This window comes from Janthinobacterium sp. DSP2-3-3, assembly GCF_049897325.1.
Classification (GTDB): Bacteria; Pseudomonadota; Gammaproteobacteria; order Burkholderiales; family Burkholderiaceae_D; genus Janthinobacterium.
The window spans coordinates 55,483-111,454 of record NZ_JAFCWA010000015.1 but is presented as its reverse complement, the minus strand read 5'-3'; the positions used below and the strand labels follow the sequence as shown (position 1 = coordinate 111,454).

54 protein-coding genes and 1 other RNA gene (2 of these 55 running past the window's edge) are annotated in these 55,972 nt (G+C 61.8%); 16 read left to right on the top strand and 39 right to left on the bottom strand.

Features of this window, described 5'->3' with window-relative positions:
• On the top strand, window positions 1–225 hold the end of the coding sequence (locus tag ACP7DE_RS24530) for a class I SAM-dependent methyltransferase (RefSeq protein WP_426074544.1). Its footprint begins 543 nt before the window's first position; 225 of the gene's 768 nt are visible here — the last part of the coding sequence; its start codon lies off the left edge, out of view; its stop codon occupies window positions 223–225.
• Between the two features lie 48 nt (window positions 226–273).
• On the opposite strand, the gene ACP7DE_RS24525 is transcribed toward ACP7DE_RS24530, so the two are convergent.
• From ACP7DE_RS24525 to rnpB, 17 genes are all read right to left on the bottom strand, one after another.
• Complete coding sequence (locus ACP7DE_RS24525) at window positions 274–780, bottom strand: peroxiredoxin (RefSeq protein ID WP_426074543.1); 507 nt, start codon at window positions 778–780, stop codon at window positions 274–276.
• 223 nt (window positions 781–1,003) lie between these two features.
• Window positions 1,004–2,212, bottom strand: coding sequence for a cell division protein FtsZ (gene ftsZ, locus ACP7DE_RS24520; protein ID WP_141171799.1), 1,209 nt, complete (start codon window positions 2,210–2,212; stop codon window positions 1,004–1,006).
• A gap of 154 nt (window positions 2,213–2,366) precedes the next feature.
• Window positions 2,367–3,599 (bottom strand): cell division protein FtsA, encoded by a 1,233-nt coding sequence (ftsA, locus tag ACP7DE_RS24515; RefSeq protein WP_010394955.1) that lies wholly within the window; start codon window positions 3,597–3,599, stop codon window positions 2,367–2,369.
• Window positions 3,600–3,644: 45 nt separating this feature from the next.
• Entirely contained in the window at window positions 3,645–4,463 is an 819-nt protein-coding gene (locus ACP7DE_RS24510; protein ID WP_426074542.1) for a cell division protein FtsQ/DivIB, read from the bottom strand.
• A gap of 1 nt (window position 4,464) precedes the next feature.
• Window positions 4,465–5,433 (bottom strand): D-alanine--D-alanine ligase, encoded by a 969-nt coding sequence (locus tag ACP7DE_RS24505; protein ID WP_426074541.1) that lies wholly within the window; start codon window positions 5,431–5,433, stop codon window positions 4,465–4,467.
• A 1-nt stretch (window position 5,434) separates the two neighbouring features.
• A complete protein-coding gene (gene murC / locus ACP7DE_RS24500; protein ID WP_426074540.1) occupies window positions 5,435–6,838 on the bottom strand; it encodes a UDP-N-acetylmuramate--L-alanine ligase in 1,404 nt (467 codons plus the stop codon).
• Between the two features lie 10 nt (window positions 6,839–6,848).
• Window positions 6,849–7,943: an undecaprenyldiphospho-muramoylpentapeptide beta-N-acetylglucosaminyltransferase gene (murG, locus tag ACP7DE_RS24495; protein WP_426074539.1), complete on the bottom strand. Its 1,095-nt coding sequence runs from the start codon at window positions 7,941–7,943 to the stop codon at window positions 6,849–6,851.
• The gene (gene ftsW / locus ACP7DE_RS24490; protein WP_426074537.1) at window positions 7,940–9,151 is read right to left on the bottom strand and encodes a putative lipid II flippase FtsW; all 1,212 of its coding nucleotides are present in this window, start codon (window positions 9,149–9,151) and stop codon (window positions 7,940–7,942) included. The genes murG and ftsW overlap by 4 nt, the downstream gene beginning before the upstream one ends.
• Window positions 9,151–10,707 (bottom strand): UDP-N-acetylmuramoyl-L-alanine--D-glutamate ligase, encoded by a 1,557-nt coding sequence (gene murD / locus ACP7DE_RS24485; RefSeq protein ID WP_426074536.1) that lies wholly within the window; start codon window positions 10,705–10,707, stop codon window positions 9,151–9,153. The genes ftsW and murD overlap by 1 nt, the downstream gene beginning before the upstream one ends.
• Window positions 10,707–11,882: a phospho-N-acetylmuramoyl-pentapeptide-transferase gene (gene mraY, locus ACP7DE_RS24480; protein WP_426074534.1), complete on the bottom strand. Its 1,176-nt coding sequence runs from the start codon at window positions 11,880–11,882 to the stop codon at window positions 10,707–10,709. Before mraY ends, murD begins: the two co-directional genes overlap by 1 nt.
• A gap of 2 nt (window positions 11,883–11,884) precedes the next feature.
• Window positions 11,885–13,315 carry a UDP-N-acetylmuramoyl-tripeptide--D-alanyl-D-alanine ligase gene (locus ACP7DE_RS24475; protein WP_426074583.1) on the bottom strand — a complete coding sequence of 477 codons (1,431 nt, stop codon included), beginning with the start codon at window positions 13,313–13,315 and terminating at the stop codon, window positions 11,885–11,887.
• A 23-nt stretch (window positions 13,316–13,338) separates the two neighbouring features.
• Window positions 13,339–14,847: a UDP-N-acetylmuramoyl-L-alanyl-D-glutamate--2,6-diaminopimelate ligase gene (locus ACP7DE_RS24470; protein WP_426074533.1), complete on the bottom strand. Its 1,509-nt coding sequence runs from the start codon at window positions 14,845–14,847 to the stop codon at window positions 13,339–13,341.
• 8 nt (window positions 14,848–14,855) lie between these two features.
• The gene (locus tag ACP7DE_RS24465) at window positions 14,856–16,634 is read right to left on the bottom strand and encodes a peptidoglycan D,D-transpeptidase FtsI family protein (protein WP_426074532.1); all 1,779 of its coding nucleotides are present in this window, start codon (window positions 16,632–16,634) and stop codon (window positions 14,856–14,858) included.
• Entirely contained in the window at window positions 16,634–16,903 is a 270-nt protein-coding gene (gene ftsL, locus ACP7DE_RS24460) for a cell division protein FtsL (RefSeq protein ID WP_034748894.1), read from the bottom strand. The genes ACP7DE_RS24465 and ftsL overlap by 1 nt, the downstream gene beginning before the upstream one ends.
• Window positions 16,900–17,877 (bottom strand): 16S rRNA (cytosine(1402)-N(4))-methyltransferase RsmH, encoded by a 978-nt coding sequence (rsmH, locus tag ACP7DE_RS24455; protein WP_426074531.1) that lies wholly within the window; start codon window positions 17,875–17,877, stop codon window positions 16,900–16,902. Before rsmH ends, ftsL begins: the two co-directional genes overlap by 4 nt.
• A gap of 9 nt (window positions 17,878–17,886) precedes the next feature.
• Window positions 17,887–18,315 carry a division/cell wall cluster transcriptional repressor MraZ gene (gene mraZ, locus ACP7DE_RS24450; protein ID WP_426074530.1) on the bottom strand — a complete coding sequence of 143 codons (429 nt, stop codon included), beginning with the start codon at window positions 18,313–18,315 and terminating at the stop codon, window positions 17,887–17,889.
• A gap of 662 nt (window positions 18,316–18,977) precedes the next feature.
• Window positions 18,978–19,332: RNase P RNA component class A (rnpB, locus tag ACP7DE_RS24445), an RNA gene on the bottom strand.
• A 223-nt stretch (window positions 19,333–19,555) separates the two neighbouring features.
• Here rnpB and ACP7DE_RS24440 point away from each other — a divergent pair.
• Window positions 19,556–21,259: a thiamine pyrophosphate-binding protein gene (locus tag ACP7DE_RS24440; protein WP_426074529.1), complete on the top strand. Its 1,704-nt coding sequence runs from the start codon at window positions 19,556–19,558 to the stop codon at window positions 21,257–21,259.
• Between the two features lie 73 nt (window positions 21,260–21,332).
• Here ACP7DE_RS24440 and ACP7DE_RS24435 read toward each other — a convergent pair whose 3' ends face one another.
• The 10 genes from ACP7DE_RS24435 to ACP7DE_RS24390 form a co-directional block, all read right to left on the bottom strand.
• Entirely contained in the window at window positions 21,333–21,875 is a 543-nt protein-coding gene (locus tag ACP7DE_RS24435; protein WP_426074528.1) for a hypothetical protein, read from the bottom strand.
• A 151-nt stretch (window positions 21,876–22,026) separates the two neighbouring features.
• Window positions 22,027–23,142: a porin gene (locus tag ACP7DE_RS24430; RefSeq protein WP_426074527.1), complete on the bottom strand. Its 1,116-nt coding sequence runs from the start codon at window positions 23,140–23,142 to the stop codon at window positions 22,027–22,029.
• A 974-nt stretch (window positions 23,143–24,116) separates the two neighbouring features.
• On the bottom strand, window positions 24,117–24,572 hold the full coding sequence (locus tag ACP7DE_RS24425; RefSeq protein ID WP_426074525.1) for a nuclear transport factor 2 family protein: 456 nt from the start codon (window positions 24,570–24,572) through the stop codon (window positions 24,117–24,119).
• Window positions 24,569–25,336, bottom strand: a complete 768-nt coding sequence (locus ACP7DE_RS24420) for an SDR family NAD(P)-dependent oxidoreductase (protein WP_426074524.1) — start codon at window positions 25,334–25,336, stop codon at window positions 24,569–24,571. Before ACP7DE_RS24420 ends, ACP7DE_RS24425 begins: the two co-directional genes overlap by 4 nt.
• On the bottom strand, window positions 25,333–25,893 hold the full coding sequence (locus tag ACP7DE_RS24415; protein ID WP_426074523.1) for a DUF3833 domain-containing protein: 561 nt from the start codon (window positions 25,891–25,893) through the stop codon (window positions 25,333–25,335). Before ACP7DE_RS24415 ends, ACP7DE_RS24420 begins: the two co-directional genes overlap by 4 nt.
• Window positions 25,881–27,161 (bottom strand): MFS transporter, encoded by a 1,281-nt coding sequence (locus ACP7DE_RS24410; protein ID WP_426074522.1) that lies wholly within the window; start codon window positions 27,159–27,161, stop codon window positions 25,881–25,883. The genes ACP7DE_RS24415 and ACP7DE_RS24410 overlap by 13 nt, the downstream gene beginning before the upstream one ends.
• Window positions 27,158–27,706 carry a chalcone isomerase family protein gene (locus tag ACP7DE_RS24405; protein WP_426074521.1) on the bottom strand — a complete coding sequence of 183 codons (549 nt, stop codon included), beginning with the start codon at window positions 27,704–27,706 and terminating at the stop codon, window positions 27,158–27,160. The genes ACP7DE_RS24410 and ACP7DE_RS24405 overlap by 4 nt, the downstream gene beginning before the upstream one ends.
• Before the next feature lie 2 nt (window positions 27,707–27,708).
• Entirely contained in the window at window positions 27,709–28,956 is a 1,248-nt protein-coding gene (locus tag ACP7DE_RS24400) for a class I SAM-dependent methyltransferase (RefSeq protein ID WP_426074520.1), read from the bottom strand.
• Window positions 28,953–29,750, bottom strand: a complete 798-nt coding sequence (locus ACP7DE_RS24395) for a DUF1365 domain-containing protein (protein WP_426074519.1) — start codon at window positions 29,748–29,750, stop codon at window positions 28,953–28,955. The genes ACP7DE_RS24400 and ACP7DE_RS24395 overlap by 4 nt, the downstream gene beginning before the upstream one ends.
• A complete protein-coding gene (locus ACP7DE_RS24390; RefSeq protein WP_426074582.1) occupies window positions 29,740–31,053 on the bottom strand; it encodes an NAD(P)/FAD-dependent oxidoreductase in 1,314 nt (437 codons plus the stop codon). Before ACP7DE_RS24390 ends, ACP7DE_RS24395 begins: the two co-directional genes overlap by 11 nt.
• A 193-nt stretch (window positions 31,054–31,246) precedes the next feature.
• Here ACP7DE_RS24390 and ACP7DE_RS24385 point away from each other — a divergent pair, with 193 nt between their 5' ends.
• The 5 genes from ACP7DE_RS24385 to rpoH all read left to right on the top strand — a co-directional run bounded on the left by ACP7DE_RS24385 (window position 31,247) and on the right by rpoH (window position 36,498).
• A complete protein-coding gene (locus ACP7DE_RS24385; protein WP_426074518.1) occupies window positions 31,247–32,197 on the top strand; it encodes a MerR family transcriptional regulator in 951 nt (316 codons plus the stop codon).
• Between the two features lie 165 nt (window positions 32,198–32,362).
• A complete protein-coding gene (ftsY, locus tag ACP7DE_RS24380; protein ID WP_426074517.1) occupies window positions 32,363–33,430 on the top strand; it encodes a signal recognition particle-docking protein FtsY in 1,068 nt (355 codons plus the stop codon).
• A gap of 8 nt (window positions 33,431–33,438) precedes the next feature.
• Window positions 33,439–34,182, top strand: coding sequence for a cell division ATP-binding protein FtsE (locus tag ACP7DE_RS24375; protein WP_426074516.1), 744 nt, complete (start codon window positions 33,439–33,441; stop codon window positions 34,180–34,182).
• Complete coding sequence (ftsX, locus tag ACP7DE_RS24370; protein WP_426074515.1) at window positions 34,179–35,099, top strand: permease-like cell division protein FtsX; 921 nt, start codon at window positions 34,179–34,181, stop codon at window positions 35,097–35,099. The genes ACP7DE_RS24375 and ftsX overlap by 4 nt, the downstream gene beginning before the upstream one ends.
• A 505-nt stretch (window positions 35,100–35,604) precedes the next feature.
• Window positions 35,605–36,498, top strand: coding sequence for an RNA polymerase sigma factor RpoH (rpoH, locus tag ACP7DE_RS24365; protein WP_426074581.1), 894 nt, complete (start codon window positions 35,605–35,607; stop codon window positions 36,496–36,498).
• A 90-nt stretch (window positions 36,499–36,588) separates the two neighbouring features.
• On the opposite strand, the gene ACP7DE_RS24360 is transcribed toward rpoH, so the two are convergent.
• The gene (locus ACP7DE_RS24360; protein WP_426074514.1) at window positions 36,589–36,855 is read right to left on the bottom strand and encodes a hypothetical protein; all 267 of its coding nucleotides are present in this window, start codon (window positions 36,853–36,855) and stop codon (window positions 36,589–36,591) included.
• 178 nt (window positions 36,856–37,033) lie between these two features.
• On the opposite strand from ACP7DE_RS24360, the gene ACP7DE_RS24355 reads away from it, so the two are divergent.
• Window positions 37,034–37,486 carry a hypothetical protein gene (locus tag ACP7DE_RS24355; RefSeq protein WP_426074513.1) on the top strand — a complete coding sequence of 151 codons (453 nt, stop codon included), beginning with the start codon at window positions 37,034–37,036 and terminating at the stop codon, window positions 37,484–37,486.
• Here the strand turns inward: ACP7DE_RS24355 and ACP7DE_RS24350 are convergent.
• Complete coding sequence (locus tag ACP7DE_RS24350) at window positions 37,461–37,829, bottom strand: antibiotic biosynthesis monooxygenase family protein (protein ID WP_426074512.1); 369 nt, start codon at window positions 37,827–37,829, stop codon at window positions 37,461–37,463. The two genes, ACP7DE_RS24355 and ACP7DE_RS24350, sit on opposite strands and share 26 nt — an antisense overlap.
• Window positions 37,826–38,965 carry a cytochrome P450 gene (locus ACP7DE_RS24345; protein WP_426074511.1) on the bottom strand — a complete coding sequence of 380 codons (1,140 nt, stop codon included), beginning with the start codon at window positions 38,963–38,965 and terminating at the stop codon, window positions 37,826–37,828. The genes ACP7DE_RS24350 and ACP7DE_RS24345 overlap by 4 nt, the downstream gene beginning before the upstream one ends.
• 76 nt (window positions 38,966–39,041) lie before the next feature.
• Between ACP7DE_RS24345 and ACP7DE_RS24340 the strand changes: the two genes are divergently transcribed.
• The 5 genes from ACP7DE_RS24340 (at window position 39,042) to ACP7DE_RS24320 (ending at window position 45,173) form a co-directional block, all read left to right on the top strand.
• Window positions 39,042–39,740, top strand: coding sequence for an ArsR/SmtB family transcription factor (locus ACP7DE_RS24340; RefSeq protein WP_426074510.1), 699 nt, complete (start codon window positions 39,042–39,044; stop codon window positions 39,738–39,740).
• 10 nt (window positions 39,741–39,750) lie between these two features.
• Window positions 39,751–40,482: an ABC transporter ATP-binding protein gene (locus tag ACP7DE_RS24335; RefSeq protein ID WP_426074509.1), complete on the top strand. Its 732-nt coding sequence runs from the start codon at window positions 39,751–39,753 to the stop codon at window positions 40,480–40,482.
• The gene (locus tag ACP7DE_RS24330; protein ID WP_426074508.1) at window positions 40,479–42,806 is read left to right on the top strand and encodes a CPBP family intramembrane glutamic endopeptidase; all 2,328 of its coding nucleotides are present in this window, start codon (window positions 40,479–40,481) and stop codon (window positions 42,804–42,806) included. The genes ACP7DE_RS24335 and ACP7DE_RS24330 overlap by 4 nt, the downstream gene beginning before the upstream one ends.
• Before the next feature lie 72 nt (window positions 42,807–42,878).
• On the top strand, window positions 42,879–44,531 hold the full coding sequence (locus ACP7DE_RS24325) for a patatin-like phospholipase family protein (RefSeq protein WP_426074507.1): 1,653 nt from the start codon (window positions 42,879–42,881) through the stop codon (window positions 44,529–44,531).
• A 144-nt stretch (window positions 44,532–44,675) separates the two neighbouring features.
• Window positions 44,676–45,173, top strand: a complete 498-nt coding sequence (locus tag ACP7DE_RS24320) for a zinc ribbon domain-containing protein (protein ID WP_426074506.1) — start codon at window positions 44,676–44,678, stop codon at window positions 45,171–45,173.
• A 91-nt stretch (window positions 45,174–45,264) separates the two neighbouring features.
• Here the strand turns inward: ACP7DE_RS24320 and ACP7DE_RS24315 are convergent, their stop codons facing one another.
• From ACP7DE_RS24315 to ACP7DE_RS24295, 5 genes are all read right to left on the bottom strand, one after another.
• Window positions 45,265–45,483, bottom strand: coding sequence for a YqaE/Pmp3 family membrane protein (locus ACP7DE_RS24315; RefSeq protein WP_426074505.1), 219 nt, complete (start codon window positions 45,481–45,483; stop codon window positions 45,265–45,267).
• Between the two features lie 80 nt (window positions 45,484–45,563).
• The gene (locus tag ACP7DE_RS24310; protein WP_426074504.1) at window positions 45,564–46,145 is read right to left on the bottom strand and encodes a TerD family protein; all 582 of its coding nucleotides are present in this window, start codon (window positions 46,143–46,145) and stop codon (window positions 45,564–45,566) included.
• Window positions 46,146–46,179: 34 nt separating this feature from the next.
• Window positions 46,180–46,875, bottom strand: coding sequence for a TIGR00266 family protein (locus tag ACP7DE_RS24305; RefSeq protein ID WP_219330112.1), 696 nt, complete (start codon window positions 46,873–46,875; stop codon window positions 46,180–46,182).
• A 73-nt stretch (window positions 46,876–46,948) separates the two neighbouring features.
• Window positions 46,949–47,524 carry a TerD family protein gene (locus tag ACP7DE_RS24300; protein WP_071079413.1) on the bottom strand — a complete coding sequence of 192 codons (576 nt, stop codon included), beginning with the start codon at window positions 47,522–47,524 and terminating at the stop codon, window positions 46,949–46,951.
• 130 nt (window positions 47,525–47,654) lie between these two features.
• Window positions 47,655–48,734 carry a DUF475 domain-containing protein gene (locus ACP7DE_RS24295; RefSeq protein WP_426074503.1) on the bottom strand — a complete coding sequence of 360 codons (1,080 nt, stop codon included), beginning with the start codon at window positions 48,732–48,734 and terminating at the stop codon, window positions 47,655–47,657.
• 115 nt (window positions 48,735–48,849) lie between these two features.
• Here ACP7DE_RS24295 and ACP7DE_RS24290 point away from each other — a divergent pair, with 115 nt between their 5' ends.
• The 3 genes from ACP7DE_RS24290 (at window position 48,850) to ACP7DE_RS24280 (ending at window position 52,684) form a co-directional block, all read left to right on the top strand.
• Complete coding sequence (locus tag ACP7DE_RS24290; RefSeq protein WP_426074502.1) at window positions 48,850–49,764, top strand: LysR family transcriptional regulator; 915 nt, start codon at window positions 48,850–48,852, stop codon at window positions 49,762–49,764.
• A gap of 124 nt (window positions 49,765–49,888) precedes the next feature.
• Window positions 49,889–51,223 (top strand): MFS transporter, encoded by a 1,335-nt coding sequence (locus ACP7DE_RS24285; protein ID WP_426074501.1) that lies wholly within the window; start codon window positions 49,889–49,891, stop codon window positions 51,221–51,223.
• A gap of 120 nt (window positions 51,224–51,343) precedes the next feature.
• Window positions 51,344–52,684: a hemolysin family protein gene (locus ACP7DE_RS24280; RefSeq protein WP_426074500.1), complete on the top strand. Its 1,341-nt coding sequence runs from the start codon at window positions 51,344–51,346 to the stop codon at window positions 52,682–52,684.
• On the opposite strand, the gene ACP7DE_RS24275 is transcribed toward ACP7DE_RS24280, so the two are convergent.
• The 4 genes in view from ACP7DE_RS24275 to ACP7DE_RS24260 are tightly spaced (at most 42 nt apart) and all read right to left on the bottom strand, a layout consistent with a single transcriptional unit that may run on beyond the window.
• On the bottom strand, window positions 52,681–53,760 hold the full coding sequence (locus ACP7DE_RS24275) for an AI-2E family transporter (RefSeq protein ID WP_426074498.1): 1,080 nt from the start codon (window positions 53,758–53,760) through the stop codon (window positions 52,681–52,683). The genes ACP7DE_RS24280 and ACP7DE_RS24275 overlap by 4 nt on opposite strands.
• A gap of 42 nt (window positions 53,761–53,802) precedes the next feature.
• Window positions 53,803–54,396: an SCO family protein gene (locus ACP7DE_RS24270; protein WP_426074497.1), complete on the bottom strand. Its 594-nt coding sequence runs from the start codon at window positions 54,394–54,396 to the stop codon at window positions 53,803–53,805.
• Entirely contained in the window at window positions 54,393–55,292 is a 900-nt protein-coding gene (cyoE, locus tag ACP7DE_RS24265) for a heme o synthase (protein ID WP_426074495.1), read from the bottom strand. The genes ACP7DE_RS24270 and cyoE overlap by 4 nt, the downstream gene beginning before the upstream one ends.
• Window positions 55,293–55,972, bottom strand: the 3' portion of a protein-coding gene (locus tag ACP7DE_RS24260; RefSeq protein WP_426074580.1) for a COX15/CtaA family protein. 496 nt of this gene lie beyond the right edge of the window; 680 of the gene's 1,176 nt are visible here — the last part of the coding sequence; the start codon falls outside the window, past its right edge; the stop codon is at window positions 55,293–55,295. It lies immediately after the preceding gene.

Below are 55,972 nucleotides of genomic sequence, written 5' to 3'. Positions count from 1 at the left end.
GACAACGCGGGCTTTACGCACAGCTTGCGCAGCGTGTGGAAACTGACGATGCAGTTTGACGAGTGGGTGGCGCGCATGCGCACGCCAGGCGAACGCGTAGCGGCCATCCGCAACCTGTTCGATGGCGCGCCCGAGGAAGCGCGCAGGTATTTCGCGCTGCAGGACGATTATTCGTTCAGCATCGATGCGGCCATGTTCGAGGCGACGAAACCGCAGGTGCAGTAAACGTAAAAACGGCGCCGATGGCGCCGTTTTCATGCGAACAGGAAGCGCTTAAGCCAGTTGGCCCAGCAGCGTTTCGGCATTCGACACTTCAAACTTGCCGCCCTGCTCGATGTTCAATTGCGTCACGACGCCATTGTCGACCAGCAGCGAGTAGCGCTGCGAGCGCGTGCCCATGCCGTGCTTGGAAAAATCAGCGTCCAGGCCCAAGGCCTTGCTGTAGGCGGCATTACCGTCAGCCATCATGCGCACCACGCCAGTGGCTTTCTGGTCGCGGCCCCAAGCGCCCATCACGAACGCGTCGTTGACGGAGATGCACCAGATTTCATCGACGCCCGCAGCTTTCAGCTCGGCAGCGTGCTGCACATAGCCTGGCACGTGCTGTGCGGAGCAGGTCGGGGTGTAGGCGCCTGGCAGGCCGAAGATGGCGATCTTCTTGCCCTTGACCAGGTCTTGCACGTTGAACGTGTTCGGGCCCAGTGCGCAACCTTCGGTTTCGCTTTCGATGAATTCAGCCAGGGTGCCTTCTGGCAGGGTGTCGCCGATCTTGATGGTCATGTTGACTCCTTGTGTACTGTCGGTTAAGGACGCCGCCCGCGCCATGCTGCGAACAACGCCCGTGATCTGGTTCTGCCGGCATGATGCCGACACTGCGCGATAGTATGCCTGACTTGCCATATTTATGCAGAAAGTGAGCGGAAAGGCAAAGGCAAAAGTCAAAAACCGGCAAAAAAAACGGCGACCCTCAGGCCGCCGTCACGCTTGCTTGCATCAATTCGCCTTAATCCGCTTGTTTGCGCAGGAAGGCGGGAATGTCATACGTCTCCATGCCATTCTTTTCCATCGCGCGCACCTGCTCGGAAGCCGATTCGCGGCGCCATACTGCCGGCGCCTTCATGCCGTCGAAACCGGCTGCCGGCGTGGCCACGCCAACCGTCGTCGTCGCCGCCTGCGCGCTACCCATGGCAGCCGATGGCGTCAACGGGCTGTTATGGGTGCCGGTGCGCAGCACTTGCTGCGGTACCAGCTGGATGTTTTTCTTCGCGCGGCCCAGGCCCGTGGCCACCACGGTGACGCGGATGTCGTCGCCCATGGCGTCATCGTAGGCGATACCTTGCGCGATCGACGCGTCCGGCGCGGCAAACGCGCGCACGGCAGCCATGACTTCCTTGATCTCTTTACCTTTCAAGCCACGGCTGGCCGTGACGTTGACCAGCACGCCGCGCGCGCCGGAGAGATCAATGCCATCCAACAGCGGCGAAGCGACAGCCTGTTCGGCGGCGATGCGCGCGCGGTCGACGCCGGAAGCGGTCGCCGTGCCCATCATGGCCTTGCCCTGCTCGCCCATGATGGTTTTCACGTCGTTGAAGTCGACGTTGATATGACCCGGTACGTTGATGATCTCGGCAATACCGGCCACCGCGTTATTGAGCACATCATCGGCATGCTGCATCCATTCCAGCATGCTTTCATCTTCGTAGATCTCTTCCAGCTTTTCATTGAGGATGATGATCAGCGAATCGACGTGCAGGGACAGCTGCTCCAGGCCTTCGTCGGCGATGTCCATGCACTTCTGGCCTTCGTACGAGAATGGCTTGGAGACCACGGCGACCGTGAGCGCGCCCAGTTCCTTGGCCACTTCGGCCACGATAGGAGCGGCACCCGTGCCCGTACCACCACCCATGCCGGCGGCGATGAAGACCATGTGCGCGCCGCGCAGCGCATCGGCGATGCGTGCGCGCGATTCTTCGGCCAGCTGGCGACCGACGGCAGGCTTCATGCCGGCGCCCAGACCGGTATCGCCGATCTGGATGATGTTGTGGGCCTTCGATGTCGACAGGGCCTGTGCGTCGGTGTTGGCGGCAATGAACTCCACACCCGACATGCCTTTGTTGATCATGTGTTGGACTGCATTGCCACCCGCACCGCCGACGCCGACGACCTTGATGACGGTACCTAAAGCTGTGTTATCGACCATATCGAACTCCATGATGTGCTCCTATCAGATGCGGTTTCCAAGCGCCAGGCCTCATATTGGTAGGAGAACTGGAGATTGAAAACTGCGGTTAAATATAAAATAAAGTTATGTGTGTGTACCTGCGATGCTGCCAAAAAACCTGTGCTGCCGGGCGTAAATCAAGCCCTTAAAAATTCCCTAAAAACCATTCCTTCATGCGCTGCCAGACTGCCTTCACCGAGCCGTCCTGACGCGTCACGATGTGGCCGCGCAGGTATTGCTTCTTCGCCTCCAGCAGCAGGCCCAATACCGTGGCATAGCGTGGACTGCGCACCACGTCGGCCAGCTGGCCCCGATACTCGGGCGTGCCCAATCGCGCCGGTTTGAGGAAAATATCTTCTGCCATTTCCACCATGCCAGGCATGATGGAGGTGCCGCCCGTGAGCACAATGCCCGACGACAGCACGCCTTCATAACCGGATTCACGCACCACCTGGTGCACCATCGCGAACAGCTCCTCGACGCGCGGCTCGATCACCGCCGCCAGCGCCTGGCGCGACAGGTTGCGCGGGCCGCGGTCGCCCAGGCCTGGCACTTCCAGCGATTCGCCGGGATCGGCCAGGACCTGCTTGGCCACGCCATAGCGGATCTTGATTTCTTCCGCTTCTGCGGTCGGAGTACGCAAAGCCATGGCGATGTCGTTGGTGATCTGGTCGCCGGCGATGGGAATGACTGCCGTATGGCGGATCGCGCCATCGGAGAACACCGCCACATCGGTCGTGCCGCCGCCGATGTCGATCAGCACCACGCCCAGTTCCTTCTCGTCTGGCGTGAGCACCGCATCGGCAGACGCCATCGGCTGCAAGATCAGGTCCGACACTTCCAGGCCGCAGCGGCGCACGCACTTGACGATGTTCTGCACTGCCGACACGGCGCCGGTGACGATATGCACCTTCACCTCCAGGCGGATGCCGCTCATGCCGATAGGCTCGCGCACATCTTCCTGGCTGTCGACGATGAACTCTTGCGGCACTGTGTGCAGCAATTGCTGATCGGTCGGAATGTTAACCGCTTTTGCCGTCTCGATGACGCGCGCCACGTCGGTTGCCGTCACTTCCTTGTCCTTGATGGCCACCATGCCGCTGGAATTGAAGCTGCGGATATGGCTGCCCGCAATGCCCGCGTAGACATTGCGGATCTTGCAGTCGGCCATCAGTTCGGCCTCTTCCAGCGCGCGCTGGATGGACTCCACCGTGGCCTCGATATTGACTACCACGCCTTTTTTCAGGCCCTTCGATTCGTGCTGGCCCAGCCCGATCACCTCGTGGCGCCCGTCGGACATCACTTCGGCTACCACCGCCACCACTTTCGAGGTGCCGATGTCGAGACCGACGATCAGGTTTTTCGCGTCTTTTGTCATTTCTGTCGCCTAATTTTTTGGGCTATTGCTAAATTGATGATTAAGTTAAGTCGGTTTTTTAATCGGACTGCCATTTTTCTTCTTGATCGCCGCTGCCGGCTTGCCGTCCTTGCCTTCGGCCGGTATCACCAGGCCGGCGGAACTGAGCGCCAGCCCATTCTGGTAACGCATATCGATCGTGTCGATATTTTCCAGCCGGCTCGCCAGTTGCGGGTAGATGCCCACCAGCCGATCGACCCGCGCCTTCAGGGTCGTATGATTCTGCTCGCGCCCCAGCGCCACGCTCATGCCATTATCCAGTTTCACGGTCCATGCATAGCGACTCGACAACGACAGGGTTTCCGGCACCATTCTCAAAGGTGCAAACCACTTTGCCAGCTGCACATAGGTGGCCAGTACTTCCTTCTCGCTGCCATCGGGGCCGGCGAAAGCAGGCAGTTCATGATCATCTTCGGCCTCAGCCACATTGGCCGTAAACACGTCGCCTTTGACCGACAGCAGGCGTCCATCCTCGCCCCAGGTACCCAGCGCTTCGTGTTCTTCCAGCGCCACGATCAGCTGGTTCGGCCACTCGCGTCGCACGCTGGCGCGGCGCACCCAAGGTACCGATTCGAACACGCCGCGCACGCTTTCCAGGTTGGTCGTGAAGAAATTGCCCTTGATGCGGCCCATGGTGCCGCTACGCAGGGTCAGGTAATTCACGTGGCGCAGACCCTTGTCATCCACGCTTTCCACCTTGATCGTGCGCAGGTCGAACATGGGACGCTGCGACACCCACCAGACGCCGGCGGCCACGCACACGACCAGAACCGCGGCGAGCAAGCCGTTGGCAGTCGTATTCAGGCTTTTAGCGTCATGCCACATATCAGTGCTGTCCCTTGTGCATTTTCAGACGCGCGCCAGCGACGATTTCCAGGCACAGGTCTTCATAGCTGATGCCCACCGCGCGCGCCGCCATCGGCACCAGCGAGTGGCTGGTCATGCCGGGCGAGGTATTCACTTCCAGCAGGAACAGCTTGCTGTCGGCCGCGCGCATCAGCACGTCCACACGTCCCCAGCCTTCGCAGCCGAGGGCACGGTAGGCTGCCACGGCGATACGCTCCATTTCCGCCACGATTGCCTGGTCCAACTGCGGCGGACAAAAATACTGCGTGTCGTCCGTGAAGTACTTGTTCTGGTAATCGTAATTGCCTTGCGGCGCGACGATTTCGATCGGCGGCAGCGCGCGCGCCGTGGCGCCTTGGCCCAGGATCGCCACGGTGAATTCGCGGCCCTTGATGAATTCCTCGGCCAGCACCGAATCATCGAGGCCGGCGGCGATATCGTAGGCCGCCTGGAAGGCGGATGCTTCGTTGACCGTGGTGATGCCGATGCTCGAACCTTCATGCGGCGGCTTGACGATCAGCGGCAAGCCCAGTTCCGCGGCCACCTTGGACAGGTCGGAGCTGTCATTCAGCACCGCGTACTGCGGCGTCGGCAACTGGTGCATCAGCCAGATCATCTTGGTATAGACCTTGTCCATGCCCACCGCGCACGCCATCACGCCGCTACCCGTGTAGGGGATGCCCAGTTGCTCGAGCGCGCCCTGCAGGCTGCCGTCTTCGCCGAAGCGGCCGTGCAGCGCGATGAAGACGCGGTCAAATTGTTCAGCGGCCAGTTCGGCTAGGCTGCGTTCGCCCGTGTCGAACGCATGCGCGTCCACGCCACGGCTTTTCAGTGCAGCCAGCACGCCCGTGCCGGACATCAGCGACACTTCGCGCTCGGCCGAGCTGCCGCCGAACAAGACGCCGACCTTGCCCAATTGTTTAACGTCGATAGCTGAAGCTTGGTTCACGTCAGGCCTTTACAGTGTGAGATTGATACGTTGTCAGTTGCTGCGGGATGCCGCTGATCGAGCCCGCCCCCATGGTCAGCACGACGTCACCGTCGCGCGCCACGCTCATGATGGTGTCGGCCATGTCCCTCATGGACTCGACGAAAATCGGTTCGATCTTGCCGCGCGCGCGCAGCGCATGCGCCAGGGCGCGGCCGTCGGCGGCGACGATAGGCGCTTCGCCGGCCGCATACACTTCGGATAGCAGCAGCACGTCGGGCGCACCCAGCACCTTGACGAAATCCTCGAACAGGTCGCGCGTGCGGCTGTAGCGGTGCGGCTGGAAAGCCAGCACCAAGCGGCGGCCAGGATAGGCAGCGCGCGCAGCGGCCAAGGTCACTTCCGTTTCCACTGGATGGTGGCCGAAATCGTCGACTAGCGCAAAGGTGCCGCCGTTCGGCAGCGCCACGTCGCCATAGCGCGTAAAGCGTCGGCCCACACCGGAAAACTCGGCCAGGCCCTGCTGCGTCGCACTGTCGGCGATACCAATTTCGCGCGCGATGGCGATCGCCGAGCAGGCATTTTGCACATTGTGCATGCCAGGCTGGTTCAACACCACGTCGAGATCAGGATAGCCTTCCTGCAGCACCGTGAAATGCATTTCCAGGCCCACGGCGCGCGCATTGATGGCGCGCACTTCGGCGTCTTCCGCGAAACCATAGGTGGTGACCGGCTTGGTGACGAACGGGATGATGGCGCGTACGTGCGGATCGTCGATGCACAGCATGGCACGGCCATAGAAAGGCAGACGGTGGGTGAACTGCACGAACGCCTGCTTGAGCTTTTCAAAATCGTGCTCGTAGGTATCCATGTGATCGGCGTCGATATTCGTGATCACTTCGATCATCGGCGTCAGGTTCAGGAACGAGGCGTCCGACTCATCGGCTTCGGCCACCAGGTAGTCGCCCGAACCTAATTTTGCGTTAGCGCCGGCACTGGTCAGGCGTCCACCGATCACAAAAGTAGGATCGAGGCCGCCCTGCGCCAGCACCGAAGCGACCAGGCTGGTGGTCGTCGTCTTGCCGTGCGTGCCGGCGATGGCGATGCCGCGTTTCAAACGCATCAATTCACCGAGCATCACGGCGCGCGGCACCAGCGGGATCTTGCGCGCACGCGCGGCCACCACTTCCGGATTGTCTTGCGGGACGGCGCCCGACGTCACGACCGCATCAGCGTCGCCGATGTTCTCGGCCGCGTGGCCGAGCATGACAGTCGCGCCCAGACTCGCCAGGCGCTGCGTCGCCGCATTGCTGCCCAGGTCAGAGCCCGACACCTTGTAGCCCAGGTTGACCAGCACTTCGGCGATGCCGCTCATGCCACTGCCGCCAATGCCGACAAAATGGATATTGTTTACTTTATGCTTCACAGAGCTAACCTCATGCCAGTTTTTCCAATACGTTTGCGATCGCCTCATTGGCGTCGCGCTTGCCTGCTACCAGTGCCGCTTGCGCCATCTGCTGGCAGCTGTCGCGCGTCAAAGACGCCAGCATCGCGCTCAGCGACGCCGCACTCATTTCCGTCTGCGGCAAATGAATCGCCGCGCCCTGCTTCGCCATCCATTGCGCATTGTCGCGCTGGTGGCTGGTGGTTGACGCCACCAGCGGCACGAGTACGCTAGCCACGCCGGCCGCCGTCAATTCCGACAGGGTGATCGCGCCAGCGCGGCAAATCACCAGGTCGGCCTCGGTATAAGCCTTGGCCATGTCGTCGATGAAATCGACCACATTGGCCCGCACGCCCGCGTGCGCATACGCGGCATGCAGGGCGTCGATATTCTTCTTGCCCGACTGGTGCGTCACCAGCGGGCGCTCGCCCTCCGGCATCAAGGCCAGTGTAGCGGGCAGATTGTCGTTCAGCGCTTTCGCGCCCAGGCTGCCGCCCACCACCAGGATGCGCAGCGGCCCGCTGCGGCCCGCAAAGCGGGACGCCGGCGGCGCCATGGCGAGGATCTCGGCGCGCACGGGATTGCCCGTGACGACGGCCTTGCCCGCAGCGCTGCCGAAATCGGCGGGAAAACCGAAGCAAACCTTTTGTGCCAGCGGCACCAGCGTCTTGTTCGACAACAGCAGCGCCGCGTCGGCATTGACCAACACCAGTGGCACGCCCTTCAGGCGCGCCATCAGGCCGCCCGGCACGGTAACGTAGCCGCCCATGCCCATCACCACGTCCGGCTTGCGACTGGCGATGAAACGACGGATGGCAAAAAAACTGGCCAACATCTTGAAGCCGCCTTTGAACGTATGCGCCAGACCCTTGCCGCGCATGCCGGAGAACGCAATGGCATCCATGGGAATGCCGCTTTTCGGCACCAGTTCCTGCTCCATGCCATGGGTCGTGCCCAACCAGCTCACTTCCCAGCCACGCGCGCGCATCGTCTGCGCTATCGCCAGGCCCGGGAAAATATGGCCGCCGGTACCGGCCGCCATGATCATCAGTCTTTTCGTCGTTTTCAAGTTCGTCACGTTGTTCATAGCCGGCCTCCGCGCATCAGGATCCGGTTTTCGTAATCGATGCGCAGCAAGATCGCCAGGCCGATACAGTTAATCAGTACGCCCGTGCCGCCATAACTCATCAGGGGCAAGGTCAGCCCTTTTGTCGGCAGCAGGCCCAGGTTCACGCCCATGTTGATGAAGGTCTGCACGCCGATCCAGATGGCGATGCCTTTCGCCGTCAGTCCCGCGAAGGTCTGGTCGATGGCGATCGCCTGGCGGCCGATATCGAACGCGCGCTTGATAATCCAGTAGAACATGCCGATCACGATCAGGACGCCCACCAGCCCCAGTTCCTCGCCGATCACGGCCAGCAAAAAGTCCGTATGCGCTTCGGGCAGGTAGTGCAGTTTTTCCACGCTGCCGCCCAGGCCCACGCCAAACAGTTCGCCGCGCCCGAAGGCGATCAGCGAGTGCGTCAGCTGGTAGGCCTTGTTGAGCGCATTGTCTTCCTGCCACGGATCGAGATACGCAAAAAAGCGCTCGCGTCGGAATTTCGACAAGGCGATGATGGTGACGAAAATCGCCGTCAGCATGGCGCCGATGCCACCGAACCAGATGGCGTTGACGCCGCCCAAAAACAGGATGCCCATGGCGATGCAAACGATCACGCCGAAAGCGCCGAGATCTGGCTCCATCAAAAGCAGCAGGCCGACGAAACTGACGGCCAGCGCCATCGGCATGAAGCCCTTGGTCAGCTTGTGCATGTATTCCTGCTTGCGCACCGTGTAATCGGCAGCGTACAGCACCATCACTACCTTCATCAGCTCGGACGGCTGCGGCCGCAGGCCCGGCAGGTTCAGCCAGCGGCGGCCGCCGTTGACCGACACGCCCAGGCCAGGTATCAGCACCATCACCAGCAGCACCAGCGTGCCGATGAACAGCCACGGCGCCATCTTTTGCCAGGTGGCCACGGGAATGCGGAACACCAGCGCGCCGACGATGATCGACACGCCGATGAACAGCCCCTGGCGCACGACGAAATAATTGTTCGTGTAGGCGGCAAACTTGCGCGCATCCGACAGCGAGATCGAGGCCGAATACACCATCACCATGCCCAGCAACATGAGCAGCAGGACGACCCACACCAGTGGCTTGTCATAGTCCATCATCTTCGACTGCCGCGCGCGGCTATCCAGCGGCTTGGCAGCCGAGCCGGAACCAAAGCTGAAGGGCAGTTGGAAGGCCATCAGATATCCTGTCCGTTTTCCAGTGCGATATCGCGCACGGCGTCGACAAACACCTGCGCGCGGTGCGCATAGTTCTTGAACATGTCCAGACTGGCGCAGGCGGGCGACAGCAGCACTGCATCGCCGGCCAGGGCCAGGCTGCTGGCGCGCTTGACCGCTTCCGGCAAGGTGGCGCAATCGACGATGTCCACGCCAGCCGGTTCCAGGGCCGCGCGCAGGGCGGGTGCATCGCGGCCGATCAGCAACACGGCACGCACGTAGCGCGACACGGGTTCGGCCAGCGGCGAGAAATCCTGCCCCTTGCCGTCACCGCCGGCGATCAGTACCAGGCGCTGTTCCGCGCCGCCAAACGCCTTGCCCAGGCCGAACAGGGCGGCCACTGTCGCGCCCACGTTGGTGCCCTTGCTGTCGTCGTAGTATTCGACTTCACCCACGGCCGTGATCAGTTCCACCCTGTGCGGCTCGCCCTGGTATTCGCGCAAGCCATGCAGCAATGGCGCGAACGGCAGGCCGATGGCGCGGCACAGGGCCAGCGCTGCCAGCGCATTCGAGGCATTGTGCTGGCCACGGATTTTCAGCGCATCGGCCGGCATCAGTTTCTTTGCCATCGTCGGCACCGGTTCCGGTGCCGGATCGTTCTTCCTGCGTTTTTTCTCGATGACTTCTTCACTGGGCACGGCTTGCGCCAGCCAGAAGATACCCCGTTCATTGACCAGGCCAAAGCTGTCCACGTCAAGCGGCTCGCCCGTGCCGAAGGTGATGGTTTCCGCAAGCGGGTCGGCCATGTGCATCACGGCAGCATCGTCGCGGTTCAGGACGCGCACGGTCTGGTCGCCGAAGATGCGTGCCTTGTCAGCGGCATACGCAGCCATGTCGCCATGCCAATCCAGATGATCCTGCGACAGATTCAATACCGTGGCCGCATCGGCCTGCAGGCTGAACGTCGTGTGCAGCTGGAAGCTGGACAGTTCCAGTATCCACGCTTGCGGCAAGGTGCTGGCGACCGGTTCCGCCGCTTCAGCCTCTGCATCCACCGGCAGCGGCGCCGGTTCCGCATCGAGCACCTCGCGCAGCACGTCCAGCGCCGCCGGGCTGATATTGCCGGCCACGCGCGTGGCCAGGCCTGCGCGTTCGCACAGCAGGCCCACCAGGCTGGTCACCGTCGTCTTGCCATTCGTACCCGTGATGGCGATCACTTTCGGCGCATAGCCGCGCTCCGCCTTCAACGCCGCCAGCGCCTGCGCGAACAGTTCGATCTCGCCCCATACGGGGATATTTTTTTCCAAGGCGGCCGGCGCAATATGCGCCAGTTCGCGCTGCGGCGCCAAGCCGGGGCTGACGGCAACGAAATCGACGCCGTCGAGCAGGTCGGCCGTGAAGGCGCCGGCGATGAACAGCGCCTGCGGCACGGCGGCCTGCAAGGCAGCCAGGCGCTCTGGTGCCTCGCGCGTATCTGCCACGCGCACGCTGGCACCGCTGCGGGCCAGCCACAGGGCCATGGCCAGCCCCGACTCCCCGAGGCCCAGTACCAGTGCGGTTTTAGCGTCGTACATCATCAGCGCAGCTTCAAGGTGGTCAGGCCGAGCAGCACCAGCATCATGGTGATGATCCAGAAACGCACGACAACCTGCGTCTCTTTCCAGCCTTTTTGTTCAAAATGGTGATGCAGTGGCGCCATCAGGAAAACCCGGCGGCCAGCCCCATAGCGCTTCTTGGTGTACTTGAACCAGACGACCTGGATAATCACGGACAGCGTTTCGACGACGAAGATGCCGCCCATGATGAACAGGACGATTTCCTGGCGCACGATGACGGCGACGGTGCCCAACGCGCCGCCCAGCGCCAGCGCGCCCACGTCGCCCATGAACACTTTCGCGGGATGCGTGTTGTACCAGAGGAAGGCAAGGCCGGAACCGGCCAGCGCGCCGCAGAAAATCACCAGTTCGCCGGCACCCGGAATATGCGGAATGAACAGATAGCGCGCATAGGTCGCATTGCCCGTCAGGTAGGCGAACAGGCCCAGGGCCGTGCCCACCATCACGGTCGGCATGATGGCCAGGCCATCGAGACCGTCCGTAAAGTTGACGGCATTACTGGTGCCGACGATGACGCAGTAAGTCAGCGCGATGAAGCCCCACACACCCAGCGGATAGCTGATGGTTTTAAAGAAGGGTACGATCAGATCGGCCTTGGGCGGCAAGTCCATGGCAAAGCCGGACTGCACCCAGGCGTAGATCAAATTCCACACCTGACCCGCGTCGGGTTCCGACACGGAGACAGAAAACGCCAGGTAGAAGGCGGCGGCGATGCCGATCAGCGACTGCCAGAAGTATTTTTCGCGCGAGCGCATGCCTTCCGGGTCCTGGTGCACCACCTTGCGGTAGTCGTCAGCCCAGCCGACGGCGCCAAAGCCCAGCGTGACAATCAGCACTGGCCAGATAAAGCGGTTCGACAGGTCGGCCCACAGCAGGGTGGAAATGCCGATGGCGATCAGAATCAGCACACCGCCCATGGTGGGCGTGCCGTGTTTTTTCAGATGCGTCTGCGGACCGTCCGTGCGCACGGCCTGGCCGACCTTCATGCGCGTGAGCATGCGGATCACGGCGGGACCGGCGCACAGGCCGATCAAAATCGCCGTCAGGGTGGCGAAGACGGCGCGGAAAGTGATGAAGTTAAAGACCCGCAATGGGCCAATGTCGTCCTGGAAATAATGAGCGAGCCAGAGCAGCATGATTAGTGAGCTTCCTTGTTATTGTTGTTTGAACCAATCAAATGCTGCACGGCCCGTTCCATTTTCATGAAGCGGGAGCCCTTGATTAATACTGTTGCATCCGAACGGCCGGACAAATGCGCATCAAGCGCCGCCAGCAAGCCGTCGAACTGTTCGAAATACTCCACGACCGTGCCCGATTCCTGGCTGGCGGCAGCCTGCGCCGGATTCACCAGATGGCGCGCCAGGCAGCCCGTCGCCAGCACGTATTCGATGCCTTTGATGGCGGCGTAGGCGCCGATCTCTTCGTGGAACTGCTGCCCCTGCGTGCCGACTTCGCCCATCTCGCCCAGCACCAGGATGCGCGGTGCCGCGGCCTGCGCCAGCACATCGATGGCCGCGCGCGCCGAATCCGGATTGGCGTTATACGTGTCGTCGATGATGGTGGCGCCGTTGGCGGCACGTTTTTTCTGCAGGCGGCCGTTCACTGGCGCGAACGCCTCCAGGCCCTGCTTGATATGCTCGATGGCGATGCCCGCGCCAACGGCGCATGCCGCCGCGGCCAGCGCATTGCGCACATTATGGTCGCCCGCTGCCTGCAAGCCGACAAAGAACTGGCGCAGGCTGCCGTCCTGCGCGCGCACGCTAACGAACATGTCGCTGCCAAAATCCTCGGCCGCGCGGTGCGTGCAGCTCACGTCGGCATCTTTCGACAGGCCGAACGTGATGACGGCGCGCGCGCCGGCCAGCTCGCGCCACAGGGGCGTGAATTCATCGCCATGCGGGAAGACAGCTACACCGTCATCGCCCAATGCTGCCAGCGCCGCGCCGTTCTCGCGCGCCACCGCTACCACCGTGTGCATGAATTCCTGGTGCTCGCGCTGCGCGTTGTTGACCATCGCCAGCGTCGGCGCGGCGATCGCCGCCAGGCGCGCGATTTCGCCAGGATGGTTCATGCCCATCTCAATGACGGCCGCCTTGTGCCCGGCACTCAGGCGGAACAGGGTCAATGGCACGCCGATTTCATTATTCAGGTTGCCGCGCGTGGCCAAGCGGGCTTCTTCGCCAAAGGCCGCCGCCAGGATGGACGAAATCATCTCCTTGACAGTGGTCTTGCCATTGCTGCCGGTGACGCCGATGACGGGCACGCTGAAACGGCGGCGCCAGTGATGCGCGATGCGCCCCAGCGCGACTAGGGAATCGGCGACCACGATGGCCGGCACCTTGCTGCTGTCCCAGCCTGCGGGCAGGCGCTCGACCACCACGGCGGCAACGCCACTGGCGGCCACCTGGTCGAGGAAGTCATGCGCGTCGAAACTCTCACCGCGCAGGGCGACGAACAGCGAGCCCGCTGGCGCGCTGCGGCTGTCGGTGGAGACACCATCAAAAACGGCGTCGCCCGTCAGCTGCGCGCCATGCAGGGCAGGCATCAACTCGGCCAGGCTTGCGTGCATGGGATGATGAATAAGCTGGTCCATCAGTTCGTCCTCATCATGGTCAGGCGCGCGGACAGGGCCAGTTGCGCATGATCGGCATCGGAGAACGGCAGCTTCTTGCCCTTGATTTCCTGGTACGGTTCATGGCCCTTGCCCGCCAGCAGGATCACGTCCGGCTTGGCCGCGTGCTTGATGGCCGACAGGATGGCCGCAGCGCGGTCTTCGATGGCCTGCGGCTGCGGGCCGTCTGCACGCATGCCAGCGACGATCTGCGCGATGATGGCGTGCGGGTCTTCGCTGCGCGGATTGTCACTGGTGACCAGCACGTGATCGGCCAGCTGCGCGATGGCGCCCATCTGCGGACGCTTGCCAGGATCGCGGTCGCCGCCGCAGCCAAACACGCACCACAGCTGGCCACCCCGTTCTTGCGCCACCTGGCGCAAGGCTGCCAGGGTTTTTTCCAGTGCGTCCGGCGTATGCGCGTAATCGATGACGACCATCGGCGCCTCCTGTCCGCCCACCTGCTGCATGCGGCCAGGAGCCGGCTGCAGGGATTCGATGCCGTCGATGGCGGCGCGCAGGCCGGTGCCATGCGCCAGCAACGCACCCAGCACGGCCAGCGCGTTACTGATATTGAAGTGGCCCACGAGCTGCGTTTTGACCAGCGCCACGCCCAGCGCGCATTCCAGGTGGAAGTCGGTACCGGCATTGCGGCTGCGGAACTGGCTGGCGCGCAGCATCAGCACGCCCGGCAGGTCCGGCTGGCTGGCCGCAGCCTGCAAGGTATAGCCGATGACCGGATACTCGCCCGCCAGCTTGCCATCCACGTGGCGCGCCAGGCGCAAGCCCATGGCGTCATCGAGGTTGATGACAGCCGTTTTCAGGCCGGGCCAGTCGAACAGCTTGACTTTGGCCGCCTCGTAGGTGGCCATGTCACCGTGGTAATCAAGATGGTCGCGCGTCAGGTTGGTAAACATGGCGACATCAAAATGCATGCCGGCCGCGCGCTCCTGATCCAGGCCGATCGACGACACTTCGATGGCAACAGCCTTGGCGCCTGCGTCGCGCATGGCGGAGATTTTACGCGCCAGCAGCACCGCGTCGGGCGTGGTGTAGCCGGTCACGTCGAATTCGATGGCGCCGCGCGGCTTGCACAGGCCCACGCCCAACGTGCCGATGACGGACGAGGTTACACCCAGGCGTGCCAAGGCCTGCGCCAGCCATAGCGCACACGAGGTCTTGCCATTCGTGCCCGTCACGCCGGCGCTGAACATGGCGCTGTCGGGCATGTTGTAAAAGGCGTGGGCGACAGGGCCTGCCTGACGTTTCAGGTCGCTGACCAGCAGATGCGGCACATTCCATGCGGCGTTCCATTCAACGGCGTCATGCACGATGGCGGCGGCGCCCTGCTGAATGGCGGTGTCGATGAATTGGGTGGCGCCCGCGTAGGCAAAAAACACGTCGCCGCGCTGCACGCGGCGCGAATCGGACGTCAGCTGCCCGGACGGGGCAGCCGCTTTGATCCACAAACTGATGTCTTGTATGGTCATGAGTGACTTCACATGGCCTCCGGGCCGGCATTGGCCGGGACCACGATTTCGGTAACGGAGGAATCGGGCGGTACGTTCATCGCGCGCAGCGCGTTGGTTGCAATCGCCGCGAAAGCGGGAGCGGCGACCTGGCCACCGTAGTGATACAGGCCGGTCGGTTCATCGATCATCACCGCGATGATGAAGCGCGGCGCCGACATCGGCACCATGCCGACGAAAGAGCCGATGTATTTGCGCGGCATCGCATAGCGGCCGTTTTCCACCTTGTAGGCGGTGCCCGTCTTGCCGCCGACGCGGTAGCCGGCGACCTGCGCGCGCTTGGCCGAGCCGTGCGCGCCGGAGACCACCAGCTCCAGCATGGCGCGCATGTCGGCGGCCGTCTTCGGCTTGATCACTTGCTGGCCCACGGGCAGTTCATTGACCTTTTGGAACGACAGGGGAATCGTGTCTCCGTCGCGCGCGAACATCATGTAAGAACGCGCCAGCTGGATCAGCGAGACGGAAATGCCGTTACCGTAGCTCATGGTGGCCTGTTCAACCGGGCGCCACGATTTATACGGACGCACGCGGCCAGCCACAGCACCGGGGAAGCCCCATTTCGGCTGCTGGCCGAAGCCCACCTTGGTAAACATCTCCCACATTTCCTGCGACGGCATGCCCAGCGCAATTTTCGAGGTGCCGATGTTCGACGACATCTCGATGATTTCGGAGACATTGATCACGCCGTGCGGCTTGGTATCGGTAATCGTGCGGTCGGCGATGGTGTAGCGGCCCGGCCCCGTATCGATCAGGGTGGTCGGCTTGACGCGGCCCGTGTCGAGCGCCAGCGAGACCGTGATCGGTTTCAGGGTCGAACCGGGTTCAAACGTATCGGTCATGACGCGATTACGCAGCTGCTGGCCCGTGAGCTTGCGGCGGTCGTTCGGGTCGTAGCTGGGGTAATTGGCCAGGGCCAGCACTTCACCCGTGTGCACGTCAAGCACGACGGCGCCGCCGGCCTTGGCGTTGAATTTTTCCACCGCTTCCTTCAATTGCGTGAAAGCGATGTACTGAATCTTGCTGTCGACGGAGAGGGTCAGGTCCTTGCCATCATGCGGTTCGTGGATGAAGCCGATGTCTTCAACGATGTGGCCCAGGCGGTCCTTGATCACGCGGCGGCTGCCGGTAGTGCCGACCAGGGTTTTCTGCTGCGCCAGTTCCATGCTTTCCTGGCCCACGTCTTCCACGTTGGTAAAGCCGACCACGTGGGTCATCACTTCGCCCTGTGGATAGAAGCGCTTGTATTCCTTGCGCTCGTCGATGCCGTCGATGCCCAGCTTGGAGATTTTGTCGGCCACGTCCATCTCGACCTGACGTTTCAGGTAAACGAAGCTGCGGTCCGAATCGAGCTTCTTGCGCAATTCGTTGACGTTCATTTCCAGCAAACCGGCCAGCGCGTTGATTTTCTCGGGCGACGCCTGCAGCACGTCGTCGGGGATGGCCCAGATGGCCTTTACGGGCACGGACGACGCCAGTACCTGGCCGTTGCGATCGGTGATCTTGCCGCGCGTAGCAGGCAGCTCCAGCGTGCGCTCGTAGCGCGCCTTACCCTGCTTTTGCAAAAACTGTGTCGACACGCCCTGTAGCCACAGGGCGCGCACGCCCAGGCCGGCGAAAGCGAAGAACAGCAGGAACAGCACGACGCGCGAACGCCAGACGGGCAGACGCACTGCCAGTACGGGGTTCTTCGAGAATGGCACGCCTTTCGATGCAGCCACCCGGCCGTTGCTGTTACCGCCCAACTTCATTATTCACCCTCCGTCAGGTATTGCGTACGCGCCGCCGTCAGCGGCGTCATGCTCAGATCGCGCCGTGCAATCGATTCGATGCGTTCATGCTTGCCCAAAGTGGACTGGTCAAGCTGCAGTTGCGCCCAATCGATGTCGAGCTGGCGCGACAGCGCTTGCGCGCGCTCCAGGTCGATCAGCAGGTGGCGCGACTGATACTGCGCGTTCACCAGCGACAGGCCGCAGCACACCAGCAGGGCCGACAGCACGACACACAGCTTGCCAGTCATCGGGAGCCGCCATTGGCAGGGACGACCAGCGGCAGGCGCTGCGCCACGCGCATCACGGCCGAACGCGAACGGGGATTACCCTCGATCTCGGCGTCGGACGGCTTCATCTTCAAAATCAGCTTCATTTCCGGCTGCGGCAAGTCCACCGCGCGGATCGGCAGGCGGCGGTCTGGCTGCTCCACGTTCGCCTTCGAGGCGAAGAAGCGCTTGACCATGCGGTCTTCCAGCGAATGAAAGCTGATCACGGCCATGCGCGCGCCGGGCGCCAGGCAGGCATACGCCTGATTCAGACCGATCTCGAGATCCTCGAGCTCTTTGTTAATGAAAATGCGTATGGCCTGAAAGGTGCGGGTAGCGGGGTCCTTACCCTTCTCGCGGGTCTTGACGGCGCCTGCCACGATGCCGGCAAGCTGTCGTGTGCTTGAAATTGGCTGGACTGCCCGGCCAGCAACAATCGCCTTTGCAATCTGAAAAGCAAACCGTTCTTCCCCATAATCGCGTATCACTTTCTCTAAATTCTGCTCGGTTTCCACCGCCAGCCATTCGGCTGCGGAGATGCCGCGCGTGGTATCCATGCGCATGTCCAGCGGTCCGTCGTTGCGGAAGCTGAAACCGCGCGCCGCATCGTCGACCTGCGGCGACGAGATGCCCAGATCGAGCAAGATGCCGTCCACCTGTTGCACGCCACGCGCGGCCAGGCTGGCCGTCATGGTGGCAAAGCTGTCATGGACGATTTCAAAGCGGGGATCGCCGATCTGTTCGGCCGTGGCGATGGCTTGCAAGTCCTTGTCAAAGCCGATCAGGCGCGCGTCGGACGCCAGGCGCGACAAAATCAATCGGCTATGCCCGCCGCGGCCAAACGTGCCATCGACGTAAATGCCGTGCGCGCGGTCGCCCGACAGGTCGAGCGCATCGACCGCTTCATCGAGCAGCACCGTGCGATGCTGAAATTCCGGCACCGTGAGTTGTGTCATTACGGAGCCTTAGAAAGAAAAATTGGAAAGTACATCGGGGGTGCCGGCATCGATCGCCTGCTGTTCTTTGTCGGCCAACTTGGCGGCATCCCATATTTCAAAGTGACTGCCCATGCCGATCATCATGACTTCGCGCGACAGCCCCACGGCGTTGCGCAATTCGGGCGAGATCAGCACGCGGCCGGCCGAGTCCAGCTCGACGTCAACGGCGTTGCCGAGGAAGATGCGCTGCCAGGCGCGCGCCGACATGGGCCAGGCGGCGATTTGCTGGCGGTGGCTTTCCCACACGGGACGGGGGAAAAACAACAGGCAGCCATCGGGGTGTTTGGTCAGGGTCAAACGGCCTTCGCATTGAAGCGCCAGCGCGTCACGGTGCTTGGCAGGGATAGACATCCTACCTTTGGCATCGAGATTGATTGCGGACGCGCCTTGAAACACGGAAGACCTTTTTTGAGCTTGGGTTGCGACGCTTACGCATCACGATGAAAAGGGAAAAATTCCCACAAAAACACACTTTTTCACACAGTTGCCCACTTTAGAGGAAGCAAAGATAGTGGTCAAGCGGTTTCCGATTGGCAAAACAGGAATTTTATTAATGAAATTAAGGACTTAGCGCATATCGTTGAAGGAGTCTCAAATAAAAATATATCGATAAATTAGATACTTATGAAAGATAGTGAATGTGCTACCTCATCTGCACACATGTGTTTTCCTACCGTAAACATCGAAAAAAACGAAATCGAAAAATTGAATTTTTTACAGTTAGTTGACACATGACAATAGTTTCGTCATCCAGGCACAACAATAATCAGTCGCCGCAAAAGACTTGGTTTAAAGCAAAAAAAATTCGCCCATGGCGCGTACCGCGCCTGTTTTCCGGGGCTGGCCTGTCGCAAAAAAACTATTTTTGCAACGCAGCAATTAATTAAGAAGAGGAAACTTTAACCAATTGTTCATCTTAGTTGTATATACAACTTTATCTTAACTGCTATACTTTTAGAAACAAAAAAAGCCCCGTTGCGGGGGCTTTTTTTGGCGGCGCGCAGCAGGAAAACCGCTGCGGTCGATACACTCCCCGGCAGGCCGGGAAGTAAAAATTCAAGTGAAGCAAGCCGGTAGGCCGGATTTTGTTACGGCGCCTTCCCTTGCAGGTTGGCACTATGACAGTCATTCCTCTAGGCGCCAAATTACTCGGGCGCTCAAGCTTTCTACCCGCACGCTCCGCGAGCAGCATCATCGCGTGCCTATTTGAAATTGCACCAGGTGGAGGTTACCGCGTTTCACCGTAACTTAATACGCTCGTCTCTGTGGCCCTATTCCTCGCCTTATACCATGGGCTAACTGCGCTTGCGGCTTTCAGCGGACGGCCGTTAACCGTCACCCCGCTCTATGGAGTCCGGACCTTCCTCCCGCCAGCGCATTGCTGCGCCGGCCAGCGACTGTCTGGCCTGCTTCACCCGCATTGTACCGCGCCGCAGCATGTTTCTGCAAAAAGGCCTGTGCAGGCCCCTCGTTGCCGCTCCCTCCCAGTCCGGGGGATTGTGTAATTCGGTGTCGCCATTTCAAAAGCCGGGCCAAATCGACTCACATAGAATGAGGCAAGCTGCTTGCATGCAAGCACATGCGCACCGCTTGCCCCAACTTCTTTGCCACCCCACTAGAATATAAAGAGCCGAACATGACGCAACAATCCCGTACCGGCGGCCAGATCCTGGTCGATGCCCTGCAGATCCACGGTGTCGACACCGCTTTTGGCGTGCCTGGCGAAAGCTACCTCGACGTGCTCGACGCCCTGCACGATTCGGGCATCCGCTTCATCATCAACCGCCAGGAAGGCGGCGCCGCCTTCATGGCCGAAGCCTACGGCAAGCTGACGGGCAAGCCGGGCATCTGCTTCGTCACGCGCGGACCGGGTGCCACCAATGCCTCGATCGGCGTGCACACGGCTTACCAGGATTCCACTCCGATGATCCTGTTCATCGGCCAGGTGGGCAATGATTTCGTCGACCGCGAAGCGTTCCAGGAAATCGACTACCGCCGCATGTACGGCCAGATGGCCAAATGGGTGGCGCAGATCGACCGCGCCGAGCGCATCCCCGAATATCTGGCGCGCGCCTTCCAGGTAGCCACCAGCGGGCGCCCCGGCCCCGTCGTGCTGGCCCTGCCGGAAGACATGCTCATTTCCATGGCGACTGTCGCCGACACACGCGCTTACCAGCCCGTGCAGGCGGCGCCATCCGACGCCCAACTGCAGCAACTGCGCAGCATGCTGGTTAGCGCGAAACAGCCGCTGGTGTTGCTGGGCGGCACCACTTGGACGCCGCAAGCGTGCGCCGACCTGCAACAGTTCGCGGAAAACAACCACTTGCCCGTCGCCTGCGCCTTCCGCTTCCAGGACTTGCTCGACAATGCCCACCCGAACTACATCGGCGACGTCGGCATCGGCATCAACCCAACACTGGCCGCGCGCGTGAAAAATGCCGATCTGGTCATCGCCATCGGCCCGCGCCTGGGCGAAATGACGACGGGCGGCTACACCCTGTTCGACTCACCCGTGCCGCGCCAGCGCCTGGTGCACATCCATACCGATGCCGAGGAACTGGGCAGCGTTTACCAGGCCGAGCTGATGATCAACAGCGGCATGCCGCAAGTCTGCGCCATGCTGGCCGCCATGGCGCCTGTGGATGCGTCCGCGTGGCAGCATACGCCGGGCGAAGCCAAGGCCGAGCTGGCCGCCTACCAGCAGCGCCCGCCCATCTTCCAGGATGGCCAGGCACCGCTGGATCTGTGGCAAGTGACACAGGAGATCATGGCGCAGGTGCCACCCGACACCATCCTGACGAACGGCGCCGGCAATTACGCTTCGTGGGCGCACCGCTTCTACCGCTACGGCGGCATGCGCACGCAGCTGGCGCCAACGAATGGCGCCATGGGCTATGGCGTGCCGGCCGGCGTGGCGGCGAAGATCGTGCATCCGGAGCGCACCGTGATCACCTTTGCCGGCGATGGCGAATACATGATGAATGGCCAGGAACTGGCCACGGCCGTGCAATACCAGGCCGGCGTGGTCATCATCGTCTTCAATAACCAGATGTTTGGCACCATCCGCATGCACCAGGAACGCGATTACCCGGGCCGCGTCTCGGGCACGACCCTGCATAACCCGGATTTTGCGGCACTGGCGCAAGCGTATGGCGCGCATGGCGAAGTGGTGAATACGACGGAAGAATTCGCCCCAGCCCTGCAGCGGGCCTTGGCGCACGCCAAGGCGCACAACTTGCCGGCCCTGATCGAGCTGCGCTACGACGGCAACCTGATCACGCCGAACGCCACCCTGGCCACCATCCGCGCCACGGCGGAAAAGGCGCAGGCGGCCAAATAAGCCCCTTGCAAGGCGAGAAATAACAAAAGCCCGGTCGATACTGGGCCTTTTTCTTTTTGACAGCGGGAATCGCTCAGGCGGCGGGCGCTAGTGCGCTTTCCTCGGCAGGCACTGCCTCGGCGGGCGCCTCCGGCATCGGTGGGCAGGGCGTGCAATTTTTCAAGGGACGGCCGAAATCGCGCACGCGACTCAGTTTCATGGGCATGCGCACGTTGCCGCCGCAGTAATCGCCTTCCAGCGTCAGGGTCTGCCCATCTTTGGAAAACTTGCCGACGATGGTGCGTTCTTCGCTGTCGGCGCCGGCGATGGTGAAGTCGAAGGCACCCGTGGCGACGTCCAGGTTGACGTCGTTGGCGACGATGGGCCAGCTCAGGGCGCCAGCCGTGAATTCGTAGATGACGGAATCGGCCTCGGCAAAGCGGTGCAGGGTCACGCGCTGGCCACCGATTTCGCCGCTATCCTTTTGCAAGCACAGATCCGAATAGACGGCCACGCCGTAGCGCTCCAGTCCGGCCGACTTCTTGCCCTTGACCGCGGCGAAGGCAGCACTCGTGGCGCCAGCGAGCAGCAGCGCGGCCAGCATAGCGGGCAGGCGCGGCAATGGGTATGAATACATGGCATTCCTTTACTTGAGTAACGGCGCCATTATAACTGGCACCGCCCATGCAAAAACGCGCCGCCAGGCCGAAGCCAGACAGCGCGTTTCTTTGCTTGCAGCATCCCCGAAGGGATGCTGGCAGCGATACTAAGCTTCGCTTGCGCGACTATTAGAACGAGTGACGAACACCAACGTTGAAGGCTTTGTCGCCCGAACCGATGTTGCTGTTGTTACCAACGGTGTAAGCTGCGCCGTTTTTGTTCTTGATCTTAGCGTACGAAGCGTAAGTGCTGGTGCGCTTCGACAGAGCGTAGGAGTAACCCAGTGCCCATTGATCAGCATCAGCGTTAGCGACGCCTTTGTCGTTGGTCTTGATGTACGAAGCCATCACGGTGCCAGCTGGGCCAACTGGTACGGTCGCGCCGACCAGCAGGTTAGCGCTGTCGGTGCTAGGAGCAGCAGCGCGGTAGCCGTAGGCGTTCAGGCTGCCGGTGGCGCCGAAAGCTTGACCAGCAACAACTGCGTTGTTGTTGTTCAGACCCGAGTTGTAGGTTGCGCTGTTGTCGCCTTTGTTGACGCCGTATGCCAGGAAAGCTTTGGCAACTGCGAAATCGTAGTTAGCTGCAGCCAACCAGTTACGTGCGCTACCTTTGTTGCTGGTAGCGGATTCGTTGCTGGTGGTGTTGTAAGCCAGACGTGCGTTCAGAGGACCGTTCGAGTAGCCAGCCGACGCGCCAATTTGACGGCCGTATTTGTTCGAATCAGCTTGTTCGCCGAAGGTGTAAGCAACATCAGCGTCAAAGCCGTTGAAGTTTGGCGAGGTGTACAGCACGGTGTTGCTGGTGCGGGTGTTCGCTGGGAACAAGTTTTTGGCGGAACCAGCGTAGCCCACTGCGAATGGATCAGCAACTTTCGACAGGGTGTTGTACCAAGGCGTGTATTGACGACCCAGGGTCAGGGTACCGGTCGTTTTGCTGCTCAGACCAACGTACGATTGACGGCCGAACAGAGATTCGTTTTTACCTTGCGCGCCGGTGTCAACGCCGAAACCAGCTTCCAGAACGAACAGTGCCGACAGGCCGCTGCCCAGATCTTCGGTGCCTTTGAAGCCCAGACGGGAAGCCGAAGCAACGCCGCTGTCTACTTTGTTGGTGGTGCCGGCTGCGCCGCCGCGCTCGCTGACAAAACCAGCGTCAACGGTACCGTAGATAACAACGCTCGATTGAGCTTGGGCTACGCCAGTGGCTGCTGCCAGGACTGCCAGGGTGATCAGAGTTTTTTTCATTGCGATTTCCTTTAATTTTTGAAGCAAAAAGTAATACAGCCTATGCATCTCGAGCTGCGCTCTAGCAGAGCGCTTTTTATGAGTGAGGGCAAGGTCTCCACCTGCCACATTGCTGTTCCGGTCAGGGGAACATTCATATCGGTATCGGCACGCTATTGCACCGATAAGCTTGAAGGCTGCATAACGACCGTCATTCGTGCGCCGGTTCGGTGCTCAAACGGCACCGGAAGCGGCACTATAACGACCGTTTCACATTCCATCAAGTTCCAACATGTTACTTCCGGTACCAGGCCGGGTGCTTTTACAGGCATTCCGACCATCGCCAACCGTACTACGCGACAGAGCCAGTGCCCCTTGCCAACCAATGCATTGGCCTGATTGACCATTCCATCATAGCGCATGGCTTGCTGGCACCCGTTGTATAAGTGCAACAGTATCAGGCGAGTGATTAAAACGTCAACATGCTTTACCCATCATTTGCCCTTCAAGACTTACACGACAAAGCGCACAATTTGTCAGGTGATAATGGATAAACGGGATGAAGCATACACGGCATCGCCAATGTTTGCCGCCGGATGCCCAAAAACGCGAAATAATGCGCCCTGTTTTGGTGCGTTGCCGCATTATTCAGGGGCGTAGGCACAAATTTGTACGTCGGTATGCGCATCCAAAAAATAGCCAGAGTGACAATAAATTTACTGACTTTCGGGTAACTTAAATTGCTCACATAGAAATGTTTTCCATGTTTTGCCATGCATGCGCCCGCTACCCGACAGCAACGGATGAGGACGACTCTTGCTTGCAAATTGCGCATCAATTGAAACAATTTCTTACAATGTTGCCTTCTCAATATTTTGACATATTTGTGTCAAAAAAACGACATATTGACCAAAATCAAGTTTTCGCCGCCCCAATTCCACACAATTAACTTTTTCTTTTTCGCATTTTTTGCTTGAAAGCATCAAGAAACAAGCTTAGCGCTGGCTTGCGCGCCGGAGCATGCGCATGAAACCGCCCAGCAGCGGCAGTTTTTCATACAATTCTTCGGCGGCATCCCAATAATCGCGGTGCAAGACCACCCGCCCCTGCATATCGAAGCGCACATGTGTGGCACCGCGAATACATTGTTCGCCAGATACCAGGCGTTTCATGCGGAAACGGAACTCCCACGTCAGAAAGGCTTGCGTCCCCTGCCCCAGGCTTTCCAGCACGACAAACCTCGGCGCATCGACTTGCATGAACATGTGCTCGAAGATGGCCAGGATGGCGGCATGCCCCACCACCTCGTTGAACGGGTCCTTGAAATGCGCGTCCGGCGCGTACACGGCGCCCAGCTGGGCCAGGCTTTCTATGCTCAAGTGCTCGTAAAATGCCACCAGGCGCGCCAGCGCGCCTTCCGTCTGCGCCGCATTCTGCATGCTTGCGTTCATAGGCCAGTCACCTTGCGGATCAACCAAAAATAGGCCCGGTACGGCAACAGCCGCGCCAGGCGCAGGGTATTCGTGAAGCGTTTGGGAAAGTGGATGTGAAAGTGGCCCCGCTCGATGCCATCGAGCATGGCGACGGCCGCGTCATGCGCCGTCATCAGGGCCGGCATCTTGAAATCATTGTCCGCCGTCAGGGGCGTGGCAACAAAACCGGGATTGATTTGATACACATCAATCCCGCGCCCATGCAAATCCAGGTACAGCGACTCTGTCAGGTTGATCAGCGCGGCCTTGCTGGCGCCATACGCGAGCGCCTTCGGCAAGCCGCCATAGCCGGCTACCGAGGCGACGATGCCGATGCCGCCGCTGCCTTGGCGCAACAGCCACGGCAATGCCTGCTCCAGGCAATTGAACACGCCGCCCACATTCAGGGCCAGCAAGCCCTGCGCCGCTTTCAGGTCAAAACTATCGGCGCGCATGGCCTGATAGCCGCCAGCGACTACCAGTATCAGGTCGATCTGCGGCCACTGCTGCTGCAAGTCCGCGCAGACGGAACGCAACTGCGCGGGCTGGGTGATATCGAGCGGCAATGCCTGCGCCAGCGGCTGCCCCTCGCACAGCAGTTCCAGGCTGGCGCGATGACGGGCCGACAAGGCCACGCACGCGCCCTGCTCCAGCAGCAAGCTGGAGCACGCGGCGCCGATGCCGCTGGAGGCGCCGATGATCCACACGCGCTTGCCAGCCCAGTTGGTGATCTTGCGATTCATGGGGCCGCCTGTGGACGCTTACTGAACGATAAAGTGACGGCGCCCAGGTTGAAGCCAAATTTGCTCATGGCGGCGCGGTTGAGCATGACCTTGTCATCCATCAGGAACATCCAGTCCTCGAAGTCGACGTGGTAGACCGTGCCATCGACGGGCAGCGCCAGCACGTACTGCCAGCGCAGCGCATTGCCGGCCACTTCGCCGATGGCCTCGCCGACTACGTCGGGCGCCGTGCCGATGAAGCGCCCAGGCGCCGTCTTGCGCAGGGTCCATACGCGCCTTTGCCGGCTGCCATCGGCGTACGTGAAATCCTCGTCCAGGGTACCCGTCTCGCCCACCCAACTGGCCCGCATCACCACCGTGAAGCGCTTGACCACCTTGCCCGAGCGGTCCTGGAAAATGCCGTACGCATCGAGCGTGCCATTGAAATACTGTTGCAGGTCCAGCACGGGCAATTCCTGCGCGTAAGTGGCCGGCGTGGGCGGCGTGGAGCAGGCGGCCAGCGCCAGCAGCAAGGCCGCCGCCATCATGCCACGCTGGCAGGATCTCATGAGGTGCATAGTCGGTTCTCCCTGGGTTCACTATATATATGTTGTAAAGGCGCGCGCCACAGCAACAGCGCCGCCAGCAGCTTCAGGGCGCAGGGCAGCAAGGCGTAGGCCGCCGACAGGGCCGGCAAGCCTTTGCCGCTGCCCGGCACATAGCCAAGCCAGGCCAGCAGGGGCAAGGCAATGCCGGCCGCCAGCGCCAGGCTCATTTGCACGCCCCAGTTCCACCAGCCGAAATACGCCGCTTCGTGCCGGCCCGCATGGCCGGCCGCGCCGATCAGCCCTGCCAGCAGGGCCGGCGGCAAGGCCAGGTCGGCGCCCAGTGCCAGGCCCGACAGCAGGCAAATGCTGGCAAAGCCCCAGGCGGCGCCTGCGTCGAGGCCATACGCCCAGACAAATACGCAAGCGGCCAGCAGCATGGCGCCGCCCCAGGCACGCGCTTCACCAAAGCGGCGCGCCAGGGCCACCCACAGGGGCATCGAAGCGGCTGCCGCGCAAAAATACACAATCAGGAACGGGCCGGCGTAGTGCCCCAGGCGCAGATAATCGCCGGCAAAGAACAGGAACAGAGTGGCGGGGATAGCGGCGGCCACGCCATTGACGAGCAAGACGGCGAACAGCCAGCGGAACGCGCGCTGGCGCAAAGGGACTTTCCAGCCACTGCCGGCGACCACGTCCCCGGCACTGCGCAAGGCAGGGCGCGGTGCGCGCGCCAGCAGCAGCGCGCCCGCCGCCAGCAGGCAGACGGCAAAGGCCAGCGACAAGCCGTCATAGCCGAGCACGGAAGTCAGCGCCGCCGCCAGGATCACGCCGACCAAGCCGCAGCCTTCGCGCACGGCCGCTACCCGCGCCCGCTGCGTGGGCGCCTGGCTCAGCGCCGCGCCCCAGCTCTGGTGCGCGATGCCGGCCAGGCCATAGGCCGTGTAGACGAGCAGCAAGGCAGCCAGGAACCAGGCCAGGGCCGCCCCATGCGACAGGGATGGCGGATGGAACAGGGCGCCAAAGCCCAGCAGCAACAACGGTAGCGCAGCGCCGACATACACGGCATAGCTGCGCCCGCCGCGCGCCATCCAGGCCCCCAGGGCCGGGTCGATGAAGGCGGCGACAATGCGGGCCGCCAGCAGCACGGCGCCGATCTGCGCCAGATCAAGGCTGCTGCGCTGCGCATAAAACGGCGCCACATATATATAGATGGGCAGCGCCAGCATGGCCAGCGGCAAGCCGAACAGGCCATAGTAGAACAAGGCCGGCAAGGTCAAAGTGCTGGCCCCGGCATTCATGGCAGCGGCGCCGCATGCTGCAACAGCGCGCCGCGTAGCTTCGGCGCCGTCGAATCGGGCGACAGCCAGATGGCGAAGAAGGCGCGCGCAAAGTCGCCATCGCTCACGTCAGCCAGCACCTTGCCATCGAGATAAAAACGCACGCCGGGCGCGATGCCGGCCCGGTAGGCGCCCGCGATGCGCTGGTCTTCCTTGACGTCGGGAAAGATGCGCTGCATGGTGGTCAACCACGCCAGGCGCTGCGCCTCGGTGCCCGCACCTACCTTCTGCATCTGTTCGTAACTGGCTTCGGCGATCTTCTTGCCATCGAGCGCACGCGCGTAGCGCAATTCCAGCACAAAAGGCGCCGTTGCCGACGCCGCGCCCTGGTAACCCTGCGCGCCCACCCAAAGTTGCGCGCGATAAATACGCATGCCGAACCAGGTATATTCGCCTTCCCCCGCCAGCCGCGCTTCGGGCACGTCGGCGGCGATAAAGGCAGGCGGCGCGGCCACAGCACCGGACATGCTCAACGACAGCACAACAGTGGCAAGCAAGCGGCGCATGGTCAGTCCTTGACGAGGGTAAATTGCATCACATCCGTGTTGTGCGCCTGGAAGGCCGCCTCGCAATACGCCAGGTAAAACTCCCAGGTCAGCAGGAAACGGCCGTCGAAACCCTGTTTTTCCAGCGCCGCGCGCTGGGCCAGAAAGCTGGCGCGCCACAGACGCAGGGTTTCCGCATAGTCGAGGCCAAAGCTGAAGGCGTCTTCCACGCGCAAGCCGTGCGCCTCCGCGGCGCGGCGAAACTCGGCTGGCGATGGCAGCATGCCGCCCGGGAAAATGTATTGCTGGATGAAGTCCGTGCTCTTGCTGTAGCGCTCGAACAAAGCGTCGGCGATGACGATGGTCTGGATGCAGGCGCGCCCGCCCCGTTTCAGGTTGCGCGCCACGCAGGCGAAATAGCCGGGCCAGTAGCTTTGCCCCACGGCTTCGAACATCTCGATCGAAGCGATGGCGTCGTACTGGCCATGGCTGTCGCGGTAGTCGCACAGTTGCAAATCGGCCTGTTGCGCCAGCCCCGCGTCCTGCAGGCGCTGGCGCGCATAGGCGAGTTGCTCGGTGGATAAGGTCAAACCCGTCACGTGGGCGCCGTAGTCACGCGCCGCCGTTTCCGCAAAGCCGCCCCAGCCGCAGCCGATTTCCAGCACGCGCTGGCCCAGCTGCGGCTGCAGTTGCAACTGGTCGGCAATGCGCGCGTATTTCGCGCCCTGCGCCTGCTCCAGGCTGGTGCCTTCGCTAAACAACGCACTCGAATACGTCATCGACGGATCCAGCCACAGCTGATAAAAGGCGTTGCCGATGTCGTAATGGGCGTGGATATTTTTCTTGCTGCCGGCGCGCGAATTGCGGTTGAGCAAATGCCTGACCTTGTAGACCAGATTGCCCCACCAGTTACCGTAGATCAAGGACTCAATCTGCGCGCGGTTGCGTATCATCAACTCGATCAAGCCCGGCAAATTGTCGGTGCGCCAGTCGCCCGCGATAAACGTTTCGGCAAAACCGATGTCGCCCGAACGCAGGACGGCCGAGCACAGGCGCCAGTTGTGCAAGTCCAGGGTGACGGGGTGGCTGCCGTCGCCGAACAGCAAGATGCTGCCGTCAGGCGTGCGCAAGCGCAGGGCGCCGTGTTGCAATTTTTCCAGCAAGCGCACAATCATGCGTCCGGTGGCAGGCATATCCAGATGGTCATGCCCAGGCAAGGGAGTGGGGCTGCTGCGCGCATGCATGGCGGTCGGCAGGGAGTCAGAGCTCATCGGGACACCTTTTCTTGTGGGGGTAGGGGTTTGCTGAAAAACGGCACGCGGCGCAGCCACAGGCGCAAGGCTTGCCAATGGATGCGCGCCATCACGCCAAACGTCATCAGGGGGTAGCGCAGCAAGGCCCAGGCGATGACGCCATCGCGCAGCGGCTGCGCCGTGCCGGACAAGCTCGTTTGCAGCAGCGGACCGTCGAGGTCGTCGTAATCGACCCGGGCCAGGTGGCGCTCGCCGCCCTGCTCGGGCTTGCGCAGGAAACGGAAACGATAATTTCCTTCCACCTTGCAAAACGGCGATACATGGAAAATTTTGTCGGCACGCAACTCACTGCCATACGCGATGGCGCCGCCCTGCTCGAGCAAGTACAGATGACGCTCGCCAAAGGTATTGCGTACATCGCACAGCACGGCGCGCAGCACGCCATCCGGGCGGTGGCAAAACCAGAAACTGATGGGGTTAAAGACATAGCCAAACATGCGCGGCATGGTTTGCAGCCAGATTTCGCCACCCGCGTCCAGCACGCCTTGCTGGCGCAGCAGGCCATCGATCCACTCCAGCAGCGGTGTCGTGCCATCGCCATGGTCGCTGTCGCGGAAGGCCAGCACGTTGGCACCGTTGCGCGAAATCAAACGGGCGGGAAAATCCTGCACGCCCAGACTGCGCAAGGGCAGGCGCAGATAAAACATGCCGTAACTGAAAGCATGCGCGCGCGGACGCAGCCGCGCATGGCGCACCCGTCCCAGGCACAGCTGGGGCTGCGGCGGCACGAGCGGCGAGGGATCACGCGGCATGACCGAGCTCCGCCGACGCCATGCCGTTCAACGCGTCTGCCACGGCCAGGCCCGACTTCAAGCCGTCTTCATGAAAACCATAGCCCGTCCAGGCACCCGCAAACCACGTGTTCTGCGTGCCTTGGAAGCCGGCCAGGCGCGCCTGGGCAGCAATGGCCGCACCATCGAACACAGGGTGGGCATACGAAAACGCGTCGATCACCTTGGCCGGATCTGGCTCGTCGAGCGGATTGAGCGAGACGATGACGGGCGTGCTGAACGGCAGCGGCTGCAACTGGTTTAGCAAATAATGCACGCACACTTGCGGCGCCTCGCCATCCCCTTGCGCCGGCCGGCCCTGGTAATTCCATGCCGACCAAGCCTTGCGGCGCTGCGGCAGGCAAGACGCATCCGTATGCAGCACAGCCCGGTTCGGCTGGTAGCGCACGGCTTCGAGCACCTTGCGCTCGTCGTCGCGGATGTCCGCCAGCAGAGCCAGCGACTGGTCGCTGTGGCAAGCCAGCACGACGTGGTCGACATGCTCGACGCCGGCGGCTGTATGCAGCTCGACCATGCGCGCGCCGCCGTGCGGCTGGCGGCGCACGGCCAGCACGGGGCACGCCAGGCGCTGCTGCGCAATGCCCGCCAGCAGTTTTTCCACATACATGCGCGAACCGCCCCGTACCGTGCGCCATTGTGGCCGGTCACTGACTTGCAGCAAGCCATGATTGTGGCAAAAACGGATGAAAGTAGCCAAGGGAAAGGCCAGCATCTGGCGCGCCGGGCACGACCAGATGCAGGCGGCCATCGGCAGCAGATACCAGTGGCGGAATTCGTCGCCGTAAGCATGCAGGTCGAGAAACTCGCCCAGCGACATGGCCGGCGCCGGTACGCTGGCCGCAGCCAGGGCGCTGGCCTGGCGGTTGAAGCGCAGGATATCGCGCAGCATACGCAAGAAGGCGGGGCGCAGCAGATTGCTGCGCTGGGTAAACACGGTATCGAAATTGGCACCCGCCCATTCCAGCACGCGGGCATCGGGCGTGGTGCCCAAGGGCATTTTCACGGAAAACGACATGTCGCTGTCGGCCGCCTCGACGCCGAGTTCGTCAAACAATTGCACCAGGTTCGGGTAGGTGGCGTGGTTGAACACGAGAAAACCCGTGTCGACGCCATGCGTGACACCATCGAGCGTGACATCCACCGTATGGCTGTGGCCGCCAAAATAATCGCCCGCCTCATACAAGGTGACGTCCTGACCCGCCTGCGCCAGGCGATAGGCACACGACAAACCGGCAATTCCCGCTCCGACGACGGCGATCTTCATAACAGTATCCATATCAAGTTTGTCCAGGACAAAACCAATAATCAAGTAAATATTGATCTATGTCAATGAGCGAGCGAACCGCTCAGAAACTTATACGCAGGCAATTTTCTATCGGATTCAGCTATTTGGTCCGGGGCGGCGGAAGGCGTAAAATGCATCTCACGTTCTTTTTGCATGCGAGCAAGCCCCCTGTATGGATATCGACCTGCAACCGCTGCAACCCCCGCCCACCTTCAGCATCAGCGATGTCGAGCGCGACACCGGTCTGGCCAAGGAAACGCTGCGTGTGTGGGAACGCCGCTACGCCTTTCCCCAGCCACAGCGCGACGCCTTTGGCGAGCGCAGCTACCCGGCCGAGCAAGTACAAAAATTGCGCATGGTCAAGCACCTGCTGGACCTCGGATTTCGTCCGGGAAAAATCATGCAGCACAGCACCGCGCAGCTACAGCAGTTGGCCAGCGCCGGCAGCGCAGCGCAACCCTTGCCACAACCGCAACTGGCGCATTACCTGGCCCTGTGCCGCGGCCAGCAGATAGCGGAACTGGGCGACGCCCTGCGCCACGCGCTGGCCGTGCTGGGTCTGAAAGCCTTCACCATCGACGTCATCGCTCCCCTCACCAGCATGGTCGGCGAAGCGTGGGCATGCGGCGAACTGGCCGTATACGAAGAGCATCTATATAGCGAAACCTTGCAGACGGTACTGCGCCACGCGATTTTTTCCCTGCCGCAAGCCAGCAGCCCGTCCACGCGCTCGCCGCGCATCGTCCTGAGTACCTTGCCGCAGGAGCGCCATGGCCTGGGCCTGCTGATGGCCGAGGCGCTGTGCGCGGCGGCCGGCGCCCATTGCATATCGCTGGGAATAGAAACGCCGCTGACCGACATTGTCGCTGCCGCCCGCGCGCAGCGGGCCGATATCGTGGCGCTGTCGTTTTCCAGCGCCAGCAAGCAACGGCAGACGCGCGACAGCCTGCAGCAGTTGCACGCGAGCTTGCCGCCAGACATGGAATTGTGGGCTGGCGGACGCAGTCCCGTCCTGTACAAGCACCCGCCGCCCTTCCTGCTGGTGCTGGACTTGCGGCAAGTCGAGGAAAGCATCGCCGACTGGCGCCGCCGCCATCAGGCGCTCGCCCTGCAAACCCACTGAACCGGCTGGAAAGCCGGACAACTGCGGTGATCTCCGTGGATAGCCGCGCAATGTTGCCAATCGAACAGTAAAGCATGAAGGGCCGGGCCCGCTCTGGTAGAATAGCCCGTAACAACAGTGTCCGGCGCCGCCGGGCCTTAGGTCAGCACCCGCCACCACACATCCATGTTTAGTTTCTTCAAGAAAAAACCCATTGCTCCCGAGGCTGCGCCAGCCGAGCCCCTCGTCCTTCCCGCCGCCACGCGGCCAGCCCCGCCAGCAGTTGCTCCCTCCGCTGCGCCCCTGAGCGGCGCGCCGGCCGAGCTCGTGCCTGTGATCGTGGCCGCCGAACCCGAGAAAAAATCGTGGATGACGCGCCTCAAGGCTGGCCTGTCGAAAACCTCGAATACCTTATCCGTGCTGTTCGTCGGCGCGAAGATCGACGACGCCCTGTACGAAGAGCTGGAAGCGGCCTTGCTGATGTCCGACGCCGGCATCGACGCCACGGAATTCCTGCTCACGGAATTGAAGAAAAAGGTCAAGGAAGACAAGTTGCTCGACGCCGCCGCCGTCAAGGCCGCGCTGAAAGTGCTGCTGATCGACCTGCTCTCGCCACTGGAAAAGCGTTTCGAGCTGGGCCGCCACAAGCCGCTGGTGATGATGATTTCCGGCGTGAATGGCGCCGGCAAGACCACCACCATCGGCAAGCTTGCCAAGCACATGCAGTCGAACAATCAATCGGTGCTGCTGGCTGCGGGCGACACCTTCCGCGCCGCCGCGCGCGAGCAGCTGATGGTCTGGGGCGAACGCAACAACGTCACCGTCATCTCGCAGGAATCGGGCGACCCGGCTGCCGTGGCCTATGACTCGGTGCAATCGGCGAAAGCGCGCAGCATCGACGTGGTCATGGTCGACACGGCAGGCCGCTTGCCGACGCAATTGCACCTGATGGAAGAATTGAAGAAAATCAAGCGCGTAATCGGCAAAGGCATGGAGGGCGCGCCGCATGAAACCCTGCTCGTCATCGACGGCAACACGGGCCAGAATGCCCTCACGCAAGTCAAGGCGTTTGACGATGCCCTGCAGTTGAGCGGCCTGGTAATCACCAAGCTGGACGGTACCGCCAAGGGCGGCGTGCTGGCGGCGATTGCCCGCGTGCGCCCCGTGCCCGTGTATTTCATCGGCATCGGTGAGAAAATTGAAGACTTGCAGCCTTTCGTGGCTGCCGAATTTGTCGAAGCGCTGCTCGGATAAGCCTATACATGATTGAATTTCAGCACGTCTCCAAGCAATACTCCGCCGACGCCGTGGCGCTCAGCGACATTTCGCTGAGCATTGCCAAAGGCGAGCTTGTCTTTCTGGCCGGCCCCTCCGGCGCCGGCAAGTCCACCCTGCTGAAAATGATCGCCGCCATGGAGCGCCCCAGCTCGGGCAAGCTGATCGTCAATGGCCAGGACATGGCGAAGATCAAGCCGGCCGGCGTGCCGTTTTTGCGCCGTAACATGGGCCTGATCTTCCAGCAGCAAAAATTATTGAACGACCGCTCCATCCTGGCCAACGTCATGCTGCCGCTGCTCGTCGTCGGCGCTCACAAGGCGGCCGCCGAACAGCGCGCGCGCGCCGCCCTCGACAAGGTGGGGCTGCTGGACCGCGCCATGGCGCGTCCCCTGTCGCTGTCGGGCGGGGAACAGCAGCGCGTGTCGATTGCGCGCGCCATCGTCAACCGGCCGCAGATCATCCTGGCCGACGAACCAACGGCCAACCTGGACCGCGCCAGCGCCAACAAGGTGCTCGACGCCCTGAAAGCGTTTCATTCGGTGGGCGTGACTTGCCTCATTTCCAGCCATGACGAACAGATGCTCGACGCCGCCGCCCGCGTGATCCACTTGAAAAACGGCCAGCTGGTGGCCATCGACAAGGCCACGCAGGCGCCCGTCTTCGCGCCACCCGATCCCGATTTTGCGCCATCCCCCGACCCGGACGACGCGCAGGGAGAACAGGCATGAGAGGCTGGTTCCGTCAACACCGCTTCGCGCTGGGCTCGGCGCTGATTCATTTGCGCAAGTCGCCGGGCGGCTTTTTATTGAACGTGCTCGTCGTCGCCATCGCCCTGTCGCTGCCGTTCGCCGGCTTGACCATGCTCGACAATGTGCGCCCCATGTCGGAACAGATGTCGGTCGACCCGGAAATCAGCGTTTTCCTGACGATCGACACGCCGCGCGAGCAAGCCGTGGCCCTGGCCAGCGCCATGCGCAAGATTGTGGGCGCGCAAAACGCGAAGATCGTCTTCATCCCGCGCGAACAGGCGCTCGACACCCTGAAAAACAAGAACGGCCTGGCCGACGTGCTCAGCACCCTGGGCGACAATCCCCTGCCCGACAGCTACGTGCTGAAGCTCGATGCGTTCAGCAGCGCCAGCGAAGCGCAGGACGTCGATGCCGTGGCGGAACAGTTGCGCCACCTGCCAGGCGTGGAATCGGCGCAAGTCGATTCGGCCTGGGTCAAGCGCCTGGCGGCCCTGCTGGGCGTGCTGCGCCTGGTGCTGTTGCTGCTGGCCATGACCCTGGGCGTGGCCGTAATCGCCGTGGTCTTCAACACTATCCGCCTGCAAGTGATGCAGCAGCGCGATGAAATCAGCATCTCGAAATTGATCGGCGCCACCGACACCTTCATCCACCGCCCCTTCTATTACACGGGCGCCCTGCTGGGCCTGTGCGCCGGTGCGCTGGCGCTGGGCGCCGTGGCGCTGGCCTTGCAGCCACTCAATACCGCGATTGCCGAGTTTGCACGCCTGTATGCGTCCGAATTCCAGCTGGTGCCGCTGGCACCGCTGCCGATGGCCGGTTTGCTGGCCGTCAGCGCCGGCCTGGGCTTGATCGGCGCCTTCCTCTGCGTACAGCGCCACCTGGCGCGCCTGAACTGACCATCGTTTCCATGGCGGCGCCCCTGGCGCCGCCATGCGCCGCACCTTCTCCTTGCTTTTTTAATATCCACCACATGCTGTGGTTATCTTGATATCTAGCAAGTATTCTTAAGGTTCGCTTCAGCTTGCGGCCGTAGACTATGTCCGTTCGTCAAGAGGCGTGCGGCCCTTTCCGGCGCCAGCAAACAGGTGCACACTGCAGTCACCATGCGCCTTGGCGGCGCGTTTTAGATAAATTATCAACTACTAAATCGCCATAGTATTTAGGCTATCAGGACGATTAAATGTGCTGATTGGCACTCTCGGGCAGAGAGTGCTAATATAGGCATATACCAACAGCAGAACCGCCATGAGCGCCGCCATGAGTGCCATGAGTGCCAGATATAGATGGCGCCGCGATCTGCAAGTGCAAGACCGAATACGCAAAACCGAACAGACAATCAGGCCACGTCGCGTGACATGGCCATCTGGAACAAAGCAAGACTACGAGGGAGAAAACATGACTATGATGTCCGCAACGTCCGCATTGGTTCCGACCAAAAATAATGCGCTGGGCCTCGGGTTCACTGGCAATCTGGGCAATATCGACGCCTATATCTCGGCCGTGAACCGCCTGCCCATGTTGACCCACGACGAAGAAATTTCGCTGGCGACACGCCTGCGTGAAAAAAATGACCTGGCCGCCGCGCAAGAACTGGTGCTGTCGCACCTGCGCCTGGTGGTCTCGATTGCCCGTGGCTACCTGGGCTATGGCTTGCCGCATGCCGACCTGATTCAGGAAGGCAATATTGGCTTGATGAAAGCCGTAAAACGTTTCGATCCGGACCAGGGCGTGCGCCTGGTGTCGTACGCCATGCACTGGGTGAAAGCCGAGATGCATGAGTACATCCTGAAAAACTGGCGCCTGGTCAAGGTCGCGACGACGAAGGCACAGCGCAAGCTGTTCTTCAACCTGCGCAGCCACAAGACGGGCCTGGACGCGATGACGCCGAAGCAGATCGATGCGCTGGCCAAGCTCCTCGACGTGAAGCGCGAAGAAGTGATCGAGATGGAAACGCGTTTGAGCGGCCGCGACATCGCGCTGGAGTCGCCGACCGACGATGAAGACGACAAGTTTTCGCCGATCGCTTATCTGTCGTCGGAGCAAAGCGAGCCGACCAAGGTGCTGGAAGCGGAACAGGTCACGCGTCTGCAATCGGAAGGCCTGGAAACGGCCCTGGGCAAGCTCGACGCCCGTTCGCGCCGCATCATCGAAGCACGCTGGCTGGCCAACGACGACGGTTCCGGCGCCACCCTGCACGCTTTGGCAGAAGAGTTCGGCGTATCGGCCGAGCGCATCCGCCAGATCGAAGTAGCGGCGCTGAAAAAAATGAAGGGCGCCCTGGCCGCTTACGTGTAAGCACAAGCAAGGCCGCAATGCAAAAGGCGCCGCAAGGCGCCTTTTAGTTTTACTACTTAATGTTTATCAACAGATAAACATGGCAGCCCGTTAAGCTGCAGCCAAACCCTTGACCAGGATTTCGGCGATCAATTCATTCAGATCCGCGTCGCGCTCCTTGGCGAGGGTCTGCAATTGCAAGACCAGATCGCTGTTCAGCTTGACGGCGAAGGGCACCAGGCCCAGGGCCTGATTGCGCTTGCGCTGCTCACGGCGGTCGACGACCACCGCTTCCTTACCGAATGCGCCGGCGCCGGGAACATTCATCTTTCCCATCAGTTTCTTGGCATCGCTTTTCGCCAGGGCAGTTTTTTTCATGGTTGTTTCCTGATTTTCAAAACAGCCATTTTACGCAGTAATCGGCACGCCGCGTGGCCGGCGCATCAATTCATCCGCAGCGTGCCAATAGTGCGCCGGGAAAATATCATTTTGTTATTATCATTTTCATCTCTTGCGCGCACGCCGCGTCGGGAACGCTCCACTTGAAAGGAAAAATATGCATTACCTCCATGACTCCTATCGTCGCTGGCTATTACCCATATTCATCGCCTGCCTGGCCGTGCTGGCTGGCTGCGGCGCGGCCGGCAGCGCCGGCGACGCGGAAAACACGCCGCGCAGCGTCACCCACGTGCTCTCGCCGGGCGAACAGGTCGCCATCACGGCCACCGATACCCTGAAACTTGAACGTGTCAACGACAGCCGCTGCCGCAAGGGCGCCGTGTGCGTGTGGAAAGGCTACGTCAGCTACAGTTTCAGTTTGCGCAACAGCGCGGGCGCCACGGATATCGTGCTGTCCGATTCCATGCCGGGCGCCGCCAGTTCCGTCACTGTCAACCACCTGACGTTCACCCTGCTCGACGTCGACCCGGCCACGCCGCCCGCCCTCAATGCAGCAGAGCCCACCTACCGGGTCAAGGTGAAAATCACGCAGGGCGCACTACCCCGCTAACATGGTGGCGCCGCTGGCTGTCGGCCGGCGCCTGTTGCCGGTCAAGCATGCCGTAATCGCGCACCACGCCGGCGATGCGCAGCCGGTAGTCGTCAAACACGCCGTGCCGGCCGGCCGATTGCGCGGCGCGGTGCACTTCCAGCTGCCGCCACTGCGCCAGCGCCGCCTCGTCGCGGAAAAACGAGAGCGACAGCAATTTACCCGGCTCGCTCAAGCTGCTGAAGCGCTCGATGGAAATGAAACCATCGATATCGTCAAGCAAGGGCCGCAGCGCGGCGGCCAGGTCCAGGTACTGCTGGCGCCCTTCTGCATTCGGCCAGACCTCGAAAATCACGGCAATCATGCTATTTCTCCATTGCTAAAAACAGGGATGCGGGCGTTCAGCGACGGCAGATAAGTCCACGCCAGCGGCATGTCTTCCAGCCCATCGGCCCACGCTTGCAGGCAGGCCGTGGCAATGGCGTGCGCGATGGACTGGCCTGGACAGACGTGGCGACCATGGCCAAAGCCTGGCGCCACCTGCCCGCCGGCATCATGGCAGGCGCTGGCCAGCACCACGACGATCATCTGCCCGGCCGGCACGCGCACGCCATTGAACTCCACGTCCTCCGCCGTGTAGCGGCGCGTGTTGTGGATGGAGGGATCATGCCGGCTGACTTCGCGCAGCATGACCGGCCACAGCGGCGGCGTTGCGCGCAGTTGCGGCAGTAAATCCGCTTGGGTACGCAAGGCCACGACGGCATTGCCCAGTAAGCCGGCCGTCGCGTCGCACGTCTGCGACAGCAGCCCCACGAGGTTGGCCAGCAAGCCGCCCGAGGCCTGCCAGCCCACGGCATCCGCCTCTACCACAATCTTGCCCACCAAGCTGCCCGGCAACGCATCCGCCTCGCGCAGCAAGCGACCAAAACCTTGCAACAGGGCATACGCTGCCACCTGTGCGCCAGCCAGTTGCGCGCCATTGCTCAGCGGCGACAGACAGGCGACAAAGTCGCGCGTCCAGGCGGCCAGCGCCGGCCATTGCGCTGGCGCAAAACCCAGCAAGTCCGCCACGGCAAACAGGGGCAGTTCGAAAATCGCACCGTTCAGCCGGGCGGCGCTGCCGGGCAGCTGTGCTTGCGCCAGATGCAGGGTGCGCGCATGCAGGCGCGCCAGATCCACCTGGCCCAGCGCATGCGCCAGCACCTGTTTCGGCACGGCATGGCGTTCGCCCTCATTCATGCGTACCAGTTCGGCAAAGATCGCGCCGCATGGCGTGCCCGCCAAGTTGTGCGGCAGGGCCAGTCCCAGTGGGCGCACGCGGCAAGCGGGATGGTCCAGCACGGCCTCCACGCCGGCCCTGCCCGTCGCAAGCCAGCAGTCGAGTGACGCATCGAAACGCCAGGATGGGCCTTCTGCCAGGCGGCGATAGTAGTCATACGGCGCCGCGTGAGTGACGGCAGCGAGCGGGTGAACAGGGTCGGTGGGATAGTCGAGCGGCATGCGCATTCCATTGCAGTGAGGTGGGGACACGAGTATGCTGCCCCTTCCACTACAACACTTCGCCCGCGAACGAATCATGGATGACAGCCCCCTTCCCCACACGGCCGATGTGCGCCTGGCGCAACTGGCCGGCGCCATCGCCGAACCGGCGCGCGCGCGCATGCTGTGTAGCCTGCTCGATGGCCATGCGCGCACGGCCACGGAATTGGCAGCGCTGGCCGAGGCAGGCGCCTCGACGGCCAGCGCCCATCTGGCGCGCCTGCGCGACGATGGCTTGCTGTCGATGGTGGCACAGGGTAAGCACCGCTATTACCGCCTGGCCAATGCAGAGGTGGCACGGGCGCTGGAAGCGCTGCTGGTGGTGGCCGGCGTGCCAGCAACGCCGTTTACCCCCACCACGCCGGACCGCTTGCGCCATGCGCGCACCTGCTACGACCACATGGCCGGCACCGTCGCCGTCACCGTGCACGACCAGTTGCACGCGCAAGGCTGGCTGCTGGACGATGGCGGAGAATATCGCCTGTCGGCAGCGGGTACGGTCGGCATGGCGGCGCTGGGCATTGACGTGCCGCAACTGCAGCAGCAGCGTCGCCGCTTCGCCTGTGCCTGCCTGGACTGGAGCGAACGGCGCGCCCACCTGGGCGGCGCGCTGGGGACCGCCATCCTGCAGCTGGCCCTGCGCCAGCGCTGGGCCGAGCGCGAACTCGACAGCCGCGCCCTGCGCCTGACGCCCGCCGGCGAACGGCGTCTGCTGGCCGCCTTCGCTGGCCGCTGAAGGGCGCACGATGATCGTATTCCAGGGCCTAGCCAAACAGTACGGCACATTCGAGGCCGTCAAGCCGCTGACCTTGCAGGTGGGCAAAGGAGAGGTCTTCGGCTTCCTGGGGCCGAATGGGGCCGGCAAGACCACCACCATCCGCATGCTGATGGGCATCCTCGTGCCCAGCGCCGGCCGCGTACTGGTCGATGACCTCGATTGCCACCGCGATGGCGCCGCCGTCAAGCGCAAGGTGGGCTACCTGCCCGACAATCCGATTTTTTACGATTATTTGCGCGGCCGTGAAATCCTGCAATTCGTGGCCGAAATGCATGGTTTTCCGCGCGCAGAAGCGGCCGCCCGCGCCGCGCGCCTGCTGACGGAATTTGGCCTCGACGAAGCGAGCGAGGATTTTGCCGTCAATTACTCGCTAGGCATGAAGAAAAAACTGGGCCTGGCTTGCGCGCTGATCCACGATCCGGCCGTGCTGATCCTCGATGAACCGATCAACGGCCTCGACCCGCGTGCCTCGCGCGACGTGCAAGAACGCTTGCTGCGCCGCGCCGCCGCCGGCACCACCATCTTCGTTTCCACACATCTATTGGATATGGCGCAAAAGCTGTGCAGCCGGGTCGCCATTATTCACCGTGGCGCCCTGGTCGCCACGGGCAGCCTGGACGATATCCGCCAGCAACTGTCCAGCGATGGCAGCCTGGAAGACCTCTTCTTGCAACTCACCGATGAAACGTCCACGGCATGACACCGGCGCCGCCCACCGCCTGGCGCGCCGTCTGGCTGCTGACCCGCTTGCGCTTGCAGCGCCTGCTCAACGTCAGCGGCCGTGGCTTTTCCTTCAAGAAAAACAATAAAAGCCGCCCCGCCACGTCGGGCAAGCGTGGCGGGCGCTGGCTGCTGGGCGCGCTGCTGTTGCTGCCCATGCTGTTTTCCTTCGGCAGCATTGCCCGCCATAGCGTACTAAACATGCATTGTTTGCTGGACCAGGTCGCCGCCTGCCAGGCGCGCGGCAGCCTGCACACGGGCAGCCACCTGCTCGACCCCGTCATCGCGCAATTCATGGCCACGCCCTTCAGCGCGGCGCTGGTGGGCGGCCTGACCCTGCAGCTGGCGCTACTGTGGCTGGTCAGCGTCTTGCTGCCGCTGGGCATGGGCGAACTGGCCAAGCCGGACTGGGACCTGGAATGGCTTGTCACCCTGCCCGCAGAGAAAAGCACCTTGCTGTGGGCGCGCGTGCTCGAACGCACGCTCGTCAATCCGGCCGGCTTGCTGGCCCTGTGGCCCAGCATGACCGTCATCGCCTGGTATGCGGGCCAGGGCTGGATGTCTCCTTTGTCCGGCCTGCTCGCCAGCCTGGTCCTGCTGGCCCTGGCTGCCATGCTGCGCACCCTGGTCGACACGGGTTTGCGCCTGTCGCTCAATCCGTCCCAGCTGGGCAACCTGCAGGCAGTGATCTCACTGGCGGGCCTGTTGCCCATGTATATGGGCATGTCGTTTGGCATGGGCACGGGCGGCTTCGCGTATGCGTGGGCGGCGGCCATGCCCGCCTGGACCGGCTGGACGCCGCCGGGCCTGCTGCTGCGCCTGCTCAATGCATCTGACGTGGCGGCCCTGCTGCTGCCAGCCGTCCTGCTGCTGGCGCAAGTGCTGCTGCTGATGTGGCTGGGCATGGCCATCCTGCGCCGCCAGTTGCGCCATGGCGTAGTGGGCGCGGGCCAGCGCGAAGGCGTGCGCAAGCCGGCGCCGACGCTGCCGCCAACACGCCGGTGGCGCCCGCGCATCGGCACGGTCATTCAACGACGCGAGCTGACGTTACTCTTGCGCGACCGTAATTTTCTCGTACAGACCCTGCTGATGCCCTTGCTGATCCTCGGTGGCCAAGCCCTGTTTACGGGCCAGGCGCGCGACGTGCACGCGCTGCTGGAGCATCCCGTCCTGCTGGCCTCCACCGGCTTTTTCCTCGGCACCTATGTCCTCATGATGTCGGCCTTCCAGACCCTGAACAAAGAAGGCGGCGCGCTGTGGCTGCTGTACACCTTTCCCGTCTCCGTCGAGCAGGCGCTGCGGCAAAAGGCGCAGCTGTGGGCCGTGCTGGCCCTGCTGTATCCATGCATATTGTTCGGCGTGGCGCTGGCCTGGCTACCCGCCTGGTCGTGGCAAACGGCGGGCCTGATGCTGCTGGCCCTGGCCGGCATTCCCCTATATGCGGCAATCGCCGTGGCGCTGGGCGTGTTTGCCAGCGACCCGCTGACCACCGAGGCAACGGCAAAGGTGCGCCCCACGTATATGTACCTGTATTTACTGCTCAGCGGCCTGTACCTCGTCGCCCTGGCCGCCGGCAGCCTGGTGCAGCAACTGGTGTTTGTCGTGCTCACGGGTGCGCTGGCCGTGGCCCTGTGGCAAAAGGCACGCGAAGCTCTGCCCTACCTGCTCGATCCCGCCGCCTCGCCGCCTGCCACGGTAGCGGCGGCCGACGGTCTGATCGCCGCCATGCTGTTTTTTACTCTGCAAACACTGGCCTTGATCCTGCTCAAAAGTACCAGTGCGACGCCGCTGGCACAGGTCGCCATCGCCTTCGGCGCGGCCGGCGCGCTCACGTATGCGCTGCTGCGCCTGGTCTATTGGCGCGCCAGGACGGCCGGCGTGCCGCACATCGGACAGGGGCGCCAACCGTGGCGCCGGGGAAGCGCGGGCGCCTGTGTCGCGGTCCTGTTCGGCATCGGCTACGCGACCCTGTTGCCGCCGCCTGCCGCGCCCCTGCAGGATGTTCTGTCCTGGAACGGGCTGTGGCTGCTGGCCGTGGGCGTGCTGGCCGCGCCCCTGTGCGAGGAATTCCTCTTCCGCGGCTTGCTGCAGGGCGGCTTGCGCCGTTCTCTGCCCGCCTGGCAAGCGATCGGCATCGCCGCCGCGCTGTTTGCCATCGTGCAACCGCCCGCCGCCATGCTGCCCGTCTTCGTGCTGGGCTTGTGCACGGGCATCGCGTACGAGCGCAGCGGATCGCTGCTGGCGCCCATGCTCACGCACGCGCTCTACAATGCCGCCATGCTCGGCTATCAGATGAATAGGTGATTGTTGCCGGGTTTGCTAGAATCGCACACGTTTCCGTCCGTATCCCAACCCATGACTACGCACAGATCACGCATGCATCCACGCTTGTTCCTACCCTTTGTCCTCGTTGCACTGCTGAGCGGCTGCACGGTACTCGCCCTGCGCCCCAACAGCGGCGTCGAAAACCGCACGTTTACCGTGCAGGAAACACCGCGCCTGCGCATCGACGCGCCCAAGGCGCGCATCCAGAATCCCATGCCCAGCGACCATTTCATCGGCATCGCCCTGTCCGGCGGCGGCAGCCGCGCGGCCAATTTCTCGGCCGCTTCGCTGGAGCAGCTGGAGCAGTTCGGTCTCGTCAGCGGCGCCTCGGCCATCTCCGGCGTCTCGGGCGGCGCCATCGCGGGCGGCTACTATGCGCTGCATGGCAAGCAAACGGATTGGCCCTTGCTGCGCAGCAAACTAAAAACGGATTTCTTCGGCCAGACCATTTTGAAACCCGCCAACCTGACAACGATGTTGTTGACGAACAAGACGCGCACCTCGTTCCTGTCCGACGTGTTTGACGATGTGCTGTACGACAAGAAAACCTACCAGGACTTGCCGCACGACGGCCCCATCTTCCTGGCCAACGCGACGGACGCCACCGATGGCGGCAAGCGCGTGGTGTTTTCGTATGAGTATTTTTACGGCACCCTGCATTCGCCGATCCAGGATATCCGCCTGGCCACGGCCGTGGCCACCTCGGCCGCCTTTCCCGGCGTGTTCGATTCCGTCACCTTCGAGCGTTTTCGGCCGAAAAACAGTTTCGTGCCGGAACTCGGTTCCGAATCGCGCGAATCGCCGTCCTATGTGCACCTGTTCGATGGCGGCGCAGCCGACAACCTGGGCGTGGAAACGCTGTGGGACGTGGCCCTGACGCAACTGTATGGCAACGACATGGCCGTCGTGCCGCCGCGCCTGAACAGCAAACCCTTCATCCTTATTTCCATCGATGCCAACGCGCCCAATTCCAGCGCCGTATTCGAAAAGATGTCGGACGAGCGCCAGCCGCTGGATCGCATCTTCAACAAGAATATCTACGATGCCGTCGACGCCCTGTTTTCGCGCCAGCGTAAGGAAAACCTCGTCAAAATGGGCTTCGGGCAAGCCCGCTTCGATACCATCACGCATGAAAACTTTGGCGACCTGAGCCAGAAATTCGTCAAGGGCAAGCGCACTTCGGCCTTTGCCATTCCCGTGCTGTGCCGGCCCCACCTGGGCCAGTACCGCTGCGAAGTCGATGCGGCCGATCCCTTGCCAGGCCAGATCCGCACGCGACTGGAAGGCTTTGCCTGGCATATTTCCATCGACCAAATCGCCTCGCTGGCGCTGCGCCTGGCCAGCGAGGACGTGCACGTCGACGGTGCGCGCAAGGAAGAGCGCGCCGCCCTGGTCAAGCTGCAACGCCTGGCCACGCAGACAAAAACCCATTTGAAGCTGACGGGGCCGGAAAATTGCAGCCCGGAGGTCTTGCAAGCGGCCCTGTACAGCGCCGCACGCGTGCTGATCCTCGACGACGAAGAATCGCGCTTCGCCCTGTGCGACTACATGCTGGCGAGCCAGCTGATCAATGACGATACCGTCTGCAAGCAACGCTATGTGCATGCCGTGCCCCGCTTTGCCATCGAAAGCGAAGATTTGCAGTACCGCAACTTGAGTTCGGATGGCAATTCGGTGAATGTGCCGATACGCTGCAAGAAGTGAGCGGCAGGTCACGATAAGACTAAATCTTGATTGCAATCAAGACAGCCAACACGCCAGTGAAGAAGAATGCACTGTCCAGCTGCTGCGGTAAATAAACGCACGAACCGCAGTTGCCTGGCCACCATTCATCGTGAAGGATAGCCCATGTTTTGCACGGCATGCGGGACGCAACAAGCGGAAGGCAAGGCGTACTTTTGCGCACACTGTGGCGCACGCAGCGACGCCGCCGAAGCAATGCCTGCGGGTGTAGCGGGCTGGAGCTGGGGTGCCTTTTTGCTGAACTGGATATGGGCAATAGGCAACCGCACATGGATAGGCTTGCTCTCCCTGATCCCTTACGTCGGCATCGGCGTTGCCATCTGGCTGGGCCTCAAGGGCCGCGAGATGGCTTGGAAAAATGGAAAATGGCAGAGCGTCGAGCATTTCAAGCTGGTACAAAGAAGATGGTCGCAATGGGCCATCGGCATTTCGCTTGTCGTCGGCGTGACCAGCATGCTGCTGGCTATCGCCTTGCTGGTGTCGTGGTCGAAAGACATGAAGCGCGTTGACGCCCGCACTGCCGACACCCAGCTGGCGGCCGCGGAAATACAGTCGCCAGCGGCAGAACCAGCAGATATGTGCTCCGCCGAGAGCGACGAGTAGCGCCGCGCACACGCACACGCACACGCACAAAAAAGCCCGCAACGATCGCTCGTGCGGGCTTTAGCGCAAGGATTCCTGGCGCCCGGTTAATTTAGATCAACCGACTACGCCTGCGCATGTAGCTGCGGCTTAACGCACCTTCCAGTTCCCGCTCCGTTTTATGCTGGTTCACCGTGTACAGGGCCCACAGGGCCGCCGGCGCCCAGCCGATCACAGTGCACTGCAAGATCAAGGCGGCGGCACCGGCCAGCGGGCGCCCCAGCATGAAAAACGTGAGACACGGAAGTAGCAAGGCTATCAGCAATCGCATCACAACATACTCTCCTTCAAATTAGAGCAGCGGACAAAGGCCGGTATCCGGTCCGTCCCCCGCCCGCTGCGTACTGCTCCTTATAGATGCACGGAAATCTGCGGCATCAAGTCGTCAAAAGTGCGACCGTTGCCGTTTTCGCCGATGGCGTGCATCTTCCATTCACCGTTATGGCGGTACAGCTTGGCCATGATCTGTGCCGTGTGGGAACCTTGCACAGACAGGTTGAAACGCGCGACTTCCTGGTTATTGCTGGCATTCAAGATGCGGCAATAGGCGTTTTCCACCTGCGAGAAGTTCTGGCCAGTAAAGCTGTTGACGGTGAAGACCAGGCTTTTCACGTGCGCCGGCACTGTCGACAGATCGACATTGATCTGTTCGTCGTCACCATCGCCCGCGCCCGTGCGGTTGTCGCCCGTGTGAACGACACTGCCATCCTTGCTTTTCAGCTGGCGGAACCAGACAATGTCGGACGTGCTCTTGTTCTCATCGAACATGACGCACGAAGCGTCCAGGTCGACGGCTTCCGTCTTCGAACCAAAACCGAGGAAACCCTTGGTCTTGACGGCATCCCAGCCCAGGCCCATGGTGATACGGGTCAGGGTGGTACCAGCTTCTTTGTCCAGAGAAATCTTCTGGCCTTTGCTCAAATTGACAGACATACGCATTGCTCCTGTTTGGTTGGTTACTGCTTGATTACGCCGGCTTGCTTTGGGTCCAGGCGAGGAAGGCCGCGCGGTTGCGCGAGCACACGAGGATTTTTCCCGTGCCTGAAAACTTCAGTACCATGCCCTCGCCACTAGTCTGGCTATTGATCAGGTTACCCAGAAAACCGCCGCTGCTGCCGGTCGTCATGGAAATCTCGTATTGCAGGCGGTTATCCCAGCACACGACGTGCGAGTTATCGATCACCACGTCCTTGCCAGGCGTCACTTCCAGTATCGACATCGCGCCAAAACCGGACACCGCCAACTGGCCGCTGCCTGCCGTCTCGGTAATGAAAAAACCACCGCTCTGGGCAAACAGCGCGTTGCCAAGGCTCTGCGTGCGCACCTTCAATTCCACGCCAGCACTGGCAGCCACGAAGGCGCCGTCGCTGATCATGTATTGCTGGGCGCCCACCTCGAGAACCCGCATCGCGCCAGGCAAGGTGGGCGACAGCAGACAGTCGCCGTCGCCGCGCATCGCCTCGATATGCTGCTGAAAGAACGATTCCCCGTTGGCAAAGGTGCGCATCAGCGCGGCGCCTATGCCGCCAGTCATCTTGCCTTTCAGTTCAAGATTGGTTTCCATCATCACCATCGCGTTGGATTCGCAATAAATCTTCTCGCCCTTGGCAAGCGACACATGCAGGAACGGGTCGACGTCCCCGGTGATATTGAAAACTGGCATCTAACTGTTCCTTCCTAGACGATGATGGTGATGGTGGCGGCCCGCACCGCGGACCGCTTTTACTATTGACGACTTATACGCCGACGCCGAAAGAAGCGGCGAGTGGGCCCAGGCCGCCTTTATATCCCTGGCCGATGGCCTTGAATTTCCAATCGGCGCCATTGCGGTAGATTTCGCCGAAGACCATGGCCGTTTCCGCCGAACCGTCTTCCGACAGGTCGAAGCGGGCGATTTCCGTGTTGCCATTGGCGTTGACGCAACGCACGTACGCCTTCGACACCATACCAAAGTTTTGCTTGCGCGCTTCGGCATCGTGTATCGTCACGCAGACGGCGATCTTGTCAATCTCGGCTGGCACCGTGGCCAGGTCGACGATGACGGTTTCATCATCGCCATCGCCGGCGCCGGTAGTGTTGTCGCCCGAGTGGGTAACGGAACCGTCGCTCGATTTCAGATTGTTGTAAAAAATCATGTCGACGTCGGCGCGTACCTTGCCGTCGGCCTTCAGCAGGAAGATGGAGCCGTCAATGTCGAACGCGGCGCCATCGGTGGCGCGGGCATCCCAGCCCAGGCCGATGATCATTTTCGAAATGCCAGGGGCTTCCTTGCTCAGGTTGACGTTGCCGCCTTTTTGCAGACTGATTGCCATGATGTATTTCTCCTATGTGAGTGTGTATGACCAAACACCTGGCGTCCTCCACCGGCCTGACTCCCCAGGCCGGCGGCGACGCTTGCTACAACTTGCCGACAAACCGGTGTAGTCGTTTGTCGCGCATTCTTTACACTGCTGTTGCCTTGCCTGGTTCCAGCGCTTCCATCTTGTCTTCTTCGAGGGCCATCTTGCGCTTGTAGCGGATCGACGACCACAGCGAGGCAAGAATGAATGCTACTCCAATCAGCCCCGTGAAGAGCTCGGGAATGTGGAACTTCATGCTGACCAACATGATCACGGCCAGGATACCGATCGCATAGTGCGCGCCGTGCTCCAGATAAACGAACTCATCCAGCGTGCCCTTGCGCACCAGGAACACCGTCATCGAGCGCACGAACATCGCGCCGATAGCCAAGCCCAGCATGATGATCACGACATCCTTGGTGATGGCAAACGCGCCGATCACGCCGTCAAAGCTGAACGAGGCATCGAGCACTTCCAGGTACAGGAAGCCGCCAATACCGCCGCGCTTGACGATGTCGCCCACGTTGCCGTTGCCGTTATCGCCTTCCAGCAAGCCGCTGACCACATCGACGCCCACGTAGGTCAAAATACCCCACAGGCCGGCCGTCAAGACTACCAGTTTCTGACCTTCTTCGATCATCGACAGGCTGGCCATCAGGGTGCCCAGGGCGATCATCACGGAAATCGAGGAGATCTTGCCCAGCGCGCCCAGTTTTTCTTCAATACGCCCCAGCCAGTGCGTTTCTTTTTCCGAGTCCAGCAAGAAGTTCAGGAACACCAGCAACAGGAAGATGCCGCCGAAAGCCGCCACTTCCGCATGGTGGTTGGTCAGGTGCATCGAGTACTGCTCAGGATCGCTCAGCGCCAGATTCCATACTTCCAACATGCCCAGGTCGGCCGCTTGCGCCACGATGACCAGCGGGAACAGCAAGCGCATGCCGAAGACGGCAATGATGATACCCACGCCCAGGAACAAGCCCTGCCAGAACTTGTCCCAGTTCTTCAGTACGGAGGCGTTGACCACCGCGTTGTCAAACGACAGCGACACTTCCATCACGCCCAGGATGACCGCGATACCGAGCGCTGCCAGCATCGTCTGCACGCCACCGTGCGTGTAACCCCACCAGGCAGAAATGCCCAGGCAGATAAATGTCACTAAAAATGACACTCTGAAATGTTTCATCGATAGTTCCCTTTTATGCAAATTCAATGGAACGTAGTATAGGGACGTGTGACACATTTAAAAATAGAAGATAATGGAAGTATTACTTCGTAAAAACAGAAAATAGGCGAACACAATGAAAACGACTGGTTTCAATTACCGCCATTTGTACTTCTTTTGGGTGGTCGCCAAGGAAGGCGGCGTGACGCGCGCGGCCGAACGCCTGGGCCTGGCCGTGCAAACCATCAGCACCCAGCTGGCCCTGCTGGAAAAAGAACTGGGCAAGTCCCTGCTGCAGCCGCAGGGACGGCGTTTGGTGCCGACGGAAGCGGGCCGGCTGGCGCTCGGCTATGCGGACCAGATTTTTTTGCTCGGTGAACAGATGCAGGAAGCGCTGGCCGACACCGACGCGGAAAAGATGCGCCTGACGGTGGGCATTTCCGACTCGCTGCCGAAACTGATGGCCTACCGCATGCTCGACGCCACGCGCAGCCTGGACAAGCCCGTCAAACTGGTGTGCCTGGAAGATGAATTCGAGTCCCTGCTGGCCGACCTGGCCCTGCACAAGCTGGACCTGGTGTTGACGGACCGCGCCGTGCCGGCTGGCGCCAGCCTGCGCGTGTCCAGCCACCTGTGGGGCGAAAGCGCCATGAAACTGTTCGCCATTCCCGCGCTGGCCGGACAATACCGAGACAATTTCCCGCACAGCCTGCACGGCGCGCCATTTTTACTGCCCGCGCGCAACAACGCCCTGCGCGGGCGCATCGACGAATGGATGGTGCAGCAAGGCGTGCGCCCCGACGTGGTCGGCGAATTCGAAGACAACGCCATGCTCAACGCGTTTGGCCGCAAGGGCCTGGGCCTGTTCTTCGCCTCGGCCAGCCTGGCCGGCGAGATCGAAGAGCAATTCGGCGCCGTGCTGGTGGGCGACGCCTCGTCCCTGCGCGAGCAGTTTTACGTCATCTCGAATGAACGCAAGATCATGCACCCGGCGCTGGACGTGATCCTGGCCGCCATCCAGCGCTCGCCGAAGATTCACAAGGAAACCTGATAAATCCATTCGAAAATAACGTTTGAATAATCAATCAAAAGCGATTGTAATGAAGCCTGAGACAAACACGCGCCTGTCCCTCGCCGGAAGGGCGCGACCACCATAAAAAAACAGGAGCGGCACCATGTCCACGGCAGGCAAGACGATCGATATTCCCGATCTTATCAATAACAACAAGATCGGCTCTTTCCAGATCGGCATGCTGATGCTGTGCGGGCTGTGCGTCATCATGGATGGCTTCGACGTGCAAGCCATGGGTTATGTGGCGCCCGCCATCATCGCCGACTGGCACGTCAGCAAGGCCAACCTGGGGCCCGTGTTTGGCGCTGGCCTGCTGGGCATGCTGGTCGGCTCACTCGTCTTCAGCATCACGGCCGATAAATTCGGCCGCCGTCCCGTGCTGATTGGCTCGACCATCTTCTTTTCGCTGTGCATGCTGGTCACGCCGCTGGCCACCACCATCGAGCAATTGCAGCTGATCCGTTTTATCACGGGACTGGGCCTGGGCGCCGTGATGCCGAACGCCATGGCGCTGGCCGGTGAATACAGCCCCCTGCGCAAGAAAGTCACGCTGATGATGCTGGTCTCCTGCGGTTTTACTTTGGGCGCCGTGCTCGGTGGCTTGCTGTCGGCCGCGCTGATCCCCGCATTCGGCTGGCAATCCGTGTTTTACGTGGGCGGCGTGGTGCCGCTGGTGATTGGCGTGCTGATGTTCTTCCTGCTGCCGGAATCGATGCAATTCCTGGTACTCAAGCAACGCAAACTGGACAAGGTCGCCCAATGGCTCAAACGCATCGACCCGACCGTGAGCATCACGGCCGACACGCAATACGTCGTGCATGAAAAGGAACATAAGGGCGCGCCCGTGCTGCAATTGTTTACGGGCGGCCGCGCGAAGATGACGATTTTGTTGTGGGTCATCAACTTCATGAACTTGCTGAACTTGTATTTCCTGTCGAACTGGCTGCCGACCATCGCCAAGGAAGCGGGCCTGTCCACGGCCAACGCCGTGCTGGCCGGCACGGCCCTGCAAGTGGGCGGCACCATCGGCACCCTCGTCATGGGCCAGCTGATCGACCGCTCCAGCTTCCGCCGCATCCTGCTGCCATGCTTCCTCGTCGCGGCGGTCGCCATCGCCCTGATCGGCCGTCCCGACGTGTCGCTGGCCTTTTTGTTCATTACCATTTTCATCGCCGGTTTTTGCGTGGTGGGCGGCCAGCCTGCCGTGAATGCTCTGGCGGCCAGCTACTACCCGACCACCTTGCGCTCGACGGGCATCGGCTGGAGCCTGGGCATCGGGCGCATCGGCTCCATCATCGGCCCCGTGCTCGGTGGCGAGCTGATCCGCCTAAACTGGCCCAACAGCACGATTTTCCTCGTCGTCGCCATCCCCGCCATCGTCTCGGCCGTCATGGTCTTTGCCATGCGCGGCGGACCGCAAACGGCGCTCAAAGGCTGAAAAAGCGTGAAAGACCGGCCACGCGCGCCCGCCTGCACGGGCGGGGCGCGCGGCTAAATTAGGCTATGCCGCCCTTCGTCGTTTAAGATGACGTTTTTACAGCCCATCTTTTGCGCCCCCATGCACAATGTCTTGCTAGTCCTGCTCGCCCTCTTCCTGGTCGCGCTGAACGGTTTTTTTGTTGCCGCCGAGTTTGGCATCGTCACCTTACGGCGCACGCGCATCCGCGCCATCGCCAGGACACAGGGACTACGGGGCCGCATCCTGGCCAAGGTACATGGCCAGCTGGACGCCTACCTGTCCGCCTGCCAGCTGGGCATTACCCTGGCGTCGCTGGGCCTGGGCTGGGTCGGCGAACCGGCGTTTGCCGGCTTGCTGGAACCGCTGTTCGGCGCCATCGGCGTCACCTCGCAAGAACTGATCCACGGCGTCTCGTTCGTCGTCGCCTTCAGCGTGATTTCCTTCCTGCACATCGTCGTGGGCGAACTGGCGCCCAAATCGATGGCCATCCGCAACCCGGAAGCCGTCGGCCTGTGGAGCGCGATTCCCCTGTATGGTTTCTATTGGGCCATGTATCCAGCCATTTACCTGCTCAACGCCAGCGCCAACTGGGTGCTGCGCATGGCGGGCCTGTCCGGCAAGGGCGGCCACGATGCCCATTACTCGTCCGAAGAACTCAAGCTAATCCTGCGCACCAGCCAGCCCGGCGAGAAGTTTACACGCGACGAGCGCAACATCCTGGCGCAGTCGCTTGATTTTGAACAGATGACAGTGTCGGACTTGATGCGCCCGATCAATGAAGTGATCGCCCTGCACGCCTCGAGCACGCTGGAAGAAAACCTCGACACGGTGCTGCGCAACCGCTTCAGCCGCTATCCGTATTTCGACATGAATGAAGACGATGTGCTGGGCGTGGTGCACTTGAAAGACTTGTTCTTTGCCCAGCAGGCGGGCAAACCGATCACCTCGCTCACGCCCTTTTTGCGTCCCGTGGACATCATTTCCGCGCGCACGCCGGCGCTGGAACTATTCCGCCGTTTCCGCGATGGCGCGCCCCACTTCGCCCTGATCGGCGAAAAGGGCAAACGCCCGTTGGGTTTCATCACGCTGGATAATTTGCTGGGCGCCATGGTCGGCGAAATCCGCGACGAATTTCGCCGCAATGAAAACGACTGGCTCAAGCAAAGCGACGGCACCCTGATCGGCAAGGCCAGCCTGCCCATCTTCTCGCTCGAACGCATCCTCGGCATCGATATCGAAAACGAGGAACTGGGGCTGGATGATGTGGAATCGGTGGGCGGCTTGATCATGGTCAAGCTGGGAGACATTCCGAAGCAGGGCCAGCGCATCACCTTTGTCGACTTCGACATCGTCGTCAAGAAGATGAACGGGCCCCGCATCGTGCTCATCAAGGTGATCCCCAAGCAGGAGCGCGACCTCGATGCGGATTTACGCGATTAATCTTTTTTCAAGGTAATCGTATCTTTGCCCTGCGGCACGGTGGTCTCGCCTACCGTCCACGTTTGCAGCAAGCTGTACAGCACCGCCAGCAGGGTCGGCCCGATGAAGATGCCGACGAAGCCGAAAGCCAGCACGCCGCCCAGCACGCCCAACAACACCAGCAGGAAGGGCAAGCTGCTGCCGCGACTGATCAGCATGGGTTTGACCACATTGTCCACGCCGCTGATCAGCAATCCGCCCCACACCAGCATGAAGATGCCCCAGCCCGTCTGGCCGTCATTGAACAGCCAGATGGCGGCGCCGCCCCAGATCAGGGGCGGGCCCACGGGGATCAGCGAAAAGATGAAAGTGGCCACGCCCAGCAGCGCCACGGCGGGCACGCCGGCGATCAGAAAGCCCACCACGGCCACCAGGGCTTGCGCCAGCGCCGTCCCCAGCAAGCCGTACATGACGCCGCGCACGGTGCGGCTGATGGTCAGGCCCACGCCTGGCGCGCTGTCGCCGATGATGCGGGCGGCGCCCGTCATCAAGGCACGGCTCAGTTGTTGGCCGTCGCGGTAAAGGAAGAAGCTGACGAACACGGCCAAGCTGGTCTGCGCCAGGCCCGTGCCCAGCAAGATGCCGCCGGAAGCGAGGAAATGGCGCGCCGGCTCCAGCATGGTCTTACCCAAATTCAGTAATTCCTCGCGGTCAGCGAGCAGGCGCTCCACGTAGCCAGCGATGGTTTCGCCCACCACGGGAATATTCGCCAGCCAGGCCGGCGGATGCAGGCCGCCCGATTCCAGCGCCGTACGCAACTGCTCATAGACGCGCGAGACATTGTCGGCCAGGTTGTAGGTGACAAGGGCCAGCGGCAACACAATGACCAGCACCAGGGACAGGGTCATGATGGCGGCAGCCCAGTTGCGCCGGCCTTTCAGGCGGTCGAGCAGCAGCAGGTACAGGGGCCAGCTGGAAATGCCGACGCAGGCGGCAAACAGCATGGCGGCGAGGAAAGGCCGCAAGACGAAAAAGCAGCCGATCAGCAAGAAGATGATGGCTGCCAGGCGGGCGTGCGGCTCGAAACGTTTGTCCATGTACTGCATGTCCTGAAGATGGCGCCTGGTGGCGCGACCGGGTCAGGATAGCAGAAGTTTAAGGTCGTGCGCGATGGCAGCAGGTTTTTCGCCATGGCGCACAAACAGGCGAATCTTTCCTTCGCGGTCGAACACATAGGTGCCGGCCGTGTGGTCGACCGTGTAGCTGCTATCCGTTTCGCCCTCGACCTTGGCGTAATACACCTTGAATTCCTTGGCCACCTTGGCCGTCGCGGCCGCATCGCCATATAGGCCCACGAAGCGCTTGTCGAAGGCGGGTACGTACTGCGCCAGCAATTGCTGCGTGTCGCGCTCGGGGTCGACGGTGACGAACAGCACTTGCACCTGCTCCGCCTGCGGACCCATTTCCTGCATCACCTGCGCCATGTCGGCCATGGTCGTGGGGCACACATCCGGGCATTGCGTATAGCCGAAGAACATCAGCACCAGCTTGCCCTTGTAGTCGGCCAGCGTGCGCGGGTGGCCCGTGTGGTCCGTCAGCGCGAACTCGCGCGCGTAGCCCAGGCCCGTCACGTCCGTATTCTTGAATGCCAGCTTGGGTGCGGCCGGCTTGCCGCAGCCGGCGAGGACGGCGACCAGTGCGGTCGCCAACAACAGCGTCAGGTATTTTTTCATGTTCCGAGGGGAATGTAGTGGTCGACCAGCAAGGCCGCGAACAGCAATGCCAGGTAAATGATGGAATAGGTAAAAGCTTTGCGCGCGATCAAATCCGTGTAGTGGCGGTACATCTTCCACGCGTAATACAGGAAACCGGCATTCAGCAATACAGCCGAGGCCAGGTAGATCAGGCCGCTCATGCGCACGGCAAATGGCAGCAAGGTGGTGGCCGCCAGCGCGATCGAGTACAGCCAGACGTGGAATTGCGTGAATTTCAAGCCATGCGTGACGGGCAGCATGGGCAAGCCCGAGCGCGCGTAATCGTCACGCCGGTACATGGCCAGCGCCCAGAAGTGCGGCGGCGTCCAGACAAAGATGATCAAGACCAGCAACCACGCCTGCATCGGCACGTCGTTGGCGACGGCGGCCCAGCCCAGCGCGGGCGGCATGGCGCCGGACAGGCCGCCGATGACGATATTTTGCGGCGTGGCCGGTTTCAGCACCATGGTGTAGATCAAGGCATAGCCGACAAAGGTGACAAAGGTCAGCCACATGGTCAGCGGATTGACCAGGTTGTACAAAATCGCCATGCCCAGGCCGCCGATCACCAGCGCAAACACCACCGTCTGCTTGACGCTGATGTCGCCCATGGCCATCGGGCGGCGCGCCGTGCGGGCCATGCGCGCATCGATTTCGCGCTCGGCCAGACAGTTGACGGCAAACGCGGCGCCGGCCAGCAGCCAGATGCCGAGGGTGCCGAACACCACCGCGCGCCAGTCAGGCAACTCCTCGCTGGCCAGGAACATGCCGATGACGGCGCAAAACACGGCCAGTTGCGTCACGCGCGGCTTGGTCAGCGCCCAATACTGGGCGATGCGGGGGGTAGGTTTACGGCGGATGGTTTGAGTAGTCATTTATGCGATACGGGAAGGACTGGCTGGTGCCGTGGGCACTGGCGCGGAGGCGCAAGCGCGCTTAACAGTGCGCGCAACATCGAGTTGGAATTTAGCCTTGTAGTTTAACATGGTCAGCAACAACACGAGCAGCGCCGCCCCGCCGTTATGCAGGACGGCAATCGACAATGGCCAGCTCAGGTAAATCGTCGCCAGGCCCGTGGCAGCCTGCAAGGCCAGCACCAGCGCAAGCCAGCGCGCCGTGCCGCGCAAGGACGGCAGTTTCCACGCGCGCAACACCGTATAGCCGATGCCGGCCAACACGATAAAGGCGAAGTTGCGGTGCACCCAGTGGATGGCCGTCAGCGCGGAAAACGGCAAGTAATGGCCGGCGGCCGTCTTGCCCAGCTCGCGCCACAAATGGAAACCATGCTCGAAATCCATCTCCGGAATCACCTTGCCGCCGCACAGGGGGAAATCCGTGCAAGCCAGGGTGGCGTAGTTGGTGCTCACCCAGCCACCCAGCGCGATCTGCACAGTCAACAACACGAGCGACATGACGGCCAGCGCGCGCACGGGACGCAGCACAGCAGCATCCGCGTCGGCGCGCAGCAAGGGTTTGACGGCATGATCCTGGCGCCCGCCCAGCCACGTCAGCATGGCCAGCAAGCCCATGCCCAGCAGCAAGTGGATGGTAACGA

Coding starts and splice junctions, on each gene's coding strand:
- ACP7DE_RS24335 (WP_426074509.1), top strand. CDS start 39,751: ATGATCGTATTCCAGGGCCTAGCCAAACAGTACGGCACATTCGAGGCC.
- ACP7DE_RS24390 (WP_426074582.1), bottom strand. CDS start 31,053: ATGAAGATCGCCGTCGTCGGAGCGGGAATTGCCGGTTTGTCGTGTGCC.
- ACP7DE_RS24275 (WP_426074498.1), bottom strand. CDS start 53,760: ATGGACAAACGTTTCGAGCCGCACGCCCGCCTGGCAGCCATCATCTTC.
- ftsW (WP_426074537.1), bottom strand. CDS start 9,151: ATGGCCTTCCAACTGCCCTTCAGCTTTGGTTCCGGCTCGGCTGCCAAG.
- ACP7DE_RS24435 (WP_426074528.1), bottom strand. CDS start 21,875: ATGTATTCATACCCATTGCCGCGCCTGCCCGCTATGCTGGCCGCGCTG.
- ACP7DE_RS24285 (WP_426074501.1), top strand. CDS start 49,889: ATGTCCACGGCAGGCAAGACGATCGATATTCCCGATCTTATCAATAAC.
- ACP7DE_RS24425 (WP_426074525.1), bottom strand. CDS start 24,572: ATGAACGCAAGCATGCAGAATGCGGCGCAGACGGAAGGCGCGCTGGCG.
- ACP7DE_RS24295 (WP_426074503.1), bottom strand. CDS start 48,734: ATGAAACATTTCAGAGTGTCATTTTTAGTGACATTTATCTGCCTGGGC.
- ACP7DE_RS24510 (WP_426074542.1), bottom strand. CDS start 4,463: ATGTGGCATGACGCTAAAAGCCTGAATACGACTGCCAACGGCTTGCTC.
- ACP7DE_RS24280 (WP_426074500.1), top strand. CDS start 51,344: ATGCACAATGTCTTGCTAGTCCTGCTCGCCCTCTTCCTGGTCGCGCTG.
- ACP7DE_RS24415 (WP_426074523.1), bottom strand. CDS start 25,893: ATGCACCTCATGAGATCCTGCCAGCGTGGCATGATGGCGGCGGCCTTG.
- ACP7DE_RS24355 (WP_426074513.1), top strand. CDS start 37,034: ATGCATTACCTCCATGACTCCTATCGTCGCTGGCTATTACCCATATTC.
- ACP7DE_RS24360 (WP_426074514.1), bottom strand. CDS start 36,855: ATGAAAAAAACTGCCCTGGCGAAAAGCGATGCCAAGAAACTGATGGGA.
- ACP7DE_RS24305 (WP_219330112.1), bottom strand. CDS start 46,875: ATGCCAGTTTTCAATATCACCGGGGACGTCGACCCGTTCCTGCATGTG.
- ACP7DE_RS24420 (WP_426074524.1), bottom strand. CDS start 25,336: ATGAATCGCAAGATCACCAACTGGGCTGGCAAGCGCGTGTGGATCATC.
- murG (WP_426074539.1), bottom strand. CDS start 7,943: ATGAACAACGTGACGAACTTGAAAACGACGAAAAGACTGATGATCATG.
- ACP7DE_RS24385 (WP_426074518.1), top strand. CDS start 31,247: ATGGATATCGACCTGCAACCGCTGCAACCCCCGCCCACCTTCAGCATC.
- ACP7DE_RS24325 (WP_426074507.1), top strand. CDS start 42,879: ATGCATCCACGCTTGTTCCTACCCTTTGTCCTCGTTGCACTGCTGAGC.
- ACP7DE_RS24395 (WP_426074519.1), bottom strand. CDS start 29,750: ATGCCGCGTGATCCCTCGCCGCTCGTGCCGCCGCAGCCCCAGCTGTGC.
- ftsL (WP_034748894.1), bottom strand. CDS start 16,903: ATGACTGGCAAGCTGTGTGTCGTGCTGTCGGCCCTGCTGGTGTGCTGC.
- cyoE (WP_426074495.1), bottom strand. CDS start 55,292: ATGACTACTCAAACCATCCGCCGTAAACCTACCCCCCGCATCGCCCAG.
- rsmH (WP_426074531.1), bottom strand. CDS start 17,877: ATGACACAACTCACGGTGCCGGAATTTCAGCATCGCACGGTGCTGCTC.
- murD (WP_426074536.1), bottom strand. CDS start 10,707: ATGATGTACGACGCTAAAACCGCACTGGTACTGGGCCTCGGGGAGTCG.
- rpoH (WP_426074581.1), top strand. CDS start 35,605: ATGATGTCCGCAACGTCCGCATTGGTTCCGACCAAAAATAATGCGCTG.
- ACP7DE_RS24400 (WP_426074520.1), bottom strand. CDS start 28,956: ATGAGCTCTGACTCCCTGCCGACCGCCATGCATGCGCGCAGCAGCCCC.
- ACP7DE_RS24375 (WP_426074516.1), top strand. CDS start 33,439: ATGATTGAATTTCAGCACGTCTCCAAGCAATACTCCGCCGACGCCGTG.
- ftsX (WP_426074515.1), top strand. CDS start 34,179: ATGAGAGGCTGGTTCCGTCAACACCGCTTCGCGCTGGGCTCGGCGCTG.
- ACP7DE_RS24340 (WP_426074510.1), top strand. CDS start 39,042: ATGGATGACAGCCCCCTTCCCCACACGGCCGATGTGCGCCTGGCGCAA.
- ftsA (WP_010394955.1), bottom strand. CDS start 3,599: ATGACAAAAGACGCGAAAAACCTGATCGTCGGTCTCGACATCGGCACC.
- ACP7DE_RS24430 (WP_426074527.1), bottom strand. CDS start 23,142: ATGAAAAAAACTCTGATCACCCTGGCAGTCCTGGCAGCAGCCACTGGC.
- ftsY (WP_426074517.1), top strand. CDS start 32,363: ATGTTTAGTTTCTTCAAGAAAAAACCCATTGCTCCCGAGGCTGCGCCA.
- ACP7DE_RS24320 (WP_426074506.1), top strand. CDS start 44,676: ATGTTTTGCACGGCATGCGGGACGCAACAAGCGGAAGGCAAGGCGTAC.
- ACP7DE_RS24310 (WP_426074504.1), bottom strand. CDS start 46,145: ATGTCTGTCAATTTGAGCAAAGGCCAGAAGATTTCTCTGGACAAAGAA.
- ACP7DE_RS24410 (WP_426074522.1), bottom strand. CDS start 27,161: ATGAATGCCGGGGCCAGCACTTTGACCTTGCCGGCCTTGTTCTACTAT.
- mraY (WP_426074534.1), bottom strand. CDS start 11,882: ATGCTGCTCTGGCTCGCTCATTATTTCCAGGACGACATTGGCCCATTG.
- ACP7DE_RS24465 (WP_426074532.1), bottom strand. CDS start 16,634: ATGAAGTTGGGCGGTAACAGCAACGGCCGGGTGGCTGCATCGAAAGGC.
- ACP7DE_RS24345 (WP_426074511.1), bottom strand. CDS start 38,965: ATGCCGCTCGACTATCCCACCGACCCTGTTCACCCGCTCGCTGCCGTC.
- ACP7DE_RS24350 (WP_426074512.1), bottom strand. CDS start 37,829: ATGATTGCCGTGATTTTCGAGGTCTGGCCGAATGCAGAAGGGCGCCAG.
- ACP7DE_RS24270 (WP_426074497.1), bottom strand. CDS start 54,396: ATGAAAAAATACCTGACGCTGTTGTTGGCGACCGCACTGGTCGCCGTC.
- ACP7DE_RS24475 (WP_426074583.1), bottom strand. CDS start 13,315: ATGCACGCAAGCCTGGCCGAGTTGATGCCTGCCCTGCATGGCGCGCAG.
- ACP7DE_RS24470 (WP_426074533.1), bottom strand. CDS start 14,847: ATGACCATACAAGACATCAGTTTGTGGATCAAAGCGGCTGCCCCGTCC.
- ACP7DE_RS24440 (WP_426074529.1), top strand. CDS start 19,556: ATGACGCAACAATCCCGTACCGGCGGCCAGATCCTGGTCGATGCCCTG.
- ACP7DE_RS24525 (WP_426074543.1), bottom strand. CDS start 780: ATGACCATCAAGATCGGCGACACCCTGCCAGAAGGCACCCTGGCTGAA.
- ftsZ (WP_141171799.1), bottom strand. CDS start 2,212: ATGGAGTTCGATATGGTCGATAACACAGCTTTAGGTACCGTCATCAAG.
- ACP7DE_RS24330 (WP_426074508.1), top strand. CDS start 40,479: ATGACACCGGCGCCGCCCACCGCCTGGCGCGCCGTCTGGCTGCTGACC.
- ACP7DE_RS24300 (WP_071079413.1), bottom strand. CDS start 47,524: ATGGCAATCAGTCTGCAAAAAGGCGGCAACGTCAACCTGAGCAAGGAA.
- ACP7DE_RS24315 (WP_426074505.1), bottom strand. CDS start 45,483: ATGCGATTGCTGATAGCCTTGCTACTTCCGTGTCTCACGTTTTTCATG.
- ACP7DE_RS24290 (WP_426074502.1), top strand. CDS start 48,850: ATGAAAACGACTGGTTTCAATTACCGCCATTTGTACTTCTTTTGGGTG.
- ACP7DE_RS24405 (WP_426074521.1), bottom strand. CDS start 27,706: ATGCGCCGCTTGCTTGCCACTGTTGTGCTGTCGTTGAGCATGTCCGGT.